This is a genomic window from Thermomonas sp. (assembly GCF_025993755.1).
Lineage (GTDB): Bacteria > Pseudomonadota > Gammaproteobacteria > Xanthomonadales > Xanthomonadaceae > Thermomonas.
Window position 1 is genome coordinate 1 of the sequence record NZ_JAMQHN010000029.1, and the last position, 55,215, is coordinate 55,215.

Consider the following 55,215-nt stretch of genomic DNA (forward strand, 5'->3'; position numbering starts at 1 on the left):
CGGCGCGGGCCGGTTACTCAGCGGTTGGGTTTGCCCGGCAGGCTGAGGTTGCCGGAGGCCACCTTGAACACATCCGCCACGCAAAGCAGCGGCGCATGCACGCTGGCATTGACGCGCAGGCCGGCAGTCACCCCATCGAAACCTCCCGCCGTGACCACCCCGATGTCGTCGAAGGGGACTTTCACCTCCACCGTTCCGGCCTCCAGCGTCGGGCTCCAGCCGGGGCTGTCGAGCAGCAGCGGCAATCCCGGCCAAGTTCGGGGCAGGCGCGGCTTCGCACCCTCCGGGATGTCCACCACCGCCAGTGCGTCCTTGCCGCAGGCCGGGTTCGGCTGCAGCACGACCCAGTGGCTGTGCCAGAGGTCGCCGTCGTTGTCACGGCGGCCATCGCCGTTTTCATCGAACAGCGGCGTGTCATCGAAGTCCGGATGCGCCGTCACCGCCAGCGCCAGGATGCCGGCCTTGCGTTCGAAACCAACTTCCCAAGGATCGATGGTGGTCGGCCAGACATACGAAAACACCTGACTTCCAGCCAGCTTGCCGGAGGCGGACGGACGGGTCCGGCCGGCCTTTCCGGACACCGCCATGTGGAATGTGGCGACATTTCCGCTGGTGCTGATGCGGGTATGGACGATATCGAAATCGGCTGCCACCGCGGTGCTAGCAGGCGTGGCGATGCCGCCGTCGTGGGCCGCGGCAGGTACAGCAGCCAGCAGCAGCGCCGCGGCGATGGGATGCAGGGTCATCGTCGTCTCCTCAGCGCAGATCGGCCAGCGAGGCGCCGAAGTTGACGTGCATCGGCACGCCGCCGATGACCAGCGCCGGCACCGAACGGATGCCGGCGGCCTCCGCTTCGTCCAGACGTGCGCGCTGCTCGCCGAGGTGGACGATCTCGACTTCGTAACGCTGCGGATCCAGCGCGTGGGCAAGGCCCTGTTCGGCTTCGACGCAGACCGGGCAACCGGCGTGATAGAAAACGGCTTTCTGGCGCATAATTTTCGCTCCTCTTGCTTGCTCGTCACGGGTGGGTAGGGGAACCGGGCGGCATCCGACTGCAATCGGGTGCCGCCCTCTTTCATTCCGCGATATGCGGAATCCGTTGCCGGAACCGTTCCCGGTTCACGGCGAAGTCCTCAGCATCGGCCGGCGCATGCTCGGTGCAGTCGTTGCGCAGCTCCAGATCGCCGAACGGCTGGCCGGTGAAGCCGCACAGATGCGGCCGCGCGGCGTCATTGCTGGCGAAGGGTTGGAAGAACCGGCAGCCGATGCAGGTGCGCAGGCCGGTCGCCAAGCCCTGCCGCTGCGCTTCCGCGACCAGCAGCTGGGTGCTGCGCAGCAGCGCGGCGAGGTCGGCTTCGTCCAGCGCCTGCAGCAGCCCCGCCATGCCCTGATCCGGCTGCAGCTTCAGCGCGGCCTGCGCGCGGCCCTTGCGGCTGAGCTGGAGCAACAGCGCGCGTCCATCCTCCGGATCCGGCCGGCGCTGCACCCACCCATGGGCTTCCATCGTCTTCAACGTGTCGCTGAGGCTGGCCGCGGTGACCCCGAGCCGCTCGGCCAGGCGCGCGGCGCGCAGGCCCGGCCCGGCACCGGCCAGCAGCTTCAGTACGCTGGCCTGCACCGGCGGCATCGGCCGCCCGGCCTCGCCGCGCCAGGCCTGCGCCTGCATCAGCCGGGCCAGCTGCTCCAGCCCCGCGGCGACCTGTTCCCGTTGGCGTTCGATTTCCTGCATGAAGATTATGTTAGGACTCCTAACTATAACTGTCAAGCCAGCCGCCCGATCCAACCATGCGCCCGCGGCACGCTACAATGCGCGTCCGCCGAGGGGCGCTGCGATGGAGGCCGGGTCCAACCCCGCCGACCACCAGGCTCGGCGATGTCCAACAACGGCGCCCGTGACCGCATCCACCGCACTCACGGAGTTTCACCATGAACGCTGTTGCCAGGACCTTCTCGACCGAGGGCGACTACAAGGTCGCCGACATCTCGCTGGCCGACTGGGGCCGCAAGGAACTGGACATCGCCGAGCACGAGATGCCGGGCCTGATGTCGATCCGCCGCAAGTACGCCGCCACCACCCCGCTAAAGGGCGTGCGGGTGACCGGCAGCCTGCACATGACCATCCAGACCGCCGTGCTGATCGAGACGCTGAAGGACATCGGCGCCGACGTGCGCTGGGCCTCGTGCAACATCTTCAGCACCCAGGATCACGCCGCCGCCGCGATTGCCGCCACCGGCACCCCGGTGTTCGCGTGGAAGGGCGAGACGCTGAAGGAGTACTGGAACTGCACGCTCGACGCGCTGTCCTTCCCCGACGGCAAGGGCGGCTTCCTGGGCCCGCAGCTGGTGGTCGACGACGGCGGCGATGTCACCCTGCTGATCCACAAGGGCTACGAGCTGGAAAACGGCAGCGACTGGGTCGATTCGCCCTCGGGCAACCACGAGGAGCAGGTGATCAAGGACCTGCTCAAGCGCGTGGCGTCCGAGCGCCCGGGCTGGTGGCACCGCGTGGTGGCCGACTGGAAGGGCGTCTCCGAGGAAACCACCACCGGCGTGCATCGCCTTTACCAGCTGGCCGAAGCCGGCAAGCTGCTGGTGCCGGCGATCAACGTCAACGACTCGGTGACCAAGTCCAAGTTCGACAACCTCTACGGCTGCCGCGAGTCGCTGGCCGACGGCCTGAAGCGCGCGATGGACGTGATGCTGGCCGGCAAGGTCGCGGTGGTGTGCGGCTACGGCGACGTCGGCAAGGGCTGCGCCCACAGCCTGCGCGCCTACGGCTGCCGCGTGGTGGTCACCGAGATCGATCCGATCTGCGCGCTGCAGGCGGCGATGGAAGGCTTCGAGGTGAAGACGGTCGAAGATACCCTGGGCACCGCCGACATCTACGTCACCACCACCGGCAACCGCGACATCATCCGCGTCGAGCACATGCAGGCGATGAAGGATCAGGCCATCGTCTGCAACATCGGCCACTTCGACAACGAGATCCAGGTCGATGCGCTGAAGGCACTGCCGGGCATCGTCCACGTCAACATCAAGCCGCAGGTGGACAAATACACCCTGCCCGGCGGCAACAGCCTGTTCCTGCTGGCCGACGGCCGGCTGGTGAACCTGGGCTGCGCCACCGGCCATCCCAGCTTCGTGATGTCGAACTCGTTCTCCAACCAGACGCTGGCGCAGATCGACCTGTGGGCCAACAAGGATGCGTATGAAGCCAAGGTTTACATCCTGCCCAAGCTGCTGGACGAAGAAGTGGCGCGCCTGCATCTGGAAAAGATCGGGGTGAAGCTGACCAAGCTGACGCAAGCGCAGGCCGACTACCTCGGGGTGCCGGTGGACGGGCCTTACAAGCCGGGGCATTACCGCTACTGACGCTTCGCGCGACGGCAATCCGCGGGCGACGGCGACGTCGCTCGCCGCCGCAGGCGCGGCGCATTCGTCATTTATCGCTTCATGCGAATGATGCGATATTATCCCTGCTCCCTAGCCGTGATCTTTCGCATGCTGCCGCTCTCCTTCGAGTTCTACCCGCCCAAGACCGACGACCAGCGCGCCCAGATGGACCGCACCGTGCGCAAGCTCAAGTCCCACCGGCCGCAGTTCATGTCGGTCACCTTCGGCGCCGGCGGCTCGACCCTGAGCCATACCCCGGAGACCGTGCAGCGCCTGCGCAGCGACCACGGCGTGGCGGGCGTGCCGCACCTCACCTGCATCGGTGGCAGCCGCGAAGAGATCCGCAGCCTGCTCAAGCTGTACCGCGCACTGGGCTGCGATCGCATCATCGCACTGCGCGGCGACCTGCCCTCCGGCATGGCGCGCAGCGGCGATCTGCGCTACGCCAGCGAGTTGGTGAAGCTGATCCGCGAGGAGCACGGCGACCACTTCAAGATCGAGGTCGCGGCCTATCCGGAAACCCATCCGCAGGCCGACGACGCCCACGTCGACCTGCGCCACTTCAAGGCCAAGATCGAGGCCGGCGCGGACGGCGCGATCACCCAGTACTTCTACAACCCGGACGCTTATTTCCGGTTCGTCGAGGACGCGCGCCGGCTTGGCGTTGAAGTGCCGATCGTGCCCGGCATCATGCCGATCGCCAATTTCAGCCAGCTGCGTCGCTTCTCCGAGGCCTGCGGCGCCGAAATTCCGCGCTGGGTGGCGCAGCGCATGCGCGCCTTCGGCGACGACGTGGACAGCGTGCGCGAACTGGCCGCCGACGTGGTCGCGCAGCTGTGCCGCCGGCTGATCGATGGCGGTGCGCCGGGGTTGCATTTCTACACCCTGAACCTGGCGCGGCCGATCCAGTCGGTCCTGCAGCGGCTGGCCTGAACGCCATCGCCCCGAGTCTTCCGCGTTTTCGCCGGTGCGGGTACCCTGCGCCAATGCGTCGTGCCGCTTTTCTTCTGCCACTGCTGTTCCTCGGGTTGGCGCGTGCGCCGCCAGCGCAGACGCAGGTGCGTCGCTGCGTGGCGGCCAATGGCAACATCGTCTATACCGACCGGACCTGCGCCGACCTCGGCGCCACGTCCGCGCTTGCGCCCGCCTCGCCCGCCGACGGCGGCTCCGGCGGCAGCGTGTTGCGCAGCATGTGCGCACGCAACGTGCGCGACCTCGCCTACGGACTGGAAAGCGCCATCCAGTCCGGGGATGCCAACCGGATCGCCAGCCTGTACGACTGGACCGGGATGCCCACGTCCGCGGCCGAACGTCTGATGGACTATTTCGACCGCATCGCCACCCGCACCTTCGTGGATCTCGTGCCGGTCTACTCCAGCGAAGACGTTGCGCCCGCCGCCACGCCAGTGCCCGGCACAGCCGCGGTTCCCGGAACCGTGCCAGACCCGAACGCCCTCCCCGCCCCATCCAGCCCGCCTTCACGCCGCGTGGTCGGACTGCGGGTCGAGCAAGTGCTCACCGATGGGCACACGCCTTCACAGGCCAGTTTCGGGGTGGTCAAACGCATGGGCTGCTGGTGGATCCGCAGCTAGGACGGCATCGTCCCGCCACGGCCACCGCCGCATTGCGGCACAATGGCGCCTTGGCATTGCAGCGAGGGCGAGACGATGGCGACGGAATACCCGCAGAAGATCTGGCACAACGGCACGATCAAGCCCTGGGCCGAAGCCACCGTCCACGTCATGGCGCACGCGCTGCACTACGGCTCGTCGGTGTTCGAGGGCATTCGCTGCTACCAGACCGCCAGCGGTCCGGCGATCTTTCGCCTGACCGACCACAACAAGCGCCTGTTCACCTCGGCCAGGATCCACGAAATCGACATTCCGTACGATCTCGACGCCATCAACGCCGCCTGCCGTGAAGTCGTCCAGGCCAACGGCAACACCACCGACTACATCCGGCCGGTCGCGTACCGCAGCCTTGGCGGTTTCGGGCTGTCGGCCGCGACCCCGGTCGATGTCGCGGTGGCCAGCTGGAAAATGGGCAAGTACCTCGGCGAGGGCGTGCTGGAAAACGGCATCGACGCCTGCGTGTCGAGCTGGCAGCGCTTCGCGCCCAATACCATCCCCTCCGGTGCCAAGGCCGGCGGCAACTATCTGTCCGGCACCCTGATCGCGCGCGAGGCGCGGCGGCTGGGCTTCGGCGAGGGCATCGCGCTGGCCTCCACCGGCCTGCTTAGCGAGGGCGCGGGCGAGAACCTGTTCCTCGTCTTCGACGGTGCGCTGCACACCACCCCGGTCAGCGCCGCGCTGCTCAACGGCATCACCCGCCATTCGCTGATGACGCTGGCGCGCGACGCCGGCATCACCGTCGTCGAACGCGACATGCCGCGCGAGTATCTGTATCTGGCCGACGAAATCTTCATGTGCGGCACCGCCGCCGAAATCACCCCGATCCGTTCGGTGGACTCGCGTCAGGTCGGCGCCGGCAAGGCCGGTCCGCTGACGCGGCGGCTGCAGGAACTGTTCTTCGGATTGTTCGACGGCAAGACGCCCGACAAGTACGGCTGGCTGGAACCGATCTGACCTTCAACCGAACCGCAGCGTTGCGACCACGCCTTTCTCCACGCCCGGCCGCACCTGCACGTCCCAGCCGTACAGCGCGCACAGCCGGCGCACGATCGACAGACCGATACCGCCGCCCTGCGAGTGGCCGGCATGGCTGCCACGGTAGCCACGGGTGAAGAGGTTGGCGGCGTCCTGGGCGCTCAGGCCCGGGCCCGAATCGATCACTTCAACCGCGTTGCGTCCCACGCGCACCACCACCTCGCCGCTGGGCGTGTATTTCACCGCATTGCCGATCAGATTGCCCAGCGCCACCGCCAGGGCGGAATCCGGCACGTCGAGAACCACTCCGGCCTCGCCTTCCAGGCGCAGTTCGACCGGCTTGCCGCCGAGCTGGGCGCGATGGCTTTCCAACTGCTGCTGGGCCACCTTGACCACGTCGCATTCACCCTGCGCGCGCTCGTTGCGCGACAGCAGCAGCAGCGCGCCGATCAGGTCGGTGCACTGCTGTTCGGCGCGCTGGATCCGCAGCAGGCGGGTACGGGCGCGCTCGTCGACGTCGGTCCGCGCCAGCATCAGCTCGACCGCGCCGCGGATCACCGCCAGCGGCGTGCGCAGCTCGTGGCTGACGTCGGCGTTGAATTCGCGGTCGCGCTGGACCACTTCGGTCAGACGCGCCGCATAGTCGTCCAGCGCCTTGGCCAGCTCACCGACTTCGTCCTGCGGGAAATGCGGGGCCAGCGGCTCCGGGTCGGAGCTGGTGCCGGAACGCCGCAGCCGCTGCGCCAGATCCGACACCGGGCTCATCACCCGAGACGCCGCCCACCAGCCGACCAACAGCGACAGTCCGGTGAATACCACGACCACGCCGATCAGCGCGTTGTTGAACTGCTTCTCGCCGCGCGCCGACTCCGACATGTCGTAGGCGAGAAAGAACCAGGCCTGGGGGGTCTTGCGCACGCCCAGCTTGTAGTAGGACTTGCTGCCGTCGTCCTCGACCGCGGTGACGTTGTGGATGCCGTCGCTGAATGCGTACCACTCCGGGCGGTGCAGGCGCAGGTCGTCGAATTTGTCCGGCGTGTAGAAGAACGCACGCAGCTGCTGCACCGGAACCACCGGCTCGCGTCCGCCGCTCTGCTCGAAACGCTTCCACGATTCGTCGAGGTTGCGGTTCATCAGGTCTTCGACCAGCTGATTCTCGACCCGCGCGCGCGCCCAGTTGGTGGTGAACGCCAGCGCCAGCGTCAAGCCGAAGCCGAGCAACAGGTAGGACAGGATGATGCGGCTGCGTAGCCGGCGCCGGTAGCGTGACTGCCTGCGGCGTGGCGCCTTTGTCGAATCGGGCTCGCTCATCCCCGGTCAATCGCTTCCGGCCGGCGCAATCCGGTAACCGATGCCGTGCCGGGTCTGGATCATCGGATGGGCGAACGGCTTGTCCACCACCGAGCGCAAGCCGTGGATATGAACCCGCAGCGAATCGGAATCCGGCAATTCCTCGCCCCAGACCCGGCTTTCCAGGTCCTGCCGGGTAACGACCGCCGGCGAAGCTTCCATCAGCGCCTGCAGGATCTTGAGCGCGGTCGGGTTGAGCTGGATCAGCTTGCCCTCGCGCCGCACTTCCAGGGTGTCGAGGTTGAATTCGAGGTCGCCGACGTTCAGCACCCGCGCCGGCAGTCCACGCCCGCGCCGCGCCAACGCGTTCAAGCGGACGTTGACCTCCTGCAGCGCAAACGGCTTGATCAGGTAGTCGTCGGCGCCGGACTCGAACCCGGCCAGCTTGTTGTCGAGGCTGTCGCGGGCGGTGAGCATCAGCACCGGGGTCTGCTTGCGCGCCTCGCTGCGCAGTTTGCGGCAGACCTCGAGTCCATCCATGCCGGGCAGGTTCAGATCCAGCACGATCGCGTCGAAATCGTGCACCACGGCCAGGTGCAGGCCGGTGACGCCGTCGGCCGCGAAATCGACGGTATGGCCGCATTCTTCGAGAAAATCGCCCAGGTTGGCGGCGATGTCGGTATTGTCTTCGATGACCAGGATGCGCATGTCGTCCTTCCACCAGCGTTGGAACGCGAAGCCGCACCGTGCGGCCTGCTGCGCCTTGTCCTGATTCTGGCACAGCCGCGCCCGCGCCGGCGGAAGCCCGGGTGAACGCCGTCGATCTCAGCCCGTCCGGGGCCGGGATCACGGCGGTTGCCGATACGATCCGTGTTGCCCTAGATCACCGCAGGATTACGGTGGGGCCTTGCCGCACGGGCCAGGGTCTCGTTCACGACGAACTCGACCACCGCGCCGGCGACATCGATCCCGGTCGAGGTCTCGATGCCTTCCAACCCTGGCGAGGCATTGACCTCCAGCACCAACGGTCCGCGTGCGCTGCGGATCATGTCCACGCCGGCCACGCCCAGTTCGAGGATTTGCGCCGCCTTCACCGCCGTGGCGACCTCGGCCCTGGTCGGTCGCACCGCCTTGGCGCTACCGCCGCGATGCAGGTTGGATCGGAAATCGCCGCTCGGGGCCTGCCGTCGCATCGCCGCCACCACCCGCCCGCCGACCACGAAACAACGCAGATCGGCGCCGCGGGCCTCGGCAATGAACTCCTGCACGAGGAAATTCGCGTACAGCCCGCGCAGGGTCTCGATCGCCGCACGCGAAGCCGAAGGTTTCTCGGTCGCCATCACCCCCGCGCCCTGGGTGCCCTCGTTGAGCTTGATGACGTGCGGCGGCGGGCCGAGCATCGCCAGCAGGTCATTGGTGTCGTCCGGATTGTCGCCGAAGACGGTGGTCGGCAGGCCGATGCCTTCGGCCGCAAGCACCTGATGGCAGCGCAGCTTGTCGCGCGCCCGCGCGATCGCGGTGGCGCCGCTGGGGCTGTAGCTGCCCATCAGTTCGAACTGTCGCACCACCGCGCAGCCGTAGCGGGTGATCGACGCGCCGATGCGCGGGACGACCGCCGCATAGCCGGCCGCCGACTTGCCCTTGTAGCGCATCGTGAAGCCGTCACTGCCGATCCGCATGTAGCAGCGCAGCGGGTCGAGCACGCGGGCGCTGTGGCCGCGCTCGCGCGCCGCTTCGACCAGCCGACGGGTGGAATAGAGCTTGGCGTTGCGGGAGAGGATGGCGAGCTTCATGGCAACCTCGACGGCGTGTTCAATTCACTCCAACGCAAAACGCGAACGAAAAAGGCGGCATCCGGGAAGGATGCCGCCCGAGTTTCGCAGGAACTGGAGCGGGTGATGGGAATCGAACCCACGCTAGCAGCTTGGGAAGCTGCAGTTCTACCATTGAACTACACCCGCGAGGTCGCCAGTGTATGCCGGCACCCCGGCGCGATGCAAAGCGCCTTAGGGCACGTCCATGTGCCGCGGGCAACGCTGACTTTTTCAGCGTTGCCTTAGAACGACCCGCTGAGGTTGATGAAGGTGCTGGCGTCGCCGCCGCCGCGCTGGTTGAAGGTCAGGCTGGTGCCGGTGGTGACATCCAGACCCAGCAGCTTGGTGCGGACGCCGAACATCAGCATGCCGTAGCTCTGGTCGAACTCCAGCCCCGGAACCGCATACGGCAGCGAGCCGGGCATCGAATTCGCCGAAGCCCAGACCTGCGCCGGCTGATCCTTGAACTCGCGGTTCCAGGTGACGCTGGCGTAAGGCACCAGATGGTCGTTGATCGCATAGCTGCCCTGCCAGCCGGCGCTGGCGATCGTCGAATGGAAGCGCTGGTCCGGATAGGTCAGCGCCGTCGACTGGGTGCTGTTTTCGGCATAGCCATCGACCTTGATGTTCTGCCACAGCACGTTCAGGACCGGGCCGTGCTGCCACGGGCCGTGGCGGAAATTCCAGCCGATGCCACCGCCGACACTCAGGTTGTCGCCGTTGGGCGAGCCGTCGTAGCTGCGCACCGCGTTGCCGAGCTTGACGTCGCGGCGCACGCGGTAATCCAGCCACGTGTAGCTGAGCTGCGCGTTGGCCCACAAACCGCTGTCGCCGCCCCAGCCGACGAAGCCGCCGAGGCTGGCATCCTTCTGGTGGAAGCGGCCACGACGGAAGCCGAAGTCGATGTTCTGCTGGCCGTAGCCGCCGAACAGGCCGTAGGACAGCAGGCCGCTGCGCCAGCCGATCCCGACCGAACCGGTGAGCCCGTTTCCGTCGAAGCCGATCGAATCCTCGAAGCGCTGCTGGTCGCCGCGCAGGTTCGCCCACCAGCTCATGCCGTCCTGCTGCTTGCCGTTGAAGCCGGTGATCACGCTGCCGACCTCGCGGGCGCGGGCATAGCCCACCGTGGCCGCCGAATGCGGCAGCACCGCGATCTGGCGCGGGCCGTCGACCATCGAAACCGCCAGATCCGCCAGCGTCCTGTGGGCGATCTGGGTCGGATGCACGCCGTCGGCGAACAGGTAGGTGTCGGCGCTGCCCGGAATCATGGACGCCGGGCTGCAGAACAGCGAGGAATCGCCGGCCGGCGGCGGCTGGGTCAGGCAGGCCTTGCCAGTGACGTTGGTCAGGCCGAATTCGGCGGGATTGGCCACCACTTCCTGCAGGAAGTGGTAGGTATCGACCGGGATGATGTGCAGCCCGGCACCGGCAAGGCCGCCGAACAGCGCGTTGTTGTAGCCGGTGGACAGGCCATGCGCCAGCGCAACGCCGGGAGCACCGCCGGCCGCCGCAGACGGCGTCAGGCCCATGTCGGGAAGGGTCGGCACCATCACGTACTGGGCGCCGGCGGTCTTGAGCGCGCCGACCAGCCCGATCTGCGCGGTCACGGCCGGCATGATGATGGCGCCTGCAGCCGCCTGGCCGGCCGCATCGGCCTGCGCCGCGGTGCCGCCGCCGCCCAAGGTGGTGGCATAGGCCACCTGGTAGGCGCCGATCGCGGCGAAGACGTCATTGGCGCCGCCCCAGACGGTGTACAGGGCATTCGGATCCACCGTGTGCCCGGTGGCAAGGTAGGCCGCATACTGGCTCTGCAGGGAGGGAATGTAGCCTAGGGTGCCGACCACGTCGGTGGACACCCGCGCGCCGCCCGCTGCCCAGTTGTTGCCATTATCCAGTGCCGTGTAGGGCCCCGGCGGCGGCGCCCCGGTGCCGTGCCACGCGGTGCTGGCGTTGCTGTGGAAGTAGTCGGCCATGTACTGCGACCAGACGTAGCCCGGGTTGTTGGTGAACTGGCCGATGACCGCGCCGTTCGGCCCCAGCATCTGGACCAGTAGGGGGCGGAAGTAACCGGCGTCGGTCAGGCTGTCGCCGAAGAACACGGTCTGGCTGAAGGGCGATGGCGGCGTGGATTCCTCGCTCTGGGCAAACGCGGGCGACGCGACAAGCGCAAGCGCGACGCACAGCAGGGTCCTGCGGAAAGCGGTTTTCATGGGTATCCTCGACATGGCGGGTGGAATGCTCGGTAATGCACGCCCCGGTGGCCGGTTCCTGCCGGCGCATGAGGCATACGCAAGCGCATGGTACGCGATGATTTCACGAAATCACAACATTTATTGTTCGCCTCCACTCGGATCGAACGGTTCCAGACCGAACCGGCCGTCTCCCGGTCGCGCTGCGGGGCAGGTGCGCCTGGAATTTTTCGTGGAACCCTTCCGTTGACCTCCCGCATCGCCCCCCCCTTCAATCGTGGCGTCACTGCCACGCCGATCGACACCCATGAAGCACGCCGAATCCGCAGCTTCGTGCTGCGCCAGGGACGCTTCAGCCCGGCCCAGCAGCGGGCGTTCGACCAGCTCTGGCCGCGCTTCGGCCTCGACTACGCCGGAACGCCCCGCGATTTCGATGCCGCATTCGGCCGTCGTGCGCCGCGAATCCTCGAAATCGGTTTCGGCAACGGCGAGGCGCTGCTGCATTCCGCCTTGCGCGACTCCGGACGCGACCATGTCGGGATTGAAGTCCACGCCCCCGGCGTCGGCCGCCTGCTCAACGCGCTGGCGGCCGCCGATGTACGCAATGCGCGCATCTATCGGCACGACGCGGTCGAGGTGCTGGAAAACGAGATCGCCGACGCTGCTTTCGACGAAATCCGCATCTATTTCCCCGACCCCTGGCACAAGAAGCGCCACCACAAGCGGCGTCTGGTCAATCCCGGTTTTGCCGCACTGCTGCTGCGCAAGCTGGCGATGGGTGGCCGTTTGCACCTTGCCACCGACTGGCGGGACTACGCCGAACAGATGTGGGATGTGCTCGATGCCACGCCGGGCCTGACCAACGTCGCAGGCGCGCGCGGCCACGTCGCCCGCCCCGACTGGCGCCCGCAGACCCATTTCGAAACCCGCGGCCGGAAGCTGGGGCACGGCGTGTGGGACTTGCTGTACGAAAGATCCGAACCGCAGGTGCGGGATTAACCATTCGTTAAAAAGCGCTACTCTCGCCAAGGCGCCAGCGCTTTGAAGTCCCTCTGGCCCCGCCCCCGACCTCTGGCCCCGCCCCCGACCCATGGAACCCACACTCGCCCTCACCAACGACATGCTGCTGGTGCTTGGCCTGGTGGCATTCACCATGGTCATGTTCCTGTTCGAGCGGATCCGCGGGGACGTGGTGTCGCTGGTGGTGCTGGTGGCGCTGGGACTGACCGGGCTGGTGGCACCTGAGGATCTGTTCGGCGGTTTCTCCTCGGGCGCGGTGATGAACGTGATCGCCTCGATGATCCTCGGCGCGGGGCTGGACCGCACCGGCGCACTCAATCGCCTCGCCGGCTGGTTGCTGCAACACGCCAAGGGCGTGGAAAGCCGGCTCGTGCTGCTGGCTTCGGCGGTGGCCGGGCTGAACTCCTCGATCATCCAGAACACCGCGACCACCGCGCTGTACCTTCCGGTTGCCTCGCGCCTGACCGCGCGCACCGGCCTGAGCCTGTCGCGGGTGCTGGTTCCGATGTCCGCCGCCATCATCATGGGCGGCAGTCTGACCATGGTCGGCAACTCGCCGCTGATCCTGCTCAACGACCTGCTGGTGTCGGCCAACGCCAACATGCCGTCCGGCGCGGCCACCCTGGAGCCGCTGAAGATGTTCGCGCCGCTGCCGATAGGTCTGGCGCTGGTCGCGGCCTCGCTGGCCTACTTCCATTTCTTCGGCGACCGCGTGTTGCCCGAAGCGCGCGACGATGCCGTCACGCCGGCGCGAACCCAGAGCTATTTCGCCCGCGCCTACGGGCTGGAAGGCGACATCCACGAACTGACGGTGACGGCGGACAGCCCGCTGGTGGGCATGAGCGTGGGCGACGCCGAATCCCAGGTCGGCGCCCCGCTGCTGCTGGCGCTGCAGACCGGCACCGAATCGCGGCTGGCGCCGCCCGCCGACGCCCGCATCTGGGTGGGAAGCGTGCTTGGCGTCATGGGCAACCGCGAAGCCATCGCCGACTTCGCGCAAAAGAACTTCCTCCGCCTGTCCTCGCGGATCAGGGTGTTCGGCGATTTGTTCAACCCCAGCCGCGCCGGCATCTCCGAAGCGGTGGTGCCGCCCACCTCGAAGTTCATCGGCAAGCCGCAGGCGCAGCTGCGCCTGCGCAAGCAGTTCGGGCTGAGCCTGCTGGCGATCAACCGCGACAAGCAGGTGCTGCGCGAGGACGTGCGCAACATCCCCATCCGCGCCGGCGACATGCTGGTGCTGCACAGCATCTGGACCGATCTCGCCGAGGCCGCCAAGAGCCGGGATTTCGTGGTCGTCACCGACTACCCGAAGGGCGAGCAGCGCCCGCACAAGTTCAAGATCGCGATGGCCATCTTCGCGGTCAGCATGCTGATGGCGCTGCTGTCCAGCGTCCCGACCTCGATCGCGCTGATGACCGGCGTCGCCGGGATGCTGGTGACCGGCGTGCTGAAGATGGACGAGGCCTACGCGGCGATCAGCTGGAAAACGGTGTTCCTGATGGCCTGCCTGATTCCCCTGGGCTGGGCGATGGATTCCAGCGGCGCCGCCGCCTGGGTGGCGGGCCACACCATCGACCGCATGCCCGAGGGCGTGCCGCTATGGCTGATCGAACTGGCGCTGGCGTTGTTCACCACCCTGTTCGGCCTGGTCATCAGCCACGTCGGCGCCACCATCGTGCTGGTGCCGCTGGCGATCAACCTCGCGCTGGCGGTGGGCGGCAACCCCACCGCATTCGCCCTGATCGTGGCGCTGTCGGCGTCCAACAACTTCATGACCGCCTCCAATCCATCGGTGGCGATGATCGCCGGTCCCGCCGGCTGCACCTCGGCCGACATGTGGCGCTCCGGCGGCCCGCTGACCCTGATCTACACCACGATCATCGTGGTGATGATCAACATCATGTTCTGAAGCGATCCGGCCGTTCCGCTCAGCCGGAGTCCGCCCGGCTCGCGTCGTCGCCCAGCCGCACCTGGCCGTCGGCCACGTGGACCGACACCGCGCACAGGCACTCGCCGCGACAGGGGCCGGCGACGCAGTTCCCTTCGGGCAGGGCAAACGTGGCGCCGTGGACCGCGCACACCAGTTCGCCCTTCCTGGTGCGCAGGAATTTGCCGGGCGCGAAATCGAGCCGACGGCCGGCGTGCGGGCAGGTGTTGAGCCAGGCGCGCACGCCACCTTCGCCATCGCGATAGAGGATCAACGACTCGAGATCCCCATCGATCACGGCCTCGGCCTCGCCGAGGCTGTCCGGGGGAAGGTCGGCCAGGGGCACCAGCGGCGCGCCCGTTTTCCCGCCTTCGTTTAACGAACTGCTCACAACTGCCCCGTCGGTTCTTCCGATACTGGGCGGCAGTATCGCACTACGTCCGTGATCCCCCGTCCATGACGATCTTTCCCGGCTCCGCGTTCCGCTGGTTCCACTTCGATGCTTTCGCCCCGCCGCGCCGCCCGCGCCATCCACTGCTGCGCGCGCTGCTGGGCTTCGTCGGCATCGCGCTGCTGCTGGTGCTGCTGGTGTTCGGCGTTTTCATCGGCGCGGCCATGCTGCTGGGCGGGATGCTGTGGCGAGCGTGGACCGGACGCCACGCAGTCCCGACGCCGACGGCGCGCGAAGACGTCATCGACGGAAGCTTCCGCGTGGTGAATCCACCGCAACTGCCGCTGCCGCGCTGAGTGCACCGCGCCGGATGGATCTGATCCCGGCTTCCGCCGTGCCGCGCATTCCGGTGCTGGGTCGCGCCGGCGTGGTGCAGGGCGAATTTCCCGTCCATCGTATCTATTGCGTCGGCCGCAATTTCGCGGAACACGCGCGCGAAATGGGCGCCGCGGCGCCGGCATCGAAAGCCGAGCGCGGCAGCCCGACCTTTTTCATGAAGCCGGCCGACGCGATCGTCGTCGACGGAAACGTTCCCTATCCGCCCGCCACATCGCAGCTGCACCACGAAGTCGAGCTTGTGGTGGCGCTGGGGCGCAATGCACCCATCGGCGGCGTCGCCGTCAGCGACGCCCAAGCGCTGGTGTTCGGCTACGGCGTCGGACTCGACCTGACCCGCCGCGACCTGCAGTCCGCCGCCAAGGCCAAGAGCCTGCCCTGGGACACCGCCAAGGGCTTCGACCATTCGGCGCCGCTGGGGCCCCTGCTGCCGCGCACCGAAGCCGGCGACCTCGACAGCGCCGCCCTCTGGCTGGAGGTCAACGGCCAGCGCCGCCAGCAGTCCACGCTCGACCGGATGATCTGGCGCGTGCCGGAGATTCTGCATGAGCTGTCGAAGCTGTACGCGCTGCGCGCCGGCGACCTGGTGTTCATGGGCACCCCCGCCGGGGTCGGCCCGCTGCTGGTCGGCGATCGCTTCCACGCCCACGTCGATGGGCTGCACGCGCTGGAAGGATGCGTGGCGCCGGCGCTAGGATGACCCCTTCCCTACTTCGACGGAGTCAGCGATGGGCATGATGGCCGAGTTCAAGGAATTCGCGATGCGCGGCAGCGTGGTCGACCTCGCCGTGGGCGTGGTGATCGGCGCCGCGTTCGGCAAGATCGTCACCGCGCTGGTGGACAAGGTCATCATGCCGCCGATCGGGCTGCTGATCGGCGGGGTCGATTTCTCCAAGTTCGCCTACACGCTGAAGGCCGCCAGCGTCGACGCCGCCGGCAAGGAAGTGCCTGCGGTGGTGATGGCCTACGGCGAGTTCATCAACGCCATCCTGCAATTCGTGATCGTGGCCTTCGCCATCTTCCTCGTGGTCAAGGCCATCAACCGGATGCACAAGCAGCCGGAGGCCGCGCCTGCCGCGCCGCCGCCGACGCCGGAAGACGTGCAGCTGCTGCGCGAGATCCGCGACCTGCTGAAGAAGTAGATCGCGCCGCGGCCCACACTTCCTGCACAGGCGCGCGACGGCATCGGCTGCGTAAGCTGTCCAATCCACCGTCGAGGAGCCCTGCCGATGCGCACCCCCCTGCTGGCCGCCACGCTCGCCTTGCTGATTGCCGCGCCGCTGGCCGCCAGGCAGCCCACGCGCATCCCCGATGCCGCGATCACCCAGGCAAGCACGCTGCGCGCCAGCGCGCTGGCCGATCCCACCGCATGGCAGGTGCTGGAATCGCTGACCACCGAAGTCGGCCCGCGGCTGGCCGGCAGCGAGGGCGACGCCCGCGCCGTGGCTTGGGCGCAGGCCAAGTTCCGCGAACTCGGCTACGACCGGGTCTGGACCGAGCCGGTCACCTTCCCGAAATGGGTCCGCCGCTCGGAGACGCTCGAAGTGCTGGGCGCGCACGCGCAGCCGCTGCGGGTCGGCGCATTGGGCGGCAGCCCGGGCGGGACGGTCGAAGGCGAGGTGGTGCGCTTCCCCGACCTCGCCGCGCTGCAGGCGGTTGCGGACGGATCGCTGGCCGGGAAGATCGTTTTCATCGACTACACCATGCAGGCCCGCCGCGACGGCGGCGACTATCGCACCGCCGGCGGAATCCGCTGGGCGGGCCCGTCGGTCGCCATCCAAAAGGGCGCGATCGGGTTCCTGATGCGTTCGGCGGGCACGTCGCTCTCGCGCGAGCCGCACACCGGCAATACCGGCTTCGCGCCGGGACTGGCGCCCATCCCTTCCGCCGCGCTGGCCACCATCGACGCCGCCCAGCTGGCGCGGCTGGTCGCGCTCGCCCCGACCCGCGTTCGGCTGGCGCTGGACTGCGGCTACGAAGGCGAGGCGACCTCGTACAACGTGATCGGCGAAATCACCGGCAGCGCCCGTCCCGATGAAATAGTCCTGCTCGGCGGTCACCTCGACTCCTGGGACTACGGCACCGGCGCGATCGACGATGCCGCCGGCATCGCCATCACCATGGCCACCGGCGCCCTGCTCAAGCCGCTGCATCCGGCCCGCACCCTCCGCGTGGTGGCTTTCGCCAACGAGGAGCAGGGCCTGTGGGGCGGCCGCGCCTACGCCCAGCGGCATGCCGCTGAGGTCGCCCGCCACGTGATCGCGATCGAAAGCGATTTTGGCGCGGCGCCGATCTTCGGTTTCGACTCCAGCGCGCGCGACCTGCAGCCGCAGGCGCTGGCGCAGATCCAGCAAGCGCTTGCACCGCTGGACATCGCATGGCTGCCGAAGCAAGGCGACCCGGAATCGGACATCGGCGGCATGACCGATCTGGGCACCGCCTGGGCCTGGCTGGGCCACGACGGCACCCGCTACTTCGACCTGCACCACACGGCCGACGACACCCTCGACAAGGTGATCCCGCAGGAACTGGCGCAGAACGTCGCCGCCTACGCCGTGTTCACCTGGCTTGCCGCGCAGGCCGACGGTGGCTTTGGCAGCGCGCCGAAGCCGGCGAAATAGCTTCAGTAGTCGCGGGAGGCAGAGCGTTTTAGACGCGGATTGGCGCGGATGAACGCGGATAAGGCGATCAGGGCGATGGGATCCTGACGCCTCTGATCCCGACGCGCAGCAGGGACAAGGCCGCGAGCCGCTGACGGAATTTTTCTGAGACGTGGGTGACTACGCGCCCGATGCGCTACGCCCCCTCTGGCCATGGCTGCCTTTGCTGAAGCGGTGGTGGTTATCCATCCGCGTTCATCCGCGCCAATCCGCGTCAAAACACACAGTCAAGAAAAAGGCGGCACAGGCCGCCTTCTCCCAGCACCAAAACCGCCGCCGCCGCTCACGCCAGCAGCGGGTTGGGCAGTTCCGGATCGATCTTGTAGAGCTTGAGCGCGCGGGCCACGTCCTTGCCGGTCAGCTTGCCGTCGGCGGCCAGCGCGGCGACCGCCGCCTGGGCGATGTGGTAGCGGTCCACCTCGAAATGCCGGCGCAGGTTCTCGCGGGTGTCGCTGCGGCCGTAGCCGTCGGTGCCCAGCGCGGTGAAGCGCATCGGCACGAATTCGCGGATCTGGTCCGGGAAGGCGCGCACGAAATCGGTCGCGGCCACCGCCGGCCCGCTGCGGCCTTCCAGCAGCTGCGTGACCCATGGCTTGCGCGGGGCCTTGGCCTCCGGGTGCAGGCGGTTCCAGCGGGTGGCATCGACGCCGTCGCGCGCCAGTTCGGTGAAGCTCGGGCAGGACCAGAGATCGGCCTTGATGCCGAAATCGGCGTCCAGCAATTCGGCCGCCGCCATGACTTCACGGAAGATCGTGCCGCTGCCCATCAGCTGCACGCGCAAGTCGCCCTTCTTGCCCTTGCCCGCATCCTTGAAAAGATACATGCCCTTGATGATGCCCTCGGCGCTGTCTTCGGGCATGTCCGGGTGCGGGTAGTTCTCGTTGTGGACGGTAATGTAGTAGTAGCCGTCGTGCTGCTCGGACAGCATTTCCTGCATGCCGTGCTGGATGATGGTGACGACCTCGTAGGCGAAGGCCGGGTCGTAGCTGCGCACGCTGGGAATCAGCGCCGCCTGCACGTGCGACTGGCCGTCGCCGTGCTGCAGGCCTTCGCCGTTGAGGGTGGTGCGCCCGGCGGTGCCGCCCAGCAGGAAGCCGCGCGCGCGCATGTCGCCGGCCTGCCAGGCGAAGTCGCCGAAGCGCTGGAAGCCGAACATCGAGTAGTAGATGTAGAACGGCACCATCGGCAGGTCGGACACGCTGTAGCTGGTGGCCTGCGCCATCCAGCTGGCGAACGCGCCGGCCTCGGTGATGCCCTCCTGCAGCACCTGCCCGGCCGCGTCCTCGCGGTAGAACATCAGCTGATCGGCATCGACCGGCTTGTATTTCTGGCCCTGCGGCGCGTAGATGCCGAGCTGGCGGAACAAGCCCTCCATGCCGAAGGTGCGCGCCTCGTCGGCCACGATCGGCACGCAGCGCGGCCCGACCTCCTTGTCGCGCAGCAGGATGTTGAGCATCTGCACGAAGGCCATGGTGGTGCTGATCTCGCGCTCGCCGGTCGATTTGAGCAGGCGCTCGAACGTGGACAGGGGCGGCGCCTTCAGGGTCTGGGTCGAACGCTGCCGGCGCGTCGGCAGGTAGCCGCCCAGCGCGGTGCGACGCTCGCGCATGTACTCCATTTCCGGAGACTTGTCGGCCGGCTTGAAGAATGGCACCGCGCCGTCCTTGAGCATCTCGTCGCTGATCGGCAGCTGGAAGCGGTCGCGGAAGGCGCGCACCGATTCGTCGTCGAGCTTCTTGGTCTGGTGGGTCGGGTTGAGCGCCTCGCCGGCGCTGCCCATGCCGTAGCCCTTGACCGTCTTGGCCAGGATCACGGTCGGCTGTCCGACCGTCTTCACCGCCGCGTCATAGGCGGCGTAGACCTTGTGCGGATCGTGCCCGCCGCGGTTCAGGCGCCAGATGTCGTCGTCGCTGAGGTTGGCCACCATCGCCAGCGTCTCCGGCGTCTTGCCGAAGAAATGCTGGCGCGTGTAGGCGCCGCCGAAGGCCTTGCAGTTCTGGTACTCGCCGTCGACGGTGTCCATCATCACCTTGCGCAGGATGCCCTGGGTGTCGCCCGCCAGCAGCGGATCCCAATAGCTGCCCCAGATGCACTTGATGACGTTCCAGCCGGCGCCGCGGAACTGGCCTTCCAGTTCCTGGATGATCTTGCCGTTGCCGCGCACCGGGCCGTCGAGGCGCTGCAGGTTGCAGTTGATGACGAAAATCAGGTTGTCGAGGCCTTCGCGGCCGGCGACGCCGATGGCGCCCAGCGACTCCGGTTCGTCGGTCTCGCCGTCGCCGAGGAAGCACCAGACCTTGCGATTGGTCTTGGGCATCAGCCCGCGCGCTTCCAGATATTTCCACGCCCGCGCCTGATAGATCGCGGTCAGCGGGCCCAGGCCCATGCTCACGGTCGGCACCTGCCAGAAATCCGGCATCAGCCAGGGATGCGGATAGCTGGAAATGCCGTGGCCGTCGACCTCCATGCGGAAGGCTTCGAGCTGGGCCTCGCTGATGCGCCCTTCGAGGAAGGCGCGCGAATAGATGCCCGGCGAACTGTGGCCCTGGATGTAAAGCAGGTCGCCGGGGTGTTCCGCGGTCGGCGCGTGCCAGAAATGGTTGAAGCCGACGTCGTACAGCGTGGCGCAGCTGGCGAAACTGGCGATGTGACCGCCCAGCGCGCCGGGCTTGCGGTTGGCGCGCACCACCATCGCCATCGCGTTCCAGCGGATGATCGAGCGGATCCGCCACTCCAGATGCGCGTCGCCCGGCATCTGCGGCTCGATGTGCGCCGGGATGGTGTTGATGTAGGCCGTGGTCGGCGCGAACGGCAGGTGCGCGCCGGCGCGCCGGGTCAGTTCGACCATGCCTTCCAGCAACTGGTGCGCGCGCCCGGCCCCGTCGTGGTCGATGACCGCCTTGAGCGACTCGATCCACTCCCGCGATTCCTGCGGGTCGGGGTCGTTGCGCAGCATCTCGTTGAACCAGTTCATCGCACGCCTCGAGTTGAGCAAATACTCGACAGAGTCTAGCAAGTCGCGATGAAGGGGAATGCTGCAATGCAGCTCAAGTCATGTTTTTATCCGGATATATCCAAAAATTCATCAAAACGCGCTCAGTCGGCCATCCGGTCCCGTCGCGAGGCCGCCGCGCGGAGCTGCGCATCGACGGCGACCACCGCGGTCATGTTCACCACCCGGCGCGAGCTGGAGGCCGGGGTCAGGATGTGCGCCGGCTGGTCCAGGCCCATCAGGATCGGCCCGATCGCGACCCCGCGCGTCATCACCCGGACCAGGTTGTAGGCGATGTTGGCGGCATCGAGGTTGGGCAGCACCAGCAGGTTGGCGCGACCCTTGAGCGTGGTGTTCGGGAAGATGCGCTGGCGGAGGATCTCGTCCCAGGCGGTGTCGGCCATCATCTCGCCATCGACTTCCAGCTCGGGCGCGCGCTCGCGCAGGATTTCGCAGGCTCGGCGCATCTTGGCGGCGCTGGCGTCCTGGTGGCTGCCGAAGTTGGAATGCGACAGCAGGGCCACCTTGGGGTCGATCCCGAACAACCTGAGCCGCAGCGCGGCCTGCATCGTGGCCTCGGCGATCTTCTCCGCCGACGGTTCCAGGTGCACGTGGGTATCGACGAAGAACCAGGCGCCGGCGTCGTTGAGCACGCCGGTCATGGCGGCGGTCCCCTGCGCGCCGGGCTCGAACTCGAAGATGCTGTGCAGGTAGCCCAGCTTCTTGTGGTAGCGGCCGACCAGCCCGCAGATCAGGGCGTCGGCCTCGCCGCGCTCCACCATCATCGCCGCGATCAGGGTCGGGCGCGAACGCATCAGGTTCTTGGCCGCATCCGGCGTCACGCCGCTGCGTTCGTTCAGCGCGTGGTACTGGCGCCAATAGGCGTCGAAACGCGGATCGTCGCCGATGTCGGTCAGCTCGAAATCCACCCCGGCGCGCATGCGCAGCCCCAGCTTCTCGATGCGGCTTTCGATCACCTCCGGGCGACCGATCAGGATCGGGAACGCGAGTTTCTCGTCGATCACGGTCTGCACCGCGCGCAGCACCACGTACTCTTCGCCTTCGGCGTAGACCACGCGCTTGCGGTCGGCACGGGCGCGGTCGTAGACCGGCTTCATCATCAGGCTGGTGCGGTAGATGAACTGGCCCAGCTTCTCGGTGTAGGCGTCGAGGTCGGCCAGCGGGCGTTCGGCGATGCCGGAATCCATCGCCGCCTTGGCCACCGCCGGCGCCAGACTGGTCAGAAGGCGCGGGTCGAACGGCCGCGGGATCAGGTATTCGCGGCCGAAGCGCGGCACCTCGCCGCCGTAGGCGCTGCCGAGGTCGGAGGCCTCGCGCCGCGCCAATTCGGCGATCGCGCGCACGCAGGCCAGCTTCATGTCCTCGTTGATTTCCCGGGCGCCGACGTCCAGCGCACCGCGGAAGATGTAGGGGAAGCAGACCGCGTTGTTGACCTGGTTGGGGAAATCCGAGCGGCCGGTGGCGATGATCGCGTCCGGGCGCACCGCCAGCGCGTCGGACGGCAGGATCTCGGGGTAGGGATTGGCCAGCGCGAGGATGATCGGGTTCTCCGCCATCGTCGCCACCATCGCGGGCGTCAGGATGCCGCCGGCGGACAGGCCGAGGAACACGTCGGCACCGGCCACGATCTCCGCCAGCGTGCGCTTGTCGGTGTCGCGCGCGTAGCGGGCCTTGTCGGGGTCGAGGTTTTCGCGGCCGGCGTGGATCACGCCCTGGCGGTCATAGGCGATGATGTTCCCGGGCTTCAGGCCCAGCGCCACCAGCATGTCGAGGCAGGCGATCCCGGCCGCGCCGGCGCCGGTGGTCGCGAGCTTGACCTCCTCGATCTTCTTGCCCGCCACGTGCAGGGCGTTGAGCACGGCGGCGCCGACGATGATCGCGGTACCGTGTTGATCGTCGTGGAACACCGGGATGTTCATCCGCTCGCGCAGCTTGCGCTCGACGATGAAGCACTCCGGCGCCTTGATGTCCTCCAGGTTGATGCCGCCGAAGGTCGGCTCCAGCGCGGCGATGATCTCCACCAGCTTGTCGGGATCGCGCTCGTTGACCTCGATGTCGAACACGTCGATGCCGGCGAACTTCTGGAACAGGATGCCCTTGCCCTCCATCACCGGCTTGCCTGCCAGCGGCCCGATGTCGCCCAGCCCCAGCACCGCGGTGCCGTTGCTGATCACCGCCACCAGATTGCCGCGCGCGGTGTATTCGCTGACCTTGCGCGGGTCGGCGGCAATTTCCTCGCAGGCGAAGGCCACGCCCGGCGAATAGGCCAGCGCCAGGTCGCGCTGGGTCACCATCGGTTTGGTGACCGCGATCTTGATCTTTCCCTTCGGTTCCTGGCTGTGGTAATCGAGCGCCGCCTGCTTGAGATCCTCACTCGCACGGCTGTCTGACATGGGGTTCTGTCCGATTCCTGTTCCGGGCCGATGATGATAGCGACTTGGCCATGCAGGGGCTGAAGCCCGAGCAACCGACGGCAAAGTCGCTTCGGCTGGCTTTGCTCAGATGTCCGTCACCGAATCCGCCGCAACGACCTGGTCCAGACGGATTCGGTTCGCGAACAGAGAAAACGCCAGCGCGCCGGCCAGCCCGTTGGCGCGCGCCACCCACTCAGGCAGCCAGCGCGGCTCGATCAGCCCGCCTTCGCCGAACAGCGGCTCGAAGCGCCGCACGTCGGCCAGAGTCATCTTCCCGGCGAACAGCAGCCTGCACAGGCGCAGGCGTCCGTTCTTCAGCGCCCAGCGGAAAAACGTGTGTATCCCGATCAGGCCGCGCAGGTAGACCGTGTCCTTGGTGAAGGCGTGGCCGCCGGTGGTGGGCACGCCGCGGTAGACGCGCTGGGCCGAGGTGAAGCTCTCCACCGGATCCTGTCCGGCATCGATGAAATAGCGGAACACCGCCATGAAATCCGCGCCGTCCTGCGCCATCGCCACCGCCTCGATGCGCAGGCTGACCCGCTTCATCCGTTCGATGTCGATGCTGCCCGTGATCTGCTCGGCGAACACCGCCAGTCCTTCCTGGGTTGCGGTGGTGCGCGGCGAGGACAGCGCCAGGCTTGGCAGCACGGTTTGCTGCTGGCCGTTGAGCGCGGTCAGCGAATGCACGAACGCTTCGTGCTGCAACAACTGCTGCATGTCGTAATCGGAGAAGGCGGCGCCCGAGCGCACCCGGATGCGGGTGGCCCCGGCGGCCGCCTTGGCGATCAGGTCCGGGTCCAGTTCGACCGTGATCACGCGGCCGTCGAAGAAATCGTCCAGCCTGGCCTGCAGCTGCAGCACCAGCGCCGTGGCGGAGATCTCAACCTGCTCGGCAGGCGCCAGCAGTTCGCGGTCCATCTCGTCGGCCACGGTGATGAAGTGGTTGGCGGCTTCGCGCGTGGTCGCGCCGCCCGGCAGGGCCCGCTCCGGGCCTCCGAACAGGGCTTGCGACAGTTCCGCGACTCGCGGCGTGCCGAGGTTCTCGAGCAACTGCGCCGCAAGATCCCAGTCGCGCGCGGATTCGATCAGATACTGGCCAATGGGATGGTCGGGGTCGGCTTCCGCGGCGATCGCTTCGAACTCGCGGCGGACCTCGCCGAAATCGTGCTTCGGATAGGCGTAGTTCGGCAGCCTGGCCTTGCCGCGCGAATAATCGGCAAGGAAACGGTCGCGCTCGCTGGCCGGCCAGCTGGCGTAGCTGAGCAGGCGGATGCCCTTGGCCGCGCGCGCCATGCGGACATCGAGCGCGGCGTGGCGGGCGATTGCGTCAGTGCCGTCCATGTTTTTCGTCCAATCGCTTGTGCAACGACTTGCCCTGAATCCGCGACTCGGCCTTCTGCAACAGCCGCGCCGCCTGCCGATCGGCGGCGCCGGCAACCTCGTCGCACAGTTTCAGGAAATTGGCGAGCCTTGCCGCTTCCAGTTCGCCGCTTTCGATGGCCGCACGCACGGCACAACCGGGTTCCTTCACGTGCCTGCAGTCGCGGAAACGGCATTGCTCCGCCATCGACTCGATGTCGGCAAAACTTTCCGCCACGTCTTCCTCGCCGGTCGGCTTGAGCTCGCGCATGCCGGGGGTATCGATCAGGCAGGCGCCCGAGGGCAGGGCCAGCAAGGCGCGATGGGTCGTGGTGTGGCGACCGCGGGCATCGGACGCCCGCACCGCGCCGGTCTTCATTTTCCGGATCCCGAGCAGGGTATTGGTCAAGGTCGATTTGCCGGCACCGGAACTGCCCACCAGCACCACGCTCTGGCCGGGGCCCAGCCACGGCGCCAGGACCGATACGCTGCCCGGATCCTTGGCGTTGACCGCCAGCACCTGCGCCGGCAGCGCCGACAACGCTTGCAGCGCGCTGTCGGGATCGGCCAGACCCTTGTCCGCCTTGGTCAGCACGACGACGGGCCGCACGCCGCTGCCGGCGACCAGCAGCAGGTAGCGCTCGATCCGGCGCGGATTGAAATCCCCGTCCAGCCCGCACAGCACCAGCACGGTATCGATGTTGGCGGCGATCACCTGCTGGCGGTAATGCTCCCCCGCGGCGGCGCGCTTGATCGCGGAAAACCGCGGCAGCAGCGCCACGATCCGCAGTCCGCCGGGAGGTTGCCCGTCGACCAGCACCCAGTCCCCGACCGCCGGCCGCGCCTCCGGGGCGATCCCGCCGGCGCGATAGCTGCCGGCCCGCTGCCACTCCGGCAGCGATTCCGCCGGCCAGATCGCCTGCGCGTCCTCGGCCACCCGGTAGCCGCTGCGGTGCTGCTCCACGATCCGCGCCGGCCGCGCCTGCGGGTACTGCGCCTGCAGCGCCGCCCATGCGGCTTCCAGCGCCGGCGGCGGCGCCCGCCAGCCGATGGCGGTCAGGGCGGTCACGGGCGGGAAAAGGGCGTCATGACGGGATTCTAGGCCATCCGGGGGCGCGGAACCGCGTCTGCACGCGCGCTCGACCGGATTCGGCTAGTCTAGGCGGTCTTGTTTCCCGTACTCGTTCGCCCCGATGGCCGCCTTCAACCCCCGCAACAAGATCGCCACCCGCACCCGCCTGTCCGAAGTCCGTTACGAAATCCGCGGGGAGCTGGCGCGCCGCGCGCGCGAACTGGAGGCCCAGGGCCGCAAACTCATCAAGCTCAACATCGGCAACCCTGGCGCGTTCGGGTTCCGTGCGCCGGAACACCTGCAGGATGCCATCGCCGGCCGCATCGCCCGCACCGATCCCTACACCCACCAGCAGGGCCTGCCGGAAGCACGCGAAGCGATCGCCGAATTCCACCGCCAGCGCGGCACCCCCAACGCCTCGCCGGAGCGGGTGTTCGTGGGCAACGGCGTGTCCGAGTTGATCGACATCTCGCTGCGCGCCCTGCTGAACCCGGGCGAGGAAGTGCTGGTGCCCTCGCCCGACTACCCGCTGTGGAGCGCGGCCACCATCCTCAACGACGGCCGCCCGGTCTACTACAAGTGCGACCGCGACAACGGCTTCCTGCCCGACCCGGAGCAGATCGAATCGCTGGTGTCCTCGCGCACCCGCGCGATTGTCTTGATCAACCCCAACAATCCCACCGGCGCGAACTATCCGCGCGCGCTGCTGGAGCGCATCGTCGAGATCGCCCGCCGCTACCGCCTGCTGTTGCTGGTCGATGAAATCTACGACGGCATCCTGTACGACGACGCGGTGTTCCAGCCGGTCGCCCCGCTGGCCGGCGACCTGCCATGCATGAGTTTCGGTGGGCTATCCAAGGTGCACCGCGCCTGCGGCTGGCGGGTGGGCTGGGCGGTGCTGTCCGGTGACCCGCTGGCCTGCGGCGATTTCCACCACGCGCTCGACCTGCTCGGCGCGCTGCGCCTGTGCGCCAACGTGCCGGGGCAATTTGCGATCGAGCAGGCGCTGCACGGCACCGACACCATCACCCCGCTGTGCCGGCCGGGCGGCCGCCTGTACGAGACCCGGCGCGCATTGATCGACAGCTGCACCGCCAGCGAGCACCTGTCGCTGGTGGCGCCGCAGGGCGCGCTGTACGGCTTCCCGCGCATCATCGGGCCGTCCGCGCAGGGCTTCGACGATCACGAATTCGCTTTGGAAATGCTGGAACACGAGGACGTGCTGATCGTGCCGGGCACCAGCTTCAACGTGCCCTACCGCGAACACTTCCGGGTGACGCTGCTGCCCGAAGCGCCGGTGCTGCGGGAAGTGTTCACCCGCATCGACCGTGTGCTGGCCCGCCGCGCCCAACGCGCAGGCGAACGCAGCGCAGTGGCCTGAGCAGGTTCGATTCAACGCCGCCCATACCGCACGGCGTAAAATTTACGTCACGTCTCCACGCATCCTCCCAACGGAACCCCTCATGTCCCTTGATCCGGCCCTGCGCGCGCGCATCGAAACCGTGCTGTCCGCCAACCCCGTCGTCTTGTTCCTGAAAGGCACGCCGAACGCGCCGCAATGCGGGTTCTCCGCGCGCGCGGTGGCCGCGCTGGACGCCGCCGGCGCGACCTATGCCCACGTCAACGTGCTCGCCGACCCGGAGATTCGCGAAGGCATCAAGGTGTTCGGCGAATGGCCGACGATCCCGCAGCTCTATGTCCACGGCGAACTGGTCGGCGGCGCCGACATCATTTCGCAGATGGCCGGCAGCGGCGAGTTGCACGCCGCGCTGGGCCTGCCGCCGCCCGACCGCACGCCGCCGCAGATCACCATCACCCCGGCCGCCGCGCAGATGCTGAGGAAAGCCATCGACGACGCCGGCCCCGGCTACGCGCTTCAAATCGACATCGATCGCGGTTTCAACGCCCAGCTGCAGCTGGCCGAGCGCGACGATTCCGCCATCGCCGCCGAGTCCGAAGGCATCCGCGCCCAGTTCGATCTGGTCAGCGCCCAGCGCGCCCGCGGCATGAAGATCGACTGGGCCGACGACGCCCGCGGCAAGGGGCTGGTGATCGACAACCCCAACGCCCCGCCCAAGGTCGGCACGCTGACCCCGGCGCAGGCGCGCGAACGGGTTGCCGCCGGCAGCCTGACCCTGGTCGACGTGCGTCCGGCGCAGGAACGCGCGCTGGCGCAGGTTCCGGTGGCCTGCCGCACTTTCGACGACGGCGTCGAGGAAATCGAGGCACTGCCGAAAGACCAACCGCTGGCTTTCCTCTGCCAGGCCGGCGCCCGCAGCGCGCAGGCCGCCGAACACTTCCGCGCGCTGGGCTTCACCCGGGTTTTCAATGTCGCCGGGGGCATCGCGGCCTGGTCCGATCTGGATCCGTCCGTCCCGCGCTACTGATCCGCGCGATCAGAACCCGCCGCCTGCGTTCAGCCACGCCTGCTCCTCGGGCGTGCTCTCGCGCCCGAGCGCGCGGTTGCGGTGCGGAAAGCGGCCGAACCGGGCGATGACGTCGCGGTGGACGATCGCGTAATCGAGATACACGCCGGCCCCCAGGGATTTGAACAGCGCGACCGAGCGGTCCTGATCCACCAGCGATTCGGAATGCTCGAACGGCAGATAGAAAAACAGCCGCAGTTCCGGATCGCTCTGGACATCGAGGCCGCGGACAATCGCGGCGGACGCGTGCAATCGCGCCAGCGGATCGGTGGCGAATGCGTGTGCGCTGCCGCGAAAGATGTTGCGCGGAATCTGATCGAGCAACAGCAGCAGCGCCAGCGCGCCTTCGGCATCGTGCATCCAGCCGTCCAGTTCGCGCTGCGCGGCCAGATGGTGGAGTTCGCCGAAACGCGTGCGGCAGGCCTCGTCGAACGCGACCCCGCCGTTGAACCATTTGCCGGGACCGGCATCGCGCCAGAAGCCCACCATGTCGGCTGGCGTCATTTCCCTCGCTCCTGCAGGTTCAGGCATTGCTTGCCATCGGCTTCAAGGACCCACTCGCCCGGGAACGCCGCATCCTAACCCGCCCACCTCGTCGGCTCATCATGCTGCACCGCACCATCCGCACACACTCCACGCCCAAACTGCGACGAACTTCACCCCTCGTTCAAGAAGCCGATGCAAACGCCTGTCAAATGGAGTACGTTCGGCACAGTATGGGCCCTGAGGGGGTGGTCATGCGTATCGGAATCATCATGGACTCGGCGGTCGATCTGCCGAACGAGTTCATCGAGAAGGAAAACATCACCGTCATGCCGGTGACGATCCAGATCGGCAATGCGGTCCTTGCCGACGTGCGCAACGAGGAGGCGACCATGGGCTTCCTCACCGGCGAAACCGGCGAACGCGCGTTCGAGGCCGTCAGCACACCCTACGGCGTGCAGGATGTGCACGACCTGTTCCTGAACAAGCTGGTGTTCGATTACGACTACGTGTTCTGCATCACCACCGCGGCCAGCCGCAGCGGCATCTACGACAACGCCGTGCAGGCCAGCTATTCGATCCTGAACGACTACAAGCCGATCCGCGCCCAGGCCGGCAACAACACCCCGTTCTCCCTGCGCGTGATCGACAGCCAGAACGTGTTCCCCGGCCCCGGCGTGGTGGCGATCGAGGCGGCCCGCCTGCGCGACGCCGGCGAGGCACCGCCGAAGATCCGCAGCAGCCTCGAGGCGCTGGTCAAGAACGTGCATGCCTACATGGTGCCGCGCGACCTCTACTACCTGCGCAACCGCACCCGCATCCGCGGCGACCGCAGCGTGAGCCTGTTCAGCGCCTTCATGGGGACCACGCTCGACATCAAGCCGATCCTGCACGCCAACCGCGGCGAGACCGGTCCTGTAGGCAAGGTGAAGGGCTTCGACCACGCGGCCGAGAAGATGTTCGGCTTCGTCGGCAAGCGCGTTCGCGACGGCCTGCTGACCCCGGCCGTGGTGCTGTCCTACGGCGGCGATCTGGCCGAAATGCGCGCGATGCCCGGCTACACCCGCCTGCGCGAGATTTGCGGCGAGCACGACGTCACCGTCTACGAAACCTTCATGGGATTGCCGGGCATCGTGAACGTCGGCAAGGGTGCGCTGGCGGTCGGCTTCGCGGCGGAACCCAAGAAATTCGAGTGATCCGGTCAGCCGTCGCCGCGCATCCGGCGTGACCCCCACCCTGCTGGCATGGAGCGGCGGCAAGGACGCCGCGTGGACCTTGCACGTACTGCGCCAGTGCGGCGAGCACAAGGTCGTCGGCCTGCTGACCACGCTGACCGAAGGTTACGACCGGGTGTCGATGCAAGGCATCCGCCGCGAGGTGCTGCACGCGCAGGCGCGCGCCACCGGGCTGCCCCTGCTCGAAGTCTGGATCCCGGCGCAGTGCGACAACGCCACCTACGAGGCCTCGATGGCCGAGGCGCTGCAGCAGGCGGCATCGCGCTGGCCGGGGCTGCGCACGGTCGCGTTCGGCGACCTGCTTCTGGAAGATCTGCGCGCGTGGCGGGTCGAGAAACTCGCCTCCATCGGCTGGGACGCGTTCACCCCGCTGTTCGGGCAGGACACCGACGCGCTGGCGCGCACGATGCAGGCCGGTGGCCTTCGGGCCCGCCTGTGCTGCGTCGACACCACCCAGCTCGATGCCCGCTTCGCCGGGCGCGATTTCGATGCCGGACTGCTGGATGAATTGCCCGACGGAATCGACCCCTGCGGCGAAAACGGCGAATTCCACACCTGCGTCCACGCCGGGCCGATGTTCGCCGCACCGCTGGCATTGCGACGTGGCGAGACCGTGCTGCGCGACGCGCGCTTTGCCTATACCGATTTCACGCTGCGCTCGTGATGGAAACCGGAAACGGCATCGCCCCCCCCCCCCCGAAACTCCGGCTCAGGCCTCCATCAGCGCCTTGGCGTGATGCGCGATGTGCTCGCCGATGAAGCTGGCGATGAAGTAATAGCTGTGGTCGAAGCCGGGCTGCATGCGCAGGTACACCGGATAGCCCGCCGCATCCGCGGCTTCCTTCAGCAGCCAGGGTTTCAACTGGTCGTCGAGGAACTCGTCGGCCTCGCCCTGATCGATCAGGATCGGCAGCTTCCCCATGGCCGACTTCACCAGTTCGCAGGCGTCGTACCGCTTCCACGATTCCGCATCCTCGCCCAGATACGCGGCAAACGCCTTCCGCCCCCACGGCACTCGCGATGGCGCAACGATGGGCGAAAACGCCGACACGCTGCGATAGCGGCCGGGATTGCGCAGCGCGATGGTCAACGCGCCATGCCCGCCCATCGAATGCCCGCTGATGGCACGTGCGGTCGTCACCGGGAAATTCGCTTCGATCAGTGCCGGCAGTTCGTTCACCACGTAATCGTGCATGCGGTAATGCGCCGCCCACGGAAGCTGCGTGGCATCAACGTAAAACCCCGCGCCCTTGCCGAGATCGTAGCCTTCCACATCGGCCACATCCTCGCCGCGCGGGCTGGTGTCCGGACAGACGATGGCGATGCCGTGTTCCGTCGCGTAGCGCTGCGCGCCGGCCTTGGTGATGAAATTCTGCTCGCTGCAGGTCAGGCCCGACAGCCAGTACAGCGCCGGCACCGGGCCGTCCTGCGCCTGCGGCGGGAGGTAGATGGCGAAGCGCATCGTGCAACCGAGCGCCGCCGATGCGTGCTCGTACACGTCCTGCCAGCCGCCGAAACAGGCGCGATGTTCGATGCGTTCCATCGTGGAGACCTGCTTCAGAAATGGACGACGCTGCGGATCGACTTGCCGTCGTGCATCAGGTCGAAGGCCTCGTTGATCCGATCCAGCGGCAGCACGTGGGTCACGAACGGCGCCAGCTCGATCTCGCCGCGCATCGCTTCCTCGACCATCCCCGGCAGCTGGCTGCGGCCCTTGACGCCGCCGAAGGCGGTGCCCATCCACTTGCGCCCGGTGACCAGCTGGAACGGGCGGGTGGCAATCTCCTTGCCCGCCCCGGCCACGCCGATGATGATGCTCTGGCCCCAGCCGCGGTGTGCGCATTCCAGCGCTGCGCGCATCACCTCGACATTGCCGATGCACTCGAAGCTGTGGTCCACGCCCCAGCCGGTCATCTCGATCACGACCTGCTGGATGGGCTGGTCGAAATCCTGCGGGTTGATGCAGTCGGTGGCGCCCATCGCGCGCGCCTTCTCGAACTTGGCCGGATTGCGGTCGATGGCGATGATCCGCCCCGCCTTCGCCCGCCGCGCACCCTGGATCACGGCGAGGCCGATCCCGCCGAGTCCGAACACCGCCACGGTGTCGCCCTCCTGCACCTTGGCGGTGTTCTTCACCGCGCCGAGTCCGGTGGTGACGCCGCAGCCGAGCAGGCAGACCTGCTCGTGGTTGGCTTCCGAATTGATCTTGGCCAGCGAGACTTCCGCGACCACCGTGTATTCGCTGAAGGTGCTGCAGCCCATGTAGTGGTACAGCGGCCGGCCGTCGTGGCTGAAGCGGGTCGTGCCATCGGGCATCACGCCCTTGCCCTGGGTGGCGCGCACCGCCGTGCACAGGTTGGTCTTGCCCGACTTGCAGAACAGGCACTGCCCGCATTCCGCCGTGTACAGCGGGATGACGTGGTCGCCCGGCGCGACGCTGGTGACGCCTTCGCCCACCTCGACCACCACGCCCGCGCCCTCATGCCCGAGCACGACCGGGAACAGGCCCTCCGGATCATCGCCGGACAGGGTGAAGGCATCGGTGTGGCACACGCCGGTGTGGCTGATCTTCACCAGCACCTCGCCCTTGCGCGGCGGCGCGACGTCGATCTCGACGATCTGCAGCGGCTGGCCGGCGGCGAAGGCAACGGCGGCGCGGGATTTCATCGGCACTCTCCTGAACGCAAGCAATCCATCGCGTCATCATAGACGCGGGCGAACCGCATGCCGCCATCGGCGGCGCATCCGCCGCCGTTCAATACGCGAATTCGCAGAACACCGGATCGACGCTGCCGTACCACTCGCCGTTGAACAGTTCCAGCTTGCGTTCGGCCGGCGTCTGCCCGGATTCGACGATTTCCAGCAGCGGGTCGAGGAAGCGGGATTCGTCCGCGCCTTTCGAGTTCAGTCGGGCGCGGCGCGCCAGCCCGTGCGCGGAAATCTTCAGCGCCTCGCGCGCCAGCTCGCGCACGGTCGCGCCGCGGAACGGCAGCTTGAGGGCGTGCCTCGGGACGCCGTCGCGCAGGGCGTGACGCTCGTCCATGGTGAAATCCTTGACCAGTTCCCAGGCGGCATCGAGGGCGGTCTGGTCGTACAGCAGCCCGACCCAGAACGCCGGCAGCGCGCACAGCCGGCTCCACGGTCCACCGTCGGCGCCGCGCATTTCCAGGAAACTCTTCAGCCGCACCTCGGGGAAGGCCGTGGTCATGTGGTCGTTCCAGTCGCGCAGGGTCGGCAGCGCGCCGGGGAGCACGTCCAGTTCGCCCTTGAGGAACTTGCGGAACGATTTGCCGCTGGCGTCGATGTAGCGCCCGTCGCGGTAGCTGAAGTACATCGGCACGTCGAGCAGGTAATCGACGTAGCGCTCGTAGCCGAAGCCGTCCTCGAACACGAAATCCAGCATCCCGGTGCGGCCGGGATCGGTGTCGGTCCAGATGTGGGAACGGTAGCTGAGAAAGCCGTTGGGCTTGCCTTCGGTGAACGGCGAATCGGCGAACAGCGCCGTGGCGATCGGCTGCAGCGCCAGCGAGACGCGGAACTTTTCCACCATGTCCGCCTCAGAGGCGTAGTCGAGGTTGACCTGCACGGTGCAGGTGCGGGTCATCATGTCCAGCCCGAGCCGGCCGACCTTGGGCATGTACTCGCGCATGATCCGGTAGCGGCCCTTGGGCATCCACGGCATGTCGGCGCGCGCCCACTTCGGCTGGAAGCCCATGCCGAGGAAACCCAGCTGCAGTTCGTCGGCCACCTCGCGCACCTCGCGCAGATGGCTGCCGACTTCCTTGCAGGTCTCATGGATGGTCGAAAGCGGCGCACCCGACAGTTCCAGCTGACCGGCCGGTTCCAGCGTGACCGAGGCCTTGTCGCGGGTCAGGGCGATCGTGTGCCCGGCTTCCTGCTCTTGCTGCCAGCCGAAGCGGGTCAGCCCGGTCAGCAGCGCCTCGATCCCGCGATCGCCGTCGAAGGTCGGCGGGCGCAGATCGTCCAGCCGGAAGCCGAATTTCTCGTGCTCGGTGCCGATCCGCCACGCTTCGCGTGGTTTTTCTCCCATTTCCATCACCGCTGCCAGTTGCCGGCGGTCGGTGATCGGCGTGTCGCTGGCATGGCTGGGTCCGGACATCGGGAATTCCTGAAACAAGCGGTTCAGGATACCGTCATCCGCGTCAATGCAGCGACACGCCGACACGACCGCAGCGTTCCAGCCGTGCGCGCAAAGCTCTGGAGCAATGCCGACCAGATCGGCGCTTTCCTAAAGCTCCAGCCAGCCTGCCACCACCGCGCGCAACTCGTCGACGCCCAGCTTCGACTGCGCCGAAAACAGCTGCAGGCTCACGCCCTCGCCATACAACCGCCACAGCTCCATCCGCACCGCTTGCCGGGTGTTGCCCGCCGCACCGCGGCTGAGCTTGTCGGACTTGGTCAACAGCACATGGGCCGGCAGGCCGCGATCGCGGGCATGGGCCAGCATCATCCGGTCGTAATCCTTGAGCGGATGACGCACGTCCATCACCACCACCAGTCCGCGCAGCGCGAAGCGGTCGCGAAAATACTCGCCGATGAACGCCTGCCAGTGCGCTTGCAACTCCTGCGGCACCTTGGCATAGCCATACCCGGGCAGGTCGACCAGATAACGCGCATCCTTGGGCGGAACGCCGAAATACACCAGCTGCTGGGTCCGCCCCGGCGTCTTGGACACCCTGGCCAGCGCGTTTTGCTGGCACAAGGCATTGAGCGCAGACGACTTTCCGGCGTTGGAGCGACCGGCAAACGCCACCTCGAAGCCCCCGTCGGGCGGCAGCTGTTGCGTGGTGTGCGCCGCCAGCAGGTAGCGCGCGCCGATAAACGGGTTCGAATTCGCCATCGCCATAGCATCGCACGACCCGGCGCCCCGACCGAGCCGGTTTGACCACGGATGCCCTGCCGACCATAATTTCGGTGTCTCGCGGCCATCGGCCGCTTCTCACGCTTTCGGGGTTTTGCATGCGTCTCGTCCATGCCTTTGCCGGTCTTGCCTGTCTTGCCCTTGCGGCCGTCGCCTACGCCCAGAGCACGGCCATTCCCGCGCCCGACGCCGCGCCGGTCCAGGCCGCACCGCTGACCGAAGCCCCCGCGCACTGGGGCGATGCCAAGGCCGGACAGGCCAAGGCCGCCATCTGCGCGGCCTGCCACGGCCTCGACGGCAACGCGATGCAGCAGAATGCGCCGCGCATCGCCGGCATGCCGGAGCGCTACATCGCCGACCAGCTCCAGCTGTTCAAGAACGGCCAGCGCACCACCGGGCTGGCCGCGGTCATGGCGCCGTTCGCCTCCATCCTCAGCGCGCAGGACATGCGCAACGTCGGCGCGTGGTTTGCCAGCCAGAAATCCGGCGCCGGCATCGCCGACGACAGCGTGATCGCCAGCGGCCCGAACAAGGGCATGAAGTTCTATGAAGTCGGCGAACGCCTGTTCCGAGGCGGCGACGCCAGCCGCGGCATCCCGGCCTGCATGGCCTGCCACGGCGCTACCGGCGTGGGCAACCCAGGCCCGGCCTATCCCGCCCTGCACGGCCAGGACGCAGCCTATGTCACGCGCCGGCTGGAGGAATACCGCACCGGCACGACGACCTATGCCAACCCCGCGCATTTCAATCTGATGGCCAGCGTCGCCAAGACCCTGACCGACGAGGAAATCCACGCGCTGTCCAGCTATGTGCAAGGCCTGCACGCGCGCACGGCGCAGTGACGCCGCGCATTCACCCACCGTTCGCCGGCAATCGCGCAGGCTGGCCTGTCTGACTTGAACCCGGAGACGGATTCGATGCGTGCAATCCTGCTGTTTTTCACCCTGCTGCTGACCAGCGTACCGTTCGCCGCACGGGCGCAGGCCACCCTTCCCGGCCTGACGGAAGGCGTCGAATACACCCGCATCGAAGACGGCCAGCCCTATCGCCAACTGCCCCCGGGCATGGTGGAAGTGGCCGAGGTGTTCGCCTACACCTGCCCGCACTGCGCGCATATCGCGCCGATGATCGAGGATTGGGCCAAGACGCTGCCGCCCCACGCGCGTCTGGTGTATGTCCCCGGCGTGTTCGGCCGCGACGATACCTGGGCGCGGGCCTACTTCGCCGAAGAAGCCACCCGGACCATCCCGCTGCTCCACCGCAGCCTGTTCACCGCGATTCACGAAACCGGCGCGTTGCCGCGCGATGCCGACGCCGCCAGGATCGGCCAGTTCGCCGCCCGCATTCGCGGCGTGAACGCCGCCGCCTTCAACGCCGCGCTGGCCAACGACGCCGCGCTGCTGCCGAAGTTGCGCGCCGCCTACGAATTCGCGCAGCGCAGCGGCGTCGAAGGCACCCCCTCGATCATCGTCGCCGGCCGCTACATGATCCTCGGCAACAGCTACGAAAACCTGCTGGCCAATGCCCGCAAAGTGGTCGTCGCGCTCGCGCCACGTCGCGCCGCACCGGCGGCCAAACGCCCCTGATTCGTCCAAAGGAACCCGCCATGATGCGCATGCGCCACGTCCTGCTTCTGCTCGCCCTGCTGCCGCTGGCCGCATGCAACCGCGAGACACCGGCCCCGGTGGCCGGCAGCGGTTCCGCTGCGAGCGCCAGCGCCGGAGCAACCGTGGCGGCCGCCAGCGCGGAAGACCCGCAGCGGGCGGCGGCCGCCGCCGCCGCGATCAAGAAGGCGGAAGAGGAGGCCGCGCGGCTTCCGCCTCCGGTCGAAGGCACCGACTACGTGGTGGTCCCCAACGGCGAAACCTTCGACACGCCGCCGAACCAGGTCGAACTGGTCGAATTCTTCGGCTACGTCTGCCCGTTCTGCGCCGCGATCGAGCCCACCGTGGCGGCGATGCGCGCCAATTTGCCGCCGGACGTGCACTTCGTTTCCATCCCGGCAGCATTCGGCGGGCCGTGGGAAAACTACGCCAAGGCGTTCTATGCCGCCGACGCGCTGGGCATCGTGCCGCAGACCCATGAGGAAATGTTCCGGGCAATCCACATCGACCGCAGCCTCAAGGGCGAGCGCGGCATGGATTCGCCTGAGGATATCGCCGCGTTCTATGCCAACTACGGCGCGGATCCCAAGCAGTTCGTCAGCAGCATGCAGAGCTTCGCGGTAGCCACCAAGGTCAACCGCGCCCGCCAGTACATGACCGCCGCCTTCGCCAACGGCGACCAGATGGGCACGCCGGCCTTCCTGATCAACGGCAAGTACCGGGTCAAGGGCAAATCGGTCGACGACATGTTCCGGATCATCAACCAGCTGGTCCAGATCGAACGCCGCAAGCTGAGCGGAGCGAGCGCCCCCGCGCCGGCCGCCGAACAGGCGCCCGCCGCACCGGCCCCTGCTTCCGAAGCGCCTGCGGCAGCGGCCGGGGCCGCCGCCAACTGATTCGCGCGGATGCGCCGACCATGGACAAACGCCGGCTGCGCCTTCTGAGCGCGAACATCCAGGCCGGCAACAGCACGCGCGGCTACAAGGACTACATCACCCACAGCTGGTCGCACGTCCTGCCCGGCGGCAACAAGCGCGGCGCGCTCGACGCCATCGCCGAGCTCGCCGGCAAACACGACATCGTCGGGCTGCAGGAAACCGATCCCGGCAGCCTGCGTTCGGGCTTCACCAACCAGACGCACTACCTCGCCGAGCGCGCCGGCTTTTCCTGGTGGAGCCACCAGCCCAATCGCACGATCGGCGGCCTCGCCTCGACCGCGAACGGCCTGCTCAGCCGGCTCGAACCCAAATCGATCGAAGAGCACGCGCTTCCGGGCCGGATCAGCGGCCGCGGCGTGCTGCTGGCGAATTTCGGCTACGCCCGCGACGCGCTGACCGTCGCCATCGCCCACCTGTCGCTGGGCAACCAATCGCGCCAGTACCAACTCGACTTCATCGCCGAACTGCTCGCCGACAGTCCGAATGCGGTCCTGATGGGCGACTTCAATTGCGACCCCGACTGCCGGGAGATGCACTCGCTGTTCCGCAAGACACACCTCCAGCCGCCGGCGCAGCGCATCCCGACCTTCCCGTCCTGGCGCCCGCAGCGCGCGATCGACCACATGCTGGTGACGCCGGCGCTGTCGATCGCCGGAATGCGCGCCGTGCCGGCGGCACAGTCGGATCATCTGGCGCTCTCGGTCGACCTCGACGTTCCGGAAGACGCGCTGCGCTGAGCGATCGCGTCGGCTTCAGCCCAGCGCGCTCCACGCAAACGCCGCGCCCACCACCAGCAGGAACAATGCGAACACGCGTCGCAGCGACGCCCCGTTGATGGCATGCGCGATCCGCGCGCCCAGCGCCGCGCATGTCACCGACCCCAGCGCCACGCCCAGCGCCGCCGGAAGGTAGACGTAGCCGACCGACCATGGCAGATCAAGCGCACCGGCCGGCGCCTGCAGCGCATAGCCGAGCGCGCTGCCCAGGCCGATGAAGATTCCGCAGGCCGACGAGGTGCCGACCGCGCGCACCGGCGCCACGCCGCGCCAGACCAGCAGCGGTACGGTCAGGCTGCCGCCGCCGATGCCGACGATGGCCGACAGCCAGCCGATCGCGCCACCGGCCAACGCATACCCGGCCCCGTGCGGCGCATCCGCCCGTTCGCCACCCTCCCTTGTGCGCGACCCCAGCATCTGCACGGCCACCAGCAGGCAGTAGATCGCCACGCACCAGCGCAGGACCCGGCCATCGAGGCCGATCGCAAACCGGCTTCCCAGCCAGCCGCCGAGCAGGATGCCCGGCACCATCCACGCCACCGTCGGCCACAGCACGCTGCCACGACTATCGTGCGCGCGCGCCGAGGCCGCCGCGGTCAGCACGATGCTGGCCAGCGAGGTGGCGAGCGCGGCGTGCATCGCCGCATCCACCGGCACGCCCATCCGCGGCAACAGCCACGCCAGCGCGGCCACCAGCACCAGACCTCCGCCGATGCCCAGCAAACCCGCCAGCACGCCCACGCAGGCGCCCAGCAGCAGATACAGGAACAGGGCCGTCATCGGTCGCGGGCGGGGAATGTGTTCATTTCAGAGCGGTTATAGTCCAGTCATGCACAAAACCGCGTCGATATTGCTCGTTTTCCTGCTGGGCGTCAGCAGCACGCCCTCACTGCAGGCCACCTCGACTCCGGCTCAGGCAGGCGCATTGCCCGCACGCGCGCCGATCCGGATTGCGCCGCCGGCACCGGCGCTGAAGGCCGCTTTCGACGCCGCCGAGCGCGGCGGACTGGACGATCTCGCACTGGCCGGATTCCGCGCGCAACCGCTGGCGGGCTGGCTGGAATACGCCGCGTTGCGAAGCCGGCTCGACACCTTGCCGGTCGATCGCGGCAACGCCTTCATCGCCGCCCATCCAGGCGAGCCGGTCGCAGCGGCCTTCCGCAGCGAATGGCTGGCGGCGCTCGCCAAGCGCAACGCCTGGCCGGTCTTTCTCGCGCAGTGGGATCCGGCGATCGACGACGCCACCCTGCGCTGCCTGCATCTGCAGGCGCTGATGGCGGTCAACCGCACCGACGCCGCCTGGACGCTGGAAGCGCAGACGCTCTGGCGCAGCAGCGGGAAATCGCTGCCCAGCCAGTGCGATGCGCCGTTCGCAATCCTCGCCGCGCAGGGTGGCCTGACCGACGCGCTGCGGTGGGAGCGCTTCGACAAGGCCGCCGATGCGGTGCAGTCCAGCGTCATGCGATCGATCGCGCGCGGCCTGTCCGGAGCCGATGCCGCGCAGGCCAACGCCTGGGCCGCCTACATCGACGCACCCGGCGCGAATGTCGGCAGTTGGCCGAAGACCGCGCGCAGCCGGCTGGTGGCCGCAGCCGCGCTGGAAAAATTCGCGCGCAAGAACCCCAGTGACGCCGAGACGCTGCTTCCCTCCGTGGCCTCGACCCTGCAATTCACCGACGCCGACCGCGGTCGCGTCCTGGCCCAGATCGCACTGCAGTCGGCGGCTGCCTTCGCACCGGAGGCGGCACGGCGGCTGGCGGCGGTTCCGGACGTCGGCTACGACGCCACGCTCCGCGAATGGCGCGTGCGCGAGGCCATCGCCCGCAGCGACTGGGCCGGCGCGCTGGCCGCGATCAAACGCATGCCCGACGCCCAGCGCAACGATTCGCGCTGGCTGTATTTCGCGGCACGGACCAGCGCATTGACCGGCGACACGGCGGGCGCCAAGGCGCTCTACGCGCAGGCCGCGCGCAGCACCGACTTCTACGGCTTCCTCGCCGCCGACAAGCTCGACCAGCCGTATGCCCTCTGCCCGCTGCAGACAGCGGCAACGCCAGGCGACAAACAGACCATCGCCCGCGACCCGGGACTGGTGCGCGCACTGCAGCTGCAGATGCTCGGCCGCAAGGCCTGGGCCGCGCGCGAATGGAACGCCGCCATCGCGCGCTTCAGCGCACAGCAGCGTTGGCTGGCGGTCGAAGTCGCGCAGGACAACGGCTGGTTCGATCGCGGCGTGTTCGGCCTGGTCAACGTCGCCGGCAAGCGCTATCCGGACGAGCAGCGCCTGTATTCGCTGCGCTTCCCGCTCCACCACGACGCGACCATCCGCAGGGAGGCAACCCGCAACAACATCGATCCGGCCTGGGTCGCCGCCGAGATCCGCGCCGAATCCATTTTCGATCCACGCGCCCGCTCCAGCGCCGACGCCCGCGGGCTGATGCAGGTGCTGCCCTCGACCGGCGCCACCCTGGCGCGCACGACCGGCGTCGCCCTGCCCAATGCGGACGCGCTGTACGACCCCGACACCAACATCGCGCTTGGCACCGCCTACCTGCGGCAGCTGCTGGGCCGCTTCAACGGCAAGCCCTACCAGGTGATCGCCGGCTACAACGCCGGCCCCGGCGCCGCCAACCGCTGGCTGGCCCAGCGCCCGAACCTCGACCCGGACTTCTGGATCGAAACCATCGGCTACAAGGAAACCCGCGAATACGTCGCCCGCGTCCTGAGCTTCAGCACGGTCTACGACTGGCGCATGAACGGCAGCGCCCTGCGGCTCAGCGACCGCATGGTCGGGATCACGAACGGGCCACGCAAGGAATTTGCGTGCCCGGCCGCGGCGCCATAGCCACGGCGTCAGCGACAATCCTCCCTTGATGATTTCACTCCCGGAAAACGCGCAGGTCTACCTCATCGGCGGCGCCGTGCGCGACGCGCTGCTGGGGTTGCCGGCCGGCGACCGCGACTTCGTGGTGGTCGGGGCTTCGGTACAGGACATGCTGGACTCCGGGTTCAAGCAGGTCGGGCGCGATTTTCCTGTGTTCCTGCATCCGGACAGCGGCGAGGAATACGCGCTGGCGCGCACCGAGCGCAAGTCGGGGCGTGGCCACACCGGCTTCGTGGCGCACGCCGATCCTTCCGTCACGCTGGAAGACGATCTGCGCCGGCGCGACTTCACCATCAATGCCATCGCACGCGCTGCCGATGGCGGTCTGGTCGATCCCTTCGGCGGCGTGCGCGACATTCAGTCGCGGGTGCTGCGCCACGTCGGCCCCGCCTTCGACGAGGACCCCTTGCGGGTGCTGCGCGCCGCACGCTTCATGGCTCGTTTTGCCGCGCTCGGGTTCACCGTCGCGCCGGAAACGCTGACGCTGATGCGGCGAATGGCCGCCAGCGGCGAACTGTCGGATCTGGTGCCGGAGCGGATCTGGCAGGAGCTGGCGAAGGCGCTGCGCAGCGCGGCGCCCTCCGCCTTCCTGCGCACCCTGCGCGAGGCCGACGCCCTGCGAGCGATCCTGCCGGAAGTGGAGGCGCTGTACGGCGTGCCGCAGCGCGCGGACTACCACCCGGAAGTCGATACTGGCACGCATGTCGAACTGGTCTGCGACATGGCGGCGCGGCTTGCGCCCGGCGACGATCTGATCGGTTTTGCGGCGCTTTGCCACGATCTGGGCAAGGCGCTGACGCCAGCGGACATGCTGCCGCGGCATCTGATGCACGAGCAGCGCGGCGTCGCACCCGCGATCGCGCTGAGCGAGCGCTTGAAGGTACCGAACGAACACCGCGACCTGGCGGTGCTGTGCTGCCGCGAACATCTCAACGTCCACCGTCTCGCCGAACTGAAGGCGGCCACCGTGCACGATCTGATCGTGCGCTGCGACGGATTCCGCAAGCCCGAACGCATCGACCGGCTGGCCACGGTCTGCGAAGCCGATGCCCGCGGTCGCCTGGGCAAGGACGCTGCGCCCTACCCGCAGGCCGCGCTGCTGCGTCGATTGCACACGGCGGCGCTGGCGGTACGCAGCGATACCATCGCCGCGCGCGGTCTCACCGGCCCGGCATTCGGCGCGGCCCTGCGCGACGCGCGGATCGCCGCGCTGGCGGCGGCGCGGGATTGACGGCGTTTCTTCTGCGCCCAAAGAACTTGTAGGAGCAACTGTCTTTGTGGGAGCGCGCCCTGCGCGCGACAGCCATCAAACGGGATGCGGCAGTCGCGGCCAGAGGCCGCTCCCACAAAATCCACTAAAGCCTGCGGTCGATCCACAACAGCGCATCGCGCAGCGGCGTCAGCGCGGTCGCAAGGCCGACCAGCACGCCGATGGTGTCCGCCAGCGCATCGAAGCGGTCCGCGCTGCGACCCATGCCCATCGCGCCCTGTGCGTATTCCAGCCCGATGCCGAGCAGCACCAGCACCACGCAGGCAAAGCCCCACGACAGGCGCCGCTGGAACAGCTGCACCGCCCCCGTCGATAGCGCGGCGTAGGCGAGGAAATGCTCCCATTTGTCGTTCAGCGAGACCGACGGCAGATCCCGCGCCGGCAACAGCGAACCGAAGACCACCACGGCAACCGCCAGCATCCACAGTCCGGCCCACAGCCACGGCCGTTTGAACGGTTTGAGCGAGCGCCCCAGCGGCGACTGGCGCGCACTCACAGCCGGTGACTCAGGTCGCCCACGGGAAAGGCCTCGTCGAAATCGACGCCCAGCTGGAAGCCCATCGCCTGGAACCGTTCGCCCATTTCGCTGGGCAGGGTCAGCAGCCTGACCTGCTGGTGCAGCGCAAGCCGCCCAGCCTCGTCCGCAATCCTTGGCTCCGCTTCGGCCAACCGCTGCGCCAGCCCGCTGCCGAGCAAAAAACTGGCCTGCGAACAGTAGCCAGCGAACTCGAAACCGGCGCCGACCCCGGCTTCCGCCAGCGCGGTGAAATCCACGGACGCGGTGATGTCCTGCAGGCCGGGCCAGGCGAACACGTCCGCGGTCATCCGATGCTGGCGGAACGCGCGCAGGGTGCCGTCGCTGCGCTCGGGCAGGTAGTACTCGCTGCGGGCATAGCCGTAGTCGATGAACAGCAGCGCGCCGCGGCGCAGCCCGCCGACCACCGCCTGCACCCAGTACGGCAGCTGCACCAGCAGTTCGCTGCGATAGCCGTCCGTGAACGGTTCCGGAAGCTGCGCCTCGACCTGCCGGACGGCGGCAGCCAGCATCGCGTCGGCCGGCTGTTCGGCGCGGACGAAGCGGCCTTCGCCGTCCAGCGCAACGCATTCCTCGTGCACCCGCCCGGCGCGCACCACGAAGCGCGAGGCGGGCAGCGCGTCGATCACCTCGTTGGCGAACAGCACGCCCTCCCACGGCTCCGCGAGCGGGCCGTCGAGCCAGTCCACGCGCTCGAACAGATCCGGTGGAAGTGCGTCGCGCAAGCGCGACTGCTGGCGCTGGCGCAGGTCCGCGCTGGGTTCGAGGATGGCGTAGCGCTTCGGCAACGCATCGGTCGCGTCCAGCGATTTCAGGCAGGCTTCGGCAAACGCGCCGCTGCCGCCGCCCAGTTCCACGAACACAGCCAGATCGCCAAGCTGCCGCAGCACCGGCGCCAGCGCGTGCGCCACGCACTGCGAGAACAGCGGCGAGCGCTCCGGCGCGGTTGTGAAATCGCCGCCCGCGCCGAACTTGTGCGCGCCGGCGCTGTAATAGCCCAGCCCCGGCGCGTACAGCGACTGTTCCATGAATTTCCAGAACGGCATCCGGCCGCCGGCGGCGATGATCTGTTCGCCAATGACGTCGCGCAGGCGCGCGCTGTGCGCCTGGGCGTCGGCATCCGGTTCGGGAATCCCCGCGGTCACTCGACGAAGCTCGCGCGGCGTCCGGCGCTCTGCCCCGGCCCCGAGGACACCCGCACCTCGATGTCCTCGATCGCGTGCTCGCGCAGCGCCTCGCGGTCTTCGCCCAGCCGCTGCAGGAACCAGGCGGCCAGTTCCTCCAGGGTGACGTTGGCGACATCCAGCAGCTTCACGTCCCGCTGCAGGAACGGAATGCGCTCGCCGTTGAAGCAAGCGAAAACGCACGCGCCCTCGGTTTCGATGCGCAGGTGCGGCGAGCGCATCGGCAGCAGCATCCATTCGTTCAACTCGCGGCAGAGGGCAATCACCTTCGCCTTGTAGATGCCGTAGTCGAAGCACATGCCGTTGCCCTGCATGCGCGCCTGCAGGTCGACTTCGACCACGAAGTTGTGGCCGTGCACGCGCTCGCGCTCGGTCGCTGAAAAGATCGTGAAGTGGCCGGCGGAGAACTTCATCGCCTCCTTGGCGAGCCGGATCGTGACCCGATCGTTCACTGGAAGTCCGCCTCCCCGATGTCGCCCCGCTGCGGCCGCAGCAGGATGTCCTCGACCACGCTGCGCGGCGACAGGTTCCACGCCGCCCACGCCATCTCGGCCACGTCCTCGGCAGGCATGAAGCGCTCCGGCGGCAGCGGCACGCCGGCCCAGGAGTCGGTATGGGTTGCGCCGGGCAACAGCGCCACCACGCGCACGCCGTGCGGCTTCATTTCCTCGCGCAGGTTGCGGGTGAACCCGTACAGCGCGTGCTTGGCGATGCTGTAGGAACCGCCGTTGGGATAGGCGGCGATCGACGCCGTGCTGCAGACGTTGAGCACCATGCCGCGGCGGCGCGCGACCATCGCCGGCAGCAGGCGCCGGGTCAGTCGGTAGGCGCCGAACAGATTGGCCTGCAGCATGGCTTCCAGCACGCCGTCGGCTTCTCCGGCGATGCTGCCGGGCTGGAACGCGCCGGCGTTGTTGACCAGCAGGTCGACCGCGCCATGACGCCCCGATACCGCATTCGCCAACGCATCGACCGCGGCGGCATCGCGGACGTCGCAGGCGAGGCATTCCACGCCCGGAACCTCGGCGGCCAGCGCGTCCAGCCCCTGCCGTCCGCGCGCGCAGGCGATGACGTGATGGTGCTCGCGCGCGAAGCGTTTGACGATGGCGCGCCCGATCCCGCGCGAGGCGCCGGTAACGAGGATCACGCTCATTCGCCGAAACTCCCGCGCTGGATTTCCACGCCCGCGGCAGTGGCATTGGGCAGCGCGCCGGGTTTCGACAGTTTCAGCCACACACCCCTGGCGCCGAACTCCTCGAGGACGAGCGCCGCGCAGCCTTCGGCCAGGGTCTCGATCAGCATGAAATCGGTCTGCGCCGCGAATTCGGCAAGCCGCCGGCTGATGGATTCGTAATCGAGCGCATCGGCCAGGGTGTCGCTGACGGCGGCAATGCGCACGTCGAAGCGCATCCGAAGATCCAGCAGCAGCGGTTGGGGCGCATGGCGCTCGCGGTCGTGGACGCCGATCAGGGCTTCAAGGCGCAAGCCTTCGATGAAAACGGTATCGATCATGGCGACAGGATACCCGCAGCACGTCGCCGCGGCGCCTCCGCCCGGACGGCCCGCTTCGAACCCGGTTCGATCCGGTCACAGCGCCGGCAGCGTTGCCATGTCCCAGCGCGGCGCCGCCCGGATGGCGGCATCGTCGCGCTGCCCGGCAGCCAGCCGCAGCGCGCCGGCGAAGGCGATCATCGCGCCGTTGTCGGTGCACAGCGCCGGACGCGGAAAACAGGCGCGGCCGCCGCGCCGTTCGCACAGCTCCGTCAGCCGGGCGCGCAGGCGCTTGTTGGCGCCGACCCCGCCGGCCACGATCAGCGTGTCGCTTTCGGCGGCGTCCAGCGCACGCTCGCACTTGATCGCCAGCGTATCGACCACCGCGTCTTCGAACCCGCGCGCGATGTCGGCGCGGGTCTGCCCGCCCTGGTCGCTGTCGCGCCAGGCCAGCAGCACCTGCGTCTTCAACCCGCTGAAGGAAAAATCCAGCCCGGGCCGGTCGGTCATCGGCCGCGAGAAGCGGAACGCGCCCGGGGTTCCGGACTCTGCCAGCTTCGCCAGCTGCGGCCCGCCCGGATAGGGCAGCCCCATCATCTTCGCGGTCTTGTCGAAGGCCTCGCCGGCGGCATCGTCGAGGGTTTCCCCCAGCAGCCGGTAGCGCCCGATCGCCTCCACCGCGATCAGCTGGGTGTGGCCGCCGGAGACCAGCAGCGCCACGAACGGCGGCGCCGGTGCGTCGTCTTCGAGCAGCGGCGCCAGCAGGTGGCCTTCCATGTGGTGGACGGCCAGCGCCGGCACCTCCAGCGCCCACGCCAGCGACCGCCCGACCGCCGCTCCGACCAGCAGCGCGCCGACCAGGCCGGGACCGGCGGTATAGGCCACCCCATCGATGTCGGCCACGCCCAGCCCGGCCTCGTCGAGGGTCTGGCGGATCAGCGGCAGCAGCTTGCGGACGTGGTCGCGGCTGGCCAGTTCCGGCACCACCCCGCCGTACTGCGCGTGCAGGTCGATCTGGCTGTAGACCGCGTGCGCACGCAGGCCCGCCGAACCGCCGACGGACGTGTCATAGACCGCCACGCCGGTCTCGTCGCAGGAGGATTCGATGCCCAGGACCTTCATCCCGGCAATCTTGCACTCAATCCGACGGTACTGCTACCATATGCAGCTCCCCGCCGCGAGTTGGCGGGCCCAAGACCACGAGAGTTTCCGAATGCCCAGCGTCAAAGTCCGCGAAAACGAGCCGTTCGAGTTTGCCCTGCGCCGCTTCAAGCGCACCTGCGAAAAGGCCGGCGTGCTGGCCGAAACCCGCAAGCGCGAGTTCTACGAGAAGCCGACCCAGGAGCGCAAGCGCAAGGCCGCCGCTGCCGTGAAGCGTCAGGCTCGCCGCAGCTCGCGCGACGTCACCAAGCGCCAGCGCCTGTACTGAGCGCGCCCGGTTGGCTGCGAAAGCCGGCACGCGCAGGCGTGGCCGGCTTTTTGCGTTTCTGCACCCCCATCCCAGGATTCCATCATGACCCTCAAGCAACAGCTCACCGACGACATGAAGACCGCGATGAAGGCCGGCGAAAAAGCCCGCCTGGCCGCGATCCGCCTGATCAACGCGGCAATCAAGCAGAAGGAAGTCGACGAACGCGTCGAGATGACCGACCCGCTGGTGCTGGCCGTGCTGGAGAAGATGGTCAAGCAGCGCAAGGACTCCATCGCCCAGTACGAGGCCGCCGCGCGCGAGGACCTGGCCGCGCAGGAACGCTATGAAATGGGCGTGATCGAGGCCTACCTGCCGGCGAAGATGGACGAAGCCGGCATCCTCGCCGAGATCGACAAGGCCATCGCCGCCACCGGCGCGGCGTCCGCCGCCGACATGGGCAAGCTGATGGGCGTGCTCAAGCCGCAGCTCGCCGGCAAGGCCGACATGGGCCTGGTCAGCAAGCTGGTCAAGCAGAAGCTGGCCTGAACCATGGCCAACGGTACCGTGCTGTCGATCCGCCCCGCCGTGCCGGATGACGTGCCGCTGATCCGTACCTTGATCGCGGAACTGGCGGACTACGAGCGCATGCCCGAAGCCGCCGTCGCCACCGACGACGGCTTGCGCGCGCAGCTGTTCGGCCCGCAGCCGGCCGCCGAGGTGCTGATCGGGGAAGTGGACGACGCTGCCGCCGGCTTCGCCCTGTTCTTCCACAACTTCAGCACCTTCACCGGCAAGCGCGGGCTGTATCTGGAAGACATCTTCGTGCGCCCCGCCTTCCGCGGCAGCGGCCTCGGCAAGCAACTGATGGCCGCCCTTGCGCGCATCGCGGTGCAGCGCGACTGCGCCCGCTTCGAATGGAGCGTGCTGGACTGGAACACGCCGGCCATCGCCTTCTATCGCGCCCTCGGCGCCCGCGGCATGGACGAATGGACGGTGCAGCGGCTGGAGGGCGACGCCCTGCGCTCACTGGCGGCGCGCGAGGAATTGTAGCCCCCTACACTAGCCCCATGGCCCGCATCCCAGACGCCTTCATCGACGACCTGCTGGCGCGCACCGACATCGTCGAGGTGATCAACGCACGGGTGCCGCTCAAGCGGCAGGGCAAGGAATACGCGGCGCGCTGTCCGTTCCACGACGAGCGCAGCGCCAGTTTCACGGTATCGCCCAACAAGCAGTTCTACCACTGCTTCGGCTGCGGCGCGCACGGCTCGGCGATCAGCTTCCTGATGCAGTACGACCGTCTGGAGTTCCTCGACGCGGTCGAAGAGCTGGCGCGGCGCGTGGGCGCGGAGGTGCCGCGCGACACCGCCCAGCGCAACGCCAATCCGGAAACGCGCGACCTGTACGGCGCGATGGAGGCGGCATCGACCTTCTTCCGTACGCAACTCACGCGCAACGACAAGGCACGCGCCTATGTCGAGCAGCGCGGCATCGCGCCCGAGATCGTCGATCGCTACGGCATCGGCTACGCGCCGGAAGGGTTTTCCGCCCTGCGCGATGCGCTGGGCACCGACCCGAGGCGGCTGCAGCTGCTCGAACGCGGCGGGCTGTTTTCGAAAAACGAGCGCGGCCATGTTTACGACAAGTTCCGCCACCGGCTGATGTTCCCGATCCACGACCGGCGCGGGCGGGTGATCGCCTTTGGCGGCCGGGTGATCAGCGCCGAAGACTCGCCGAAATACCTCAACTCCCCGGAAACGCCGCTGTTCCACAAGGGCCGCGAACTGTACGGGCTGTGGCAGGCGCGGCAGGCCAACGCGAAGCTGGAACGCCTGATCGTGGTGGAAGGCTACATGGACGTGGTGGCGCTGGCCCAGTACGGGGTTTCGCAGGCGGTGGCCACGCTGGGCACCGCGACCACGTCCGAGCACGCCGAGCTGCTGTTCCGCAACGCTGCCGACGTGTTCTTCTGCTTCGACGGCGACCGCGCCGGCCGCGCGGCGGCGTGGAAGGCGCTGGAATCGGTGTTGCCGCGCCTGAAGGACGGGCGCCAGGCCTTCTTCCTGTTCCTGCCCGACGGCGAAGACCCGGACAGCCTGATCCGCAAGGAGGGCGTGGACGGTTTCGAGGCGCGGCTGCGCGCGGCAACGCCGCTGTCGGAGTTCTTCTTCAACCAGCTGTCGGCCGACGTCAACCTCGCCAGCCTCGATGGCAAGGCGCGGCTGGCCGAACGCTGCAAGCCGCTGCTGGCGCAGATCCCGGACGGCGCCTTCGGCGACTTGATGCGGCAGAGGCTGGGCGAACTGACGGGAGTCCGCGCGGGGTCCGGATCGCAGCAGGCCGCCACGGCTTCGGCGCGCGGCGGTCGCGGCGCGCTCGGCGCGAAGCAGAAGCCCAGCCTGGTTCGCACCGCGATCACCCATCTGCTGCAGCATCCCGGGTTCGCGCTGGAACTTGCGCCGCCGTACCGTTTCGCGCAGCTGCGACAACCGGGCATCGAACTGCTCTCCGAACTGGTGCTGCTGATCGGCGAACGCCCGGACATGGGCACCGGTGCCCTGCTCGAACATTTCGAGGGCCGCGAGGAGCTGCCGTCGCTGCAGAAACTGGCCGTGTTCGACCTCCCCGGCGAGGAAGCCAGCCTGCAGGCCGACTTCCTCGATGCCATCGCCCAGCTCGACCGCCAGGTGCTGCAGCAACGCATCGAGGAACTGCAGCTGCGCCAGCGCGGCGAAGGGCTGGACACGGCGGACACGCAGGAGCTGATGGATCTGCTGCGGGCACGCATTCAGCATTGACCCGCGCCCGCTGTCCTGCCCCCGCGGGATTTCCCGTAATATCCCTCGACTCCTGACATCACCGAGCTTCCCAGGTGCGCTTACTCTCACTTCTCGCCGGCGCCCTGATCGCCCTGGCGTCCGCCTCCGCCTTCGCCGACGCCACCCTTCCGACCAAGGACCTGCCCGGTTCCAGCGATCCGGCGTGGCTGAAGCGCTTCGAGGGCAGCTTCATCATCAGCTACGAACATCGCGGCTTCGATGCGGTGGATTTCCCCGCCTCCAAGCTGGTCGTTGACAACAGCGAACGCCGCGACGGGATGAACAACCAACTGGCCGTCGCGCCCAGAACGGTCCACGCCGAAGGCGACTACACCCGTCTGCTCTACTTCACTCCGGCGGAAACCTCGACGCTCGAGGTGATGCGCAATTACATCGACGAAATCAAGGCCAACGGCGGGCGGCTGATCTACGGTTGCCGCGGCACCGGCTGCGGCGGCGACATGAAAGGCAACGACCACGGCGGCGGCACCCAGGGCCTGCTGGAACAGCTCTATCCGCACGCGCGAATCAAGGATGCCGACTTCAGCAACGGCAAGTGCGCCAGCGCCGGCGATCCCACCGAGCAGCGCTACATCCTCGCCCAGTTGCCCGACGGCAGCGGCGGCATGCGCACGGTGGGCGTGTACGCATTCGGACTGGAAGGCGGCCTCTACTGCACGGCGCAGAAAGACCGCACCGGCGTGCTGGTGGTCGCCATTTCGCCCAAGCCGATGCAGAACCGGATGGTGACGGTCACCTCGGACGAGATGCGCCGGGCACTGGAAACCGCCGGCCACATCGCGCTGTACGGCATCTACTTCGACACCAACAAGTCCACGGTCAAGCCGGAATCCAAACCGACGCTGGAGCAGATCGCCAACCTGCTCAAGCAGATGCCGCAGCTGAAGCTGGGCGTGGTCGGGCACACCGACAACGTCGGCGACGACGCTTCCAACCTGCGGCTGTCGCAGCGCCGCGCCGATGCCGTGGTGGCGGCGCTGGTGGAGGACTACGGGATCGCGGAGGACCGGCTGAAGCCCAGCGGCGCGGGCGAGACCAAGCCGATCGCCGGCAACGACAGCGAAGCCGGACGCGCCAAGAACCGCCGGGTGGAGCTGGTCAAGCTCTGATCAGCGCACCTTGCGGAAGGTGAGGTTGTAGCGGAACGCGCCGGCCTGCGGATGCGTTCCCGGCGGCACCGGCAGCACGCCGTGGAAACGCATCCGGTCGGCCCCGCCCCAGACCACCACGTCGCCGTGCGCCAGCGGCACGCGCACGGTCCTGTCGCTGCGCGCAAGCCCGCCCCACAGGAAGGTGGCCGGAAGCCCGAGCGAGACCGACACGATCGGCGCCACCGGGTCGTCCTCGTCGCGATCCACGTGCAGCGACAGCCGCGTTCCCGGGGCATAGCGGTTGATCAGGCAGGCGTCGGGGCGATAGCCGGGAAAACCGGCTTCCGCCGCAGCGTCGGTCGCCAGCGTCAGGAACCCTTCGGGAAACGCCGGCCACGGCCGGCCGCTGCCCGGGTCGCGATCGGCATAGCGATAGCCGCGACGGTCGCTGGTCCAGCCCAGCAGGCCGCAGTTGGTCATCGCCACCTGCATGACATGGCCGCCCGGCGTCGTCAGTTGGCGCAAGGGCGCCCGCGCAATGACCTGCGCGATGCCGGCGAGCAGGCAGTCCGCCCGCGGCAACGCGAACCCGAGCAGCACCTGCGCCTGCCTGCCCAGCAAGGTGCGTCCACCGGGCCCGGCCGGGGCGAACAGGTCGCTCACGCGGCGGGCGCGAACTCCAGCGCCGGCGGCGCTGCCAGCAGCGGCAGCAGCCAGTGATCGACCAGCAGGAAGGCGAACAGCGCCATCAGGTACCAGATCGAATACTTGAACGTGCGCATCGCGAACAACTCGTCCGGCGGATCGAGCAGCCTCCACGCGTACCACAGGAACACCAGGCCCAGCACCAGTGCGCCGGCCAGATAGAACACCCCGCTCATGTGCACCACCCACGGCAGCACCGAGGCGATCACCAGCAGGATGGTGTACAGCAGGATCTGCCAGCGGGTATAGACCACGCCGTGGGTGACGGGCAGCATCGGCACCAGCGCGCGCGAGTAGTCCTCGCGGCGGAAGATCGCCAGCGCCCAGAAGTGCGGCGGCGTCCAGACGAACACGATCAGCACCAGCAGCAGCGCGTAGTCCCAATCGGTCTCCTGGTGCATGCCGGTGACCGCCGCCCAGCCCAGCAGCGGCGGCACCGCGCCGGCCAGCCCGCCGATCACGATGTTCTGCGGCGTGGCGCGCTTGAGGAAGCCGGTATAGACGATCGCGTAGCCGATCAGGCCGCCGAACGACAGCAGCGCGCTGATCGGGTTGACCCACAGCAGCAGCACCGCCATCGAGGCGACGCCGAGCACGATGGCAAAGGCCAGCACCTGCGCGGGACGCAGCGCCCCGGTCGGCAGCGGGCGGTCGGCGGTGCGCGCCATGACCTTGTCGATGCGCTGGTCGAGCAGGTGGTTGATCGCCGCCGCGCTGGACGCGGACAGCCAGATCCCGACCGTCCCGGCAACGATCCGGACCCACGGCCAGGCCTCGCCGGGCTGGATCGCCAGCAGCATGCCGATGATCGCGGTGAACACGATCAGCGCCACGATCCGCGGCTTGGTCAGCCGCCAGTACTGCGCCGCGATCGAGCCGCTCATTCCCAGCCCTCCGGCGGCCGCAGCCGCGCCAGCAGCGTCACCAGCACGAACAGCAGCGCGACCGCGCCGGCGTTGTGGGAAATGGCGACGGGCAGCGGCAGCGCCAGCAGGACGTTGCCGATGCCCAGCCCGACCTGGACGCAGACCAGCAGCGCCAGCGCCGCTCCCCATCCGCGCAGGCCGGGAATCCGCAGCAGCTTGCCGGCCAGCGCCAGCAGATAGACGAACACCGCGACCGCCACCAGCCGGTGCGTCACCTGAATAGCGACCCGCGCCGGGTTGTCGAGGATGCCGCCCTCGTAATCGACGCCGATCCCGCGCCAGAGCACGAAGCCTTCGCGGAAGTCGTGCTGCGGCCACCAGTGGCCGGCGCAACGCGGGAAATCGGTACCGCAGGCCAACGCCGCATAGTTGGCGCTGGTCCAGCCACCGAGCGCGATTTGAAGGGCCAAAAGCGCCAGTCCGACCCCGAGCAGCCAGCGCAGTCGACGCGCCTCCACGCTCAGGATCGGCAGGTCGGTGGCGCGCCACGCGATCCAGGCCAGCAGGGCGAAGGTCGTCAGCCCGCCGAGCAGATGGCCCATCACCACGATGGGCTTGAGCAGCCAGGTGACGGTCCACATCCCCAGCAGGGCCTGGAACACGATCACCATCAGGGTCAAGGCGCTGGCTCGCGCCAGGTCGAGATTCGACCAGCGCAGGACGCCGATCAGCAGGAGCAGTTCGCCTGCCACTGCCAGCATCGAGGCATTGGCGTGCTCGCCGCGCATGTACAGCGGGACCGCCAGCGCCACCAGCGCCGCGGCCAACGCGACCTGGACGATTCCGCGGCGGCGCTCGCGCGCCGCCAGCAGCGCCAGCGTCAGCACCAGAACGCCCAGGCCACCGGCGATCATGCGATGGGCCTGCTCACGCCAGGCGCGGGTCGGATCGACCGGGCGGATCGCGGTGGCGGCATGGTCGGCCACCTGGGCGGCAGCGCTCGGCCAGGTCGCCCTGCCGTAGCAGGTCGGCCAGTCCGGGCAGCTCAGGCCGGCGTTGGACAGGCGCACGAAGGCGCCGAACACGATCAACGCAGCCGCCAGCGCGGTCGCCAACCAGGCGATGCGGTGGAAATGTCGGTACAGGTGCGTCCGGGAGGTCTGGATCATGGGGTCAATTGATTTTCAGGAGCCTGGCGAGGTCGGAACGCCAATCCCCCGGATCGGCGCCGGGAGCGTAGCGCAGGACCACGAAGCCGTTCGGATCCACCAGCCAGACCGGATCGCCGCGCGGGTCGTCGCTGCCCGCCAGCGCCGCGGTCAGGCGTGGATCGGGGCGCAGCAGATGGACTTCGCGCAGCGACGCGACATCGCCCGGCGCCGCACCGATCCACAGCACGTGCACCCGGTCGGCCTGCCGGCCCATGATGCGCCAGACCTTGTCGAGGTTCTCCAGCAAGAAGGCGCACTGCGCACGCCGGGCGGTGTCGCAATCGCGCGGCGCGACGACCATCCGCCATGTGCGCGGGCTGTCGTGCCAGCGGTAGGCGCCGCCATCGGCCAGCGTCGGCGTGAAATCCCGCAGGTCGCCGTAGGGCTGCAGCATCTGGCCCTTGTTGACGTGGCCGGAGGGCCGCCAGCCGGAGAAACGCAGCACGCCGGCGACCAGCAGGGCGCCGAGCGAGAGCCCCAGGATCAGCAACAGCATGAGGCGGTTGCGCCGGCGCGCGGCGCCTTCGACATTCACATCGGTCATTTCCGCAACTGCCTGATCGTCAGCAACAAGGCCACCACCAGCACGGTCAGCGCCAGCCCGAACCACTGCACCGCGTAGCCGAGATGGCGCTCCGGCGGCATCGTGTTCGGCAGGATCACCAGCTCGCGCTCGTTCGGCGCCGCCATCACGCCGTCGTCGCCCTCCTGCCGGCGCGAATCCAGCCGCAGCACGCGCGGCGCCAGGGCCATCGGCAGCTTCAGCTCCGAAGCGATCGCCGCCATGTCCATGCGCGCGGCCAGCCAACGCTGCTCGCCCGCGGCGGCCAGCGGCGCGCCGTGCTGCAGCCCTTCCGACGGCGGCGGTGCCAGCAGGCCGCGCACGCGCTGTTCCCCGCGCGACGGACAGCCGAACTCCGGCAGAACGCGATCGCCGCCTAGCGGGCGCCAGCCGGCATCGACCAGCAGCGCCTGCCCGCCGTAATCGGGCAGTAGAACGCAGTACATGCGCACGCCAACCACGCCTTCGCGCTGCTGGTTGTCCAGCCACAGGGTGAGATTGAGTATCCGGCCCTGCCCCTGCGCCCAGTCGTAGGCGTGGGCACGCTTGGGATCGGAAGCCAGCAGCAGCGGCTGCGGAACGGCGCGGGTCAGCGCGCGAGCGGCGTCATCGAGGATCGCCTGCTTCTCGTGCATCCGCGCCAGCTGCCAGCGGCCCGCCTGGGCGAAGCCTCCGGCCACCAGCAGGGCCAACAGCCACCACAGCAGCAGCCGAACACCGCGCCGGCTCACCGCGAACTCCCGCAAGGCTGCGATAATGCGCCCAATGCGCCGGTCCGATCCGGCATCGGAGGCAACATGGGCGGCTCGTTCAAGGCCCTGCTCATCGGTGGTTTCCTGCTCCTCATCGTCTGGCACCTCGGCGCCGGACTGTATTACATGCTCGTCGACAAGGGCAGCGGCAAGCGCACCGTCAACTCGTTGACCTGGCGCATCGGGCTTTCCATCCTGCTGGTCGTGCTCCTGCTGCTGGGGATCCACATGGGTTGGATCACTCCCCACAACGTCGGTCAACCGGCCCCAGGTTGATGCGTCCGGATCGTCCCGCCCCAGAAACAAAGGCCGGCATCGCCGGCCTTTGCTGTCTGGATCGCTGCAAACCAGCTTACAGCACGTAAACGAACACGAACAGGCCGAGCCAGACCACGTCCACGAAGTGCCAGTACCACGCCACCGCCTCGAAACCGAAGTGGTTGATGGAGTTGAAATGCCCCTTGGCACAGCGGAACCAGATCACCGCCAGCATGATCGTTCCGAGCGTCACATGCGCGCCGTGGA

General features: G+C 68.2%; 56 protein-coding genes, 1 tRNA gene and 1 riboswitch (1 of these 58 only partly in view). Of the genes, 26 read left to right on the forward strand and 31 right to left on the reverse strand.

From position 1 onward, the window contains the following. Nucleotides 1–17: 17 nt before the first annotated feature. The 3 genes from Q0X16_RS02110 to Q0X16_RS02120 all read right to left on the reverse strand — a co-directional run bounded on the left by Q0X16_RS02110 (nt 18) and on the right by Q0X16_RS02120 (nt 1,729). The gene (locus tag Q0X16_RS02110) at nt 18–746 is read right to left on the reverse strand and encodes a hypothetical protein (protein WP_297830133.1); all 729 of its coding nucleotides are present in this window, start codon (nt 744–746) and stop codon (nt 18–20) included. Between the two features lie 10 nt (nt 747–756). Further along, a complete protein-coding gene (locus Q0X16_RS02115; protein ID WP_297830135.1) occupies nt 757–993 on the reverse strand; it encodes a hypothetical protein in 237 nt (78 codons plus the stop codon). Nucleotides 994–1,075: 82 nt separating this feature from the next. Then, nucleotides 1,076–1,729: a MarR family transcriptional regulator gene (locus tag Q0X16_RS02120; RefSeq protein WP_297830137.1), complete on the reverse strand. Its 654-nt coding sequence runs from the start codon at nt 1,727–1,729 to the stop codon at nt 1,076–1,078. Nucleotides 1,730–1,813: 84 nt separating this feature from the next. Beyond that, a riboswitch (S-adenosyl-L-homocysteine riboswitch) is annotated at nt 1,814–1,899 on the forward strand. A gap of 27 nt (nt 1,900–1,926) precedes the next feature. Here Q0X16_RS02120 and ahcY point away from each other — a divergent pair. The 4 genes from ahcY (at nt 1,927) to Q0X16_RS02140 (ending at nt 5,978) form a co-directional block, all read left to right on the forward strand. Continuing rightward, nucleotides 1,927–3,372 (forward strand): adenosylhomocysteinase, encoded by a 1,446-nt coding sequence (gene ahcY / locus Q0X16_RS02125; RefSeq protein WP_297830139.1) that lies wholly within the window; start codon nt 1,927–1,929, stop codon nt 3,370–3,372. Nucleotides 3,373–3,501: 129 nt separating this feature from the next. Beyond that, nucleotides 3,502–4,326 carry a methylenetetrahydrofolate reductase [NAD(P)H] gene (metF, locus tag Q0X16_RS02130; protein WP_297830141.1) on the forward strand — a complete coding sequence of 275 codons (825 nt, stop codon included), beginning with the start codon at nt 3,502–3,504 and terminating at the stop codon, nt 4,324–4,326. A gap of 53 nt (nt 4,327–4,379) precedes the next feature. After that, nucleotides 4,380–4,985, forward strand: coding sequence for a hypothetical protein (locus Q0X16_RS02135; RefSeq protein ID WP_297830142.1), 606 nt, complete (start codon nt 4,380–4,382; stop codon nt 4,983–4,985). Nucleotides 4,986–5,060: 75 nt separating this feature from the next. Next, entirely contained in the window at nt 5,061–5,978 is a 918-nt protein-coding gene (locus tag Q0X16_RS02140; RefSeq protein ID WP_297830144.1) for a branched-chain amino acid transaminase, read from the forward strand. Nucleotides 5,979–5,981: 3 nt separating this feature from the next. Here the strand turns inward: Q0X16_RS02140 and Q0X16_RS02145 are convergent, their stop codons facing one another. From Q0X16_RS02145 to Q0X16_RS02165, 5 genes are all read right to left on the reverse strand, one after another. Next, the gene (locus Q0X16_RS02145; protein WP_297830146.1) at nt 5,982–7,310 is read right to left on the reverse strand and encodes a HAMP domain-containing sensor histidine kinase; all 1,329 of its coding nucleotides are present in this window, start codon (nt 7,308–7,310) and stop codon (nt 5,982–5,984) included. A 6-nt stretch (nt 7,311–7,316) separates the two neighbouring features. Next, nucleotides 7,317–7,997 (reverse strand): response regulator transcription factor, encoded by a 681-nt coding sequence (locus Q0X16_RS02150; protein WP_297830148.1) that lies wholly within the window; start codon nt 7,995–7,997, stop codon nt 7,317–7,319. A 170-nt stretch (nt 7,998–8,167) separates the two neighbouring features. Beyond that, entirely contained in the window at nt 8,168–9,082 is a 915-nt protein-coding gene (rimK, locus tag Q0X16_RS02155; protein ID WP_297830150.1) for a 30S ribosomal protein S6--L-glutamate ligase, read from the reverse strand. A gap of 94 nt (nt 9,083–9,176) precedes the next feature. Then, nucleotides 9,177–9,250: transfer RNA gene (locus Q0X16_RS02160), tRNA-Gly, on the reverse strand. A gap of 95 nt (nt 9,251–9,345) precedes the next feature. Beyond that, a complete protein-coding gene (locus tag Q0X16_RS02165; protein WP_297830152.1) occupies nt 9,346–11,313 on the reverse strand; it encodes an autotransporter domain-containing protein in 1,968 nt (655 codons plus the stop codon). Between the two features lie 237 nt (nt 11,314–11,550). Here Q0X16_RS02165 and trmB point away from each other — a divergent pair, with 237 nt between their 5' ends. Beyond that, complete coding sequence (trmB, locus tag Q0X16_RS02170) at nt 11,551–12,291, forward strand: tRNA (guanosine(46)-N7)-methyltransferase TrmB (RefSeq protein ID WP_297830270.1); 741 nt, start codon at nt 11,551–11,553, stop codon at nt 12,289–12,291. A gap of 91 nt (nt 12,292–12,382) precedes the next feature. Continuing rightward, complete coding sequence (locus Q0X16_RS02175; RefSeq protein ID WP_297830154.1) at nt 12,383–14,221, forward strand: SLC13 family permease; 1,839 nt, start codon at nt 12,383–12,385, stop codon at nt 14,219–14,221. A gap of 19 nt (nt 14,222–14,240) precedes the next feature. On the opposite strand, the gene Q0X16_RS02180 is transcribed toward Q0X16_RS02175, so the two are convergent. After that, nucleotides 14,241–14,588: a Rieske (2Fe-2S) protein gene (locus Q0X16_RS02180; RefSeq protein WP_297830273.1), complete on the reverse strand. Its 348-nt coding sequence runs from the start codon at nt 14,586–14,588 to the stop codon at nt 14,241–14,243. A 107-nt stretch (nt 14,589–14,695) separates the two neighbouring features. Here Q0X16_RS02180 and Q0X16_RS02185 point away from each other — a divergent pair, with 107 nt between their 5' ends. The 4 genes from Q0X16_RS02185 to Q0X16_RS02200 all read left to right on the forward strand — a co-directional run bounded on the left by Q0X16_RS02185 (nt 14,696) and on the right by Q0X16_RS02200 (nt 17,647). Continuing rightward, the gene (locus Q0X16_RS02185; protein ID WP_297830156.1) at nt 14,696–14,986 is read left to right on the forward strand and encodes a hypothetical protein; all 291 of its coding nucleotides are present in this window, start codon (nt 14,696–14,698) and stop codon (nt 14,984–14,986) included. A 14-nt stretch (nt 14,987–15,000) separates the two neighbouring features. Then, a complete protein-coding gene (locus tag Q0X16_RS02190) occupies nt 15,001–15,726 on the forward strand; it encodes a fumarylacetoacetate hydrolase family protein (protein WP_297830158.1) in 726 nt (241 codons plus the stop codon). A 28-nt stretch (nt 15,727–15,754) separates the two neighbouring features. Then, complete coding sequence (gene mscL / locus Q0X16_RS02195; protein ID WP_297830160.1) at nt 15,755–16,168, forward strand: large-conductance mechanosensitive channel protein MscL; 414 nt, start codon at nt 15,755–15,757, stop codon at nt 16,166–16,168. 87 nt (nt 16,169–16,255) lie between these two features. Then, nucleotides 16,256–17,647: a M28 family peptidase gene (locus Q0X16_RS02200; RefSeq protein ID WP_297830163.1), complete on the forward strand. Its 1,392-nt coding sequence runs from the start codon at nt 16,256–16,258 to the stop codon at nt 17,645–17,647. Between the two features lie 322 nt (nt 17,648–17,969). On the opposite strand, the gene aceE is transcribed toward Q0X16_RS02200, so the two are convergent. The 4 genes from aceE to rsgA form a co-directional block, all read right to left on the reverse strand. After that, nucleotides 17,970–20,660, reverse strand: a complete 2,691-nt coding sequence (gene aceE / locus Q0X16_RS02205; RefSeq protein WP_297830275.1) for a pyruvate dehydrogenase (acetyl-transferring), homodimeric type — start codon at nt 20,658–20,660, stop codon at nt 17,970–17,972. A 122-nt stretch (nt 20,661–20,782) separates the two neighbouring features. Then, complete coding sequence (locus Q0X16_RS02210) at nt 20,783–23,092, reverse strand: NADP-dependent malic enzyme (protein WP_297830165.1); 2,310 nt, start codon at nt 23,090–23,092, stop codon at nt 20,783–20,785. A gap of 105 nt (nt 23,093–23,197) precedes the next feature. Beyond that, complete coding sequence (locus Q0X16_RS02215; protein WP_297830167.1) at nt 23,198–24,454, reverse strand: flavohemoglobin expression-modulating QEGLA motif protein; 1,257 nt, start codon at nt 24,452–24,454, stop codon at nt 23,198–23,200. Further along, the gene (rsgA, locus tag Q0X16_RS02220; protein WP_297830169.1) at nt 24,441–25,541 is read right to left on the reverse strand and encodes a ribosome small subunit-dependent GTPase A; all 1,101 of its coding nucleotides are present in this window, start codon (nt 25,539–25,541) and stop codon (nt 24,441–24,443) included. The genes Q0X16_RS02215 and rsgA overlap by 14 nt, the downstream gene beginning before the upstream one ends. A 124-nt stretch (nt 25,542–25,665) precedes the next feature. Here rsgA and Q0X16_RS02225 point away from each other — a divergent pair, with 124 nt between their 5' ends. After that, nucleotides 25,666–26,925: an aminotransferase class I/II-fold pyridoxal phosphate-dependent enzyme gene (locus Q0X16_RS02225; protein ID WP_297830171.1), complete on the forward strand. Its 1,260-nt coding sequence runs from the start codon at nt 25,666–25,668 to the stop codon at nt 26,923–26,925. 82 nt (nt 26,926–27,007) lie between these two features. After that, complete coding sequence (gene grxD, locus Q0X16_RS02230) at nt 27,008–27,931, forward strand: Grx4 family monothiol glutaredoxin (RefSeq protein ID WP_297830173.1); 924 nt, start codon at nt 27,008–27,010, stop codon at nt 27,929–27,931. A gap of 9 nt (nt 27,932–27,940) precedes the next feature. Here the strand turns inward: grxD and Q0X16_RS02235 are convergent, their stop codons facing one another. Continuing rightward, entirely contained in the window at nt 27,941–28,474 is a 534-nt protein-coding gene (locus tag Q0X16_RS02235; RefSeq protein WP_297830175.1) for a DUF924 family protein, read from the reverse strand. Nucleotides 28,475–28,707: 233 nt separating this feature from the next. Here Q0X16_RS02235 and Q0X16_RS02240 point away from each other — a divergent pair, with 233 nt between their 5' ends. Both Q0X16_RS02240 and Q0X16_RS02245 read left to right on the forward strand, forming a co-directional pair. Continuing rightward, nucleotides 28,708–29,649 carry a DegV family protein gene (locus tag Q0X16_RS02240; RefSeq protein ID WP_297830177.1) on the forward strand — a complete coding sequence of 314 codons (942 nt, stop codon included), beginning with the start codon at nt 28,708–28,710 and terminating at the stop codon, nt 29,647–29,649. Nucleotides 29,650–29,677: 28 nt separating this feature from the next. Further along, nucleotides 29,678–30,352, forward strand: coding sequence for an adenine nucleotide alpha hydrolase (locus Q0X16_RS02245; RefSeq protein ID WP_297830179.1), 675 nt, complete (start codon nt 29,678–29,680; stop codon nt 30,350–30,352). Nucleotides 30,353–30,397: 45 nt separating this feature from the next. On the opposite strand, the gene fghA is transcribed toward Q0X16_RS02245, so the two are convergent. From fghA to yihA, 4 genes are all read right to left on the reverse strand, one after another. Beyond that, complete coding sequence (fghA, locus tag Q0X16_RS02250) at nt 30,398–31,231, reverse strand: S-formylglutathione hydrolase (protein ID WP_297830181.1); 834 nt, start codon at nt 31,229–31,231, stop codon at nt 30,398–30,400. 14 nt (nt 31,232–31,245) lie between these two features. Beyond that, the gene (locus Q0X16_RS02255; RefSeq protein ID WP_297830183.1) at nt 31,246–32,355 is read right to left on the reverse strand and encodes an S-(hydroxymethyl)glutathione dehydrogenase/class III alcohol dehydrogenase; all 1,110 of its coding nucleotides are present in this window, start codon (nt 32,353–32,355) and stop codon (nt 31,246–31,248) included. Between the two features lie 88 nt (nt 32,356–32,443). Next, nucleotides 32,444–33,808 carry a glutamate--cysteine ligase gene (locus Q0X16_RS02260; protein WP_297830185.1) on the reverse strand — a complete coding sequence of 455 codons (1,365 nt, stop codon included), beginning with the start codon at nt 33,806–33,808 and terminating at the stop codon, nt 32,444–32,446. A gap of 129 nt (nt 33,809–33,937) precedes the next feature. After that, on the reverse strand, nt 33,938–34,549 hold the full coding sequence (gene yihA, locus Q0X16_RS02265; RefSeq protein ID WP_297830187.1) for a ribosome biogenesis GTP-binding protein YihA/YsxC: 612 nt from the start codon (nt 34,547–34,549) through the stop codon (nt 33,938–33,940). Between the two features lie 119 nt (nt 34,550–34,668). Between yihA and Q0X16_RS02270 the strand changes: the two genes are divergently transcribed. The 4 genes from Q0X16_RS02270 to Q0X16_RS02285 all read left to right on the forward strand — a co-directional run bounded on the left by Q0X16_RS02270 (nt 34,669) and on the right by Q0X16_RS02285 (nt 37,849). Next, nucleotides 34,669–35,412 carry a c-type cytochrome gene (locus Q0X16_RS02270; RefSeq protein WP_297830190.1) on the forward strand — a complete coding sequence of 248 codons (744 nt, stop codon included), beginning with the start codon at nt 34,669–34,671 and terminating at the stop codon, nt 35,410–35,412. 75 nt (nt 35,413–35,487) lie between these two features. Further along, on the forward strand, nt 35,488–36,156 hold the full coding sequence (locus Q0X16_RS02275; RefSeq protein WP_297830192.1) for a DsbA family protein: 669 nt from the start codon (nt 35,488–35,490) through the stop codon (nt 36,154–36,156). A 20-nt stretch (nt 36,157–36,176) separates the two neighbouring features. Beyond that, on the forward strand, nt 36,177–37,070 hold the full coding sequence (locus Q0X16_RS02280) for a thiol:disulfide interchange protein DsbA/DsbL (RefSeq protein ID WP_297830194.1): 894 nt from the start codon (nt 36,177–36,179) through the stop codon (nt 37,068–37,070). A 20-nt stretch (nt 37,071–37,090) separates the two neighbouring features. After that, the gene (locus Q0X16_RS02285) at nt 37,091–37,849 is read left to right on the forward strand and encodes an endonuclease/exonuclease/phosphatase family protein (protein WP_297830196.1); all 759 of its coding nucleotides are present in this window, start codon (nt 37,091–37,093) and stop codon (nt 37,847–37,849) included. A 15-nt stretch (nt 37,850–37,864) separates the two neighbouring features. Here the strand turns inward: Q0X16_RS02285 and Q0X16_RS02290 are convergent, their stop codons facing one another. Further along, on the reverse strand, nt 37,865–38,668 hold the full coding sequence (locus Q0X16_RS02290) for a sulfite exporter TauE/SafE family protein (RefSeq protein ID WP_297830198.1): 804 nt from the start codon (nt 38,666–38,668) through the stop codon (nt 37,865–37,867). 49 nt (nt 38,669–38,717) lie between these two features. On the opposite strand from Q0X16_RS02290, the gene Q0X16_RS02295 reads away from it, so the two are divergent. After that, nucleotides 38,718–40,733 carry a lytic transglycosylase domain-containing protein gene (locus Q0X16_RS02295; protein WP_297830200.1) on the forward strand — a complete coding sequence of 672 codons (2,016 nt, stop codon included), beginning with the start codon at nt 38,718–38,720 and terminating at the stop codon, nt 40,731–40,733. A gap of 28 nt (nt 40,734–40,761) precedes the next feature. After that, nucleotides 40,762–42,003, forward strand: coding sequence for a multifunctional CCA addition/repair protein (locus tag Q0X16_RS02300; RefSeq protein ID WP_297830277.1), 1,242 nt, complete (start codon nt 40,762–40,764; stop codon nt 42,001–42,003). A gap of 124 nt (nt 42,004–42,127) precedes the next feature. Here the strand turns inward: Q0X16_RS02300 and Q0X16_RS02305 are convergent, their stop codons facing one another. From Q0X16_RS02305 to tsaD, 6 genes are all read right to left on the reverse strand, one after another. Continuing rightward, on the reverse strand, nt 42,128–42,463 hold the full coding sequence (locus tag Q0X16_RS02305; RefSeq protein WP_297830278.1) for a VanZ family protein: 336 nt from the start codon (nt 42,461–42,463) through the stop codon (nt 42,128–42,130). A 71-nt stretch (nt 42,464–42,534) separates the two neighbouring features. Next, nucleotides 42,535–43,722, reverse strand: coding sequence for an SAM-dependent methyltransferase (locus tag Q0X16_RS02310; protein ID WP_297830202.1), 1,188 nt, complete (start codon nt 43,720–43,722; stop codon nt 42,535–42,537). Then, nucleotides 43,719–44,213: a 6-carboxytetrahydropterin synthase gene (locus tag Q0X16_RS02315; protein ID WP_297830203.1), complete on the reverse strand. Its 495-nt coding sequence runs from the start codon at nt 44,211–44,213 to the stop codon at nt 43,719–43,721. Before Q0X16_RS02315 ends, Q0X16_RS02310 begins: the two co-directional genes overlap by 4 nt. Beyond that, nucleotides 44,210–44,914, reverse strand: coding sequence for an SDR family oxidoreductase (locus tag Q0X16_RS02320; RefSeq protein WP_297830205.1), 705 nt, complete (start codon nt 44,912–44,914; stop codon nt 44,210–44,212). The genes Q0X16_RS02315 and Q0X16_RS02320 overlap by 4 nt, the downstream gene beginning before the upstream one ends. Next, a complete protein-coding gene (folB, locus tag Q0X16_RS02325; RefSeq protein ID WP_297830280.1) occupies nt 44,911–45,270 on the reverse strand; it encodes a dihydroneopterin aldolase in 360 nt (119 codons plus the stop codon). The genes Q0X16_RS02320 and folB overlap by 4 nt, the downstream gene beginning before the upstream one ends. Before the next feature lie 78 nt (nt 45,271–45,348). Continuing rightward, a complete protein-coding gene (gene tsaD, locus Q0X16_RS02330) occupies nt 45,349–46,374 on the reverse strand; it encodes a tRNA (adenosine(37)-N6)-threonylcarbamoyltransferase complex transferase subunit TsaD (protein ID WP_297830207.1) in 1,026 nt (341 codons plus the stop codon). Nucleotides 46,375–46,465: 91 nt separating this feature from the next. On the opposite strand from tsaD, the gene rpsU reads away from it, so the two are divergent. From rpsU to Q0X16_RS02355, 5 genes are all read left to right on the forward strand, one after another. Further along, nucleotides 46,466–46,681, forward strand: a complete 216-nt coding sequence (rpsU, locus tag Q0X16_RS02335; protein WP_056134345.1) for a 30S ribosomal protein S21 — start codon at nt 46,466–46,468, stop codon at nt 46,679–46,681. A gap of 84 nt (nt 46,682–46,765) precedes the next feature. Next, the gene (locus tag Q0X16_RS02340; RefSeq protein ID WP_297830209.1) at nt 46,766–47,209 is read left to right on the forward strand and encodes a GatB/YqeY domain-containing protein; all 444 of its coding nucleotides are present in this window, start codon (nt 46,766–46,768) and stop codon (nt 47,207–47,209) included. Between the two features lie 3 nt (nt 47,210–47,212). Beyond that, nucleotides 47,213–47,713, forward strand: a complete 501-nt coding sequence (locus Q0X16_RS02345; protein ID WP_297830211.1) for a GNAT family N-acetyltransferase — start codon at nt 47,213–47,215, stop codon at nt 47,711–47,713. A 17-nt stretch (nt 47,714–47,730) separates the two neighbouring features. Further along, nucleotides 47,731–49,461, forward strand: coding sequence for a DNA primase (dnaG, locus tag Q0X16_RS02350; RefSeq protein WP_297830213.1), 1,731 nt, complete (start codon nt 47,731–47,733; stop codon nt 49,459–49,461). Between the two features lie 74 nt (nt 49,462–49,535). Then, nucleotides 49,536–50,612, forward strand: a complete 1,077-nt coding sequence (locus tag Q0X16_RS02355; protein ID WP_297830215.1) for an OmpA family protein — start codon at nt 49,536–49,538, stop codon at nt 50,610–50,612. Here Q0X16_RS02355 and alkB read toward each other — a convergent pair whose 3' ends face one another. From alkB to Q0X16_RS02380, 5 genes are read right to left on the reverse strand one after another with little or no spacing between them, the layout of a single operon-like run. Then, entirely contained in the window at nt 50,613–51,257 is a 645-nt protein-coding gene (gene alkB / locus Q0X16_RS02360) for a DNA oxidative demethylase AlkB (RefSeq protein WP_297830217.1), read from the reverse strand. Then, nucleotides 51,254–52,183, reverse strand: a complete 930-nt coding sequence (gene cyoE / locus Q0X16_RS02365; RefSeq protein WP_297830218.1) for a heme o synthase — start codon at nt 52,181–52,183, stop codon at nt 51,254–51,256. Before cyoE ends, alkB begins: the two co-directional genes overlap by 4 nt. After that, the gene (locus Q0X16_RS02370; RefSeq protein ID WP_297830220.1) at nt 52,180–53,334 is read right to left on the reverse strand and encodes a COX15/CtaA family protein; all 1,155 of its coding nucleotides are present in this window, start codon (nt 53,332–53,334) and stop codon (nt 52,180–52,182) included. Before Q0X16_RS02370 ends, cyoE begins: the two co-directional genes overlap by 4 nt. Before the next feature lie 4 nt (nt 53,335–53,338). Beyond that, the gene (locus Q0X16_RS02375; RefSeq protein ID WP_297830222.1) at nt 53,339–53,920 is read right to left on the reverse strand and encodes a hypothetical protein; all 582 of its coding nucleotides are present in this window, start codon (nt 53,918–53,920) and stop codon (nt 53,339–53,341) included. Further along, nucleotides 53,917–54,669: an SURF1 family protein gene (locus tag Q0X16_RS02380; RefSeq protein WP_297830224.1), complete on the reverse strand. Its 753-nt coding sequence runs from the start codon at nt 54,667–54,669 to the stop codon at nt 53,917–53,919. Before Q0X16_RS02380 ends, Q0X16_RS02375 begins: the two co-directional genes overlap by 4 nt. Before the next feature lie 66 nt (nt 54,670–54,735). On the opposite strand from Q0X16_RS02380, the gene Q0X16_RS02385 reads away from it, so the two are divergent. Further along, the gene (locus tag Q0X16_RS02385) at nt 54,736–54,966 is read left to right on the forward strand and encodes a twin transmembrane helix small protein (RefSeq protein WP_297830226.1); all 231 of its coding nucleotides are present in this window, start codon (nt 54,736–54,738) and stop codon (nt 54,964–54,966) included. Nucleotides 54,967–55,042: 76 nt separating this feature from the next. Here Q0X16_RS02385 and Q0X16_RS02390 read toward each other — a convergent pair whose 3' ends face one another. After that, a protein-coding gene (locus Q0X16_RS02390) for a cytochrome c oxidase subunit 3 (RefSeq protein WP_297830228.1) crosses the window boundary here: on the reverse strand, nt 55,043–55,215 show its final stretch. The gene runs 718 nt beyond the window's last position; the window shows 173 of its 891 coding nt (coding positions 719–891); its start codon lies off the right edge, out of view — the gene reads right to left on this strand; the stop codon is at nt 55,043–55,045.

Coding starts and splice junctions, on each gene's coding strand:
- Q0X16_RS02110 (WP_297830133.1), bottom strand. CDS start 746: ATGACCCTGCATCCCATCGCCGCGGCGCTGCTGCTGGCTGCTGTACCT.
- Q0X16_RS02115 (WP_297830135.1), bottom strand. CDS start 993: ATGCGCCAGAAAGCCGTTTTCTATCACGCCGGTTGCCCGGTCTGCGTC.
- Q0X16_RS02120 (WP_297830137.1), bottom strand. CDS start 1,729: ATGCAGGAAATCGAACGCCAACGGGAACAGGTCGCCGCGGGGCTGGAG.
- ahcY (WP_297830139.1), top strand. CDS start 1,927: ATGAACGCTGTTGCCAGGACCTTCTCGACCGAGGGCGACTACAAGGTC.
- metF (WP_297830141.1), top strand. CDS start 3,502: ATGCTGCCGCTCTCCTTCGAGTTCTACCCGCCCAAGACCGACGACCAG.
- Q0X16_RS02135 (WP_297830142.1), top strand. CDS start 4,380: ATGCGTCGTGCCGCTTTTCTTCTGCCACTGCTGTTCCTCGGGTTGGCG.
- Q0X16_RS02140 (WP_297830144.1), top strand. CDS start 5,061: ATGGCGACGGAATACCCGCAGAAGATCTGGCACAACGGCACGATCAAG.
- Q0X16_RS02145 (WP_297830146.1), bottom strand. CDS start 7,310: ATGAGCGAGCCCGATTCGACAAAGGCGCCACGCCGCAGGCAGTCACGC.
- Q0X16_RS02150 (WP_297830148.1), bottom strand. CDS start 7,997: ATGCGCATCCTGGTCATCGAAGACAATACCGACATCGCCGCCAACCTG.
- rimK (WP_297830150.1), bottom strand. CDS start 9,082: ATGAAGCTCGCCATCCTCTCCCGCAACGCCAAGCTCTATTCCACCCGT.
- Q0X16_RS02165 (WP_297830152.1), bottom strand. CDS start 11,313: ATGAAAACCGCTTTCCGCAGGACCCTGCTGTGCGTCGCGCTTGCGCTT.
- Q0X16_RS02175 (WP_297830154.1), top strand. CDS start 12,383: ATGGAACCCACACTCGCCCTCACCAACGACATGCTGCTGGTGCTTGGC.
- Q0X16_RS02185 (WP_297830156.1), top strand. CDS start 14,696: ATGACGATCTTTCCCGGCTCCGCGTTCCGCTGGTTCCACTTCGATGCT.
- Q0X16_RS02190 (WP_297830158.1), top strand. CDS start 15,001: ATGGATCTGATCCCGGCTTCCGCCGTGCCGCGCATTCCGGTGCTGGGT.
- mscL (WP_297830160.1), top strand. CDS start 15,755: ATGGGCATGATGGCCGAGTTCAAGGAATTCGCGATGCGCGGCAGCGTG.
- Q0X16_RS02200 (WP_297830163.1), top strand. CDS start 16,256: ATGCGCACCCCCCTGCTGGCCGCCACGCTCGCCTTGCTGATTGCCGCG.
- aceE (WP_297830275.1), bottom strand. CDS start 20,660: ATGAACTGGTTCAACGAGATGCTGCGCAACGACCCCGACCCGCAGGAA.
- Q0X16_RS02210 (WP_297830165.1), bottom strand. CDS start 23,092: ATGTCAGACAGCCGTGCGAGTGAGGATCTCAAGCAGGCGGCGCTCGAT.
- Q0X16_RS02215 (WP_297830167.1), bottom strand. CDS start 24,454: ATGGACGGCACTGACGCAATCGCCCGCCACGCCGCGCTCGATGTCCGC.
- Q0X16_RS02225 (WP_297830171.1), top strand. CDS start 25,666: ATGGCCGCCTTCAACCCCCGCAACAAGATCGCCACCCGCACCCGCCTG.
- grxD (WP_297830173.1), top strand. CDS start 27,008: ATGTCCCTTGATCCGGCCCTGCGCGCGCGCATCGAAACCGTGCTGTCC.
- Q0X16_RS02235 (WP_297830175.1), bottom strand. CDS start 28,474: ATGACGCCAGCCGACATGGTGGGCTTCTGGCGCGATGCCGGTCCCGGC.
- Q0X16_RS02240 (WP_297830177.1), top strand. CDS start 28,708: ATGCGTATCGGAATCATCATGGACTCGGCGGTCGATCTGCCGAACGAG.
- fghA (WP_297830181.1), bottom strand. CDS start 31,231: ATGGAACGCATCGAACATCGCGCCTGTTTCGGCGGCTGGCAGGACGTG.
- Q0X16_RS02255 (WP_297830183.1), bottom strand. CDS start 32,355: ATGAAATCCCGCGCCGCCGTTGCCTTCGCCGCCGGCCAGCCGCTGCAG.
- Q0X16_RS02260 (WP_297830185.1), bottom strand. CDS start 33,808: ATGTCCGGACCCAGCCATGCCAGCGACACGCCGATCACCGACCGCCGG.
- yihA (WP_297830187.1), bottom strand. CDS start 34,549: ATGGCGAATTCGAACCCGTTTATCGGCGCGCGCTACCTGCTGGCGGCG.
- Q0X16_RS02270 (WP_297830190.1), top strand. CDS start 34,669: ATGCGTCTCGTCCATGCCTTTGCCGGTCTTGCCTGTCTTGCCCTTGCG.
- Q0X16_RS02275 (WP_297830192.1), top strand. CDS start 35,488: ATGCGTGCAATCCTGCTGTTTTTCACCCTGCTGCTGACCAGCGTACCG.
- Q0X16_RS02280 (WP_297830194.1), top strand. CDS start 36,177: ATGATGCGCATGCGCCACGTCCTGCTTCTGCTCGCCCTGCTGCCGCTG.
- Q0X16_RS02285 (WP_297830196.1), top strand. CDS start 37,091: ATGGACAAACGCCGGCTGCGCCTTCTGAGCGCGAACATCCAGGCCGGC.
- Q0X16_RS02290 (WP_297830198.1), bottom strand. CDS start 38,668: ATGACGGCCCTGTTCCTGTATCTGCTGCTGGGCGCCTGCGTGGGCGTG.
- Q0X16_RS02295 (WP_297830200.1), top strand. CDS start 38,718: ATGCACAAAACCGCGTCGATATTGCTCGTTTTCCTGCTGGGCGTCAGC.
- Q0X16_RS02300 (WP_297830277.1), top strand. CDS start 40,762: ATGATTTCACTCCCGGAAAACGCGCAGGTCTACCTCATCGGCGGCGCC.
- Q0X16_RS02305 (WP_297830278.1), bottom strand. CDS start 42,463: ATGCTGGCGGTTGCCGTGGTGGTCTTCGGTTCGCTGTTGCCGGCGCGG.
- Q0X16_RS02320 (WP_297830205.1), bottom strand. CDS start 44,914: ATGAGCGTGATCCTCGTTACCGGCGCCTCGCGCGGGATCGGGCGCGCC.
- tsaD (WP_297830207.1), bottom strand. CDS start 46,374: ATGAAGGTCCTGGGCATCGAATCCTCCTGCGACGAGACCGGCGTGGCG.
- rpsU (WP_056134345.1), top strand. CDS start 46,466: ATGCCCAGCGTCAAAGTCCGCGAAAACGAGCCGTTCGAGTTTGCCCTG.
- Q0X16_RS02340 (WP_297830209.1), top strand. CDS start 46,766: ATGACCCTCAAGCAACAGCTCACCGACGACATGAAGACCGCGATGAAG.
- Q0X16_RS02345 (WP_297830211.1), top strand. CDS start 47,213: ATGGCCAACGGTACCGTGCTGTCGATCCGCCCCGCCGTGCCGGATGAC.
- dnaG (WP_297830213.1), top strand. CDS start 47,731: ATGGCCCGCATCCCAGACGCCTTCATCGACGACCTGCTGGCGCGCACC.
- cyoE (WP_297830218.1), bottom strand. CDS start 52,183: ATGAGCGGCTCGATCGCGGCGCAGTACTGGCGGCTGACCAAGCCGCGG.
- Q0X16_RS02370 (WP_297830220.1), bottom strand. CDS start 53,334: ATGATCCAGACCTCCCGGACGCACCTGTACCGACATTTCCACCGCATC.
- Q0X16_RS02375 (WP_297830222.1), bottom strand. CDS start 53,920: ATGACCGATGTGAATGTCGAAGGCGCCGCGCGCCGGCGCAACCGCCTC.
- Q0X16_RS02385 (WP_297830226.1), top strand. CDS start 54,736: ATGGGCGGCTCGTTCAAGGCCCTGCTCATCGGTGGTTTCCTGCTCCTC.